Origin of the sequence: Actinomyces stomatis, assembly GCF_031292835.1 — a bacterium.
GTDB lineage: Bacteria > Actinomycetota > Actinomycetes > Actinomycetales > Actinomycetaceae > Actinomyces > Actinomyces stomatis.
In genome coordinates this window covers 57,672-114,090 of the sequence record NZ_JASPEP010000005.1, presented here as the reverse complement: position 1 = coordinate 114,090, position 56,419 = coordinate 57,672, and the positions used below count along the sequence as shown (strand labels likewise).

The 56,419-nt window shown below is 67.3% G+C and carries 53 protein-coding genes and 2 tRNA genes (2 of these 55 only partly in view); 22 read left to right on the top strand and 33 right to left on the bottom strand.

Features of this window, described 5'->3' with window-relative positions; all coding sequences use genetic code 11:
* From RIV12_RS05045 to RIV12_RS05035, 3 genes are all read right to left on the bottom strand, one after another.
* Positions 1–907, bottom strand: the 5' portion of a protein-coding gene (locus RIV12_RS05045) for an L-serine ammonia-lyase (protein WP_309322606.1). It extends 752 nt beyond the left edge of the window; the window shows 907 of its 1,659 coding nt (coding positions 1–907); it begins with the start codon at positions 905–907; the stop codon falls past the left edge of the window.
* Positions 908–959: 52 nt separating this feature from the next.
* Positions 960–2,963, bottom strand: coding sequence for an alpha-amylase family protein (locus RIV12_RS05040; protein WP_309322604.1), 2,004 nt, complete (start codon positions 2,961–2,963; stop codon positions 960–962).
* A gap of 392 nt (positions 2,964–3,355) precedes the next feature.
* On the bottom strand, positions 3,356–3,811 hold the full coding sequence (locus RIV12_RS05035) for a winged helix-turn-helix transcriptional regulator (RefSeq protein ID WP_309322602.1): 456 nt from the start codon (positions 3,809–3,811) through the stop codon (positions 3,356–3,358).
* A gap of 247 nt (positions 3,812–4,058) precedes the next feature.
* On the opposite strand from RIV12_RS05035, the gene RIV12_RS05030 reads away from it, so the two are divergent.
* On the top strand, positions 4,059–4,670 hold the full coding sequence (locus RIV12_RS05030) for an NAD(P)-dependent oxidoreductase (protein ID WP_309322600.1): 612 nt from the start codon (positions 4,059–4,061) through the stop codon (positions 4,668–4,670).
* Between the two features lie 65 nt (positions 4,671–4,735).
* Here the strand turns inward: RIV12_RS05030 and RIV12_RS05025 are convergent, their stop codons facing one another.
* Positions 4,736–5,335, bottom strand: a complete 600-nt coding sequence (locus RIV12_RS05025; RefSeq protein WP_309322599.1) for a DUF1269 domain-containing protein — start codon at positions 5,333–5,335, stop codon at positions 4,736–4,738.
* Between the two features lie 352 nt (positions 5,336–5,687).
* Entirely contained in the window at positions 5,688–7,031 is a 1,344-nt protein-coding gene (locus tag RIV12_RS05020) for a Fic family protein (protein ID WP_309322597.1), read from the bottom strand.
* 118 nt (positions 7,032–7,149) lie between these two features.
* On the opposite strand from RIV12_RS05020, the gene thiD reads away from it, so the two are divergent.
* The 4 genes from thiD to RIV12_RS05000 all read left to right on the top strand — a co-directional run bounded on the left by thiD (position 7,150) and on the right by RIV12_RS05000 (position 10,167).
* Positions 7,150–7,977, top strand: a complete 828-nt coding sequence (gene thiD, locus RIV12_RS05015; RefSeq protein WP_309322595.1) for a bifunctional hydroxymethylpyrimidine kinase/phosphomethylpyrimidine kinase — start codon at positions 7,150–7,152, stop codon at positions 7,975–7,977.
* Positions 7,978–8,117: 140 nt separating this feature from the next.
* Positions 8,118–8,468 carry a PadR family transcriptional regulator gene (locus tag RIV12_RS05010; protein ID WP_309322593.1) on the top strand — a complete coding sequence of 117 codons (351 nt, stop codon included), beginning with the start codon at positions 8,118–8,120 and terminating at the stop codon, positions 8,466–8,468.
* On the top strand, positions 8,465–9,379 hold the full coding sequence (locus RIV12_RS05005; RefSeq protein ID WP_309322591.1) for an ATP-binding cassette domain-containing protein: 915 nt from the start codon (positions 8,465–8,467) through the stop codon (positions 9,377–9,379). Before RIV12_RS05010 ends, RIV12_RS05005 begins: the two co-directional genes overlap by 4 nt.
* A complete protein-coding gene (locus RIV12_RS05000) occupies positions 9,376–10,167 on the top strand; it encodes an ABC transporter permease (protein ID WP_309322589.1) in 792 nt (263 codons plus the stop codon). Before RIV12_RS05005 ends, RIV12_RS05000 begins: the two co-directional genes overlap by 4 nt.
* On the opposite strand, the gene dnaB is transcribed toward RIV12_RS05000, so the two are convergent.
* Positions 10,158–11,582, bottom strand: a complete 1,425-nt coding sequence (dnaB, locus tag RIV12_RS04995; protein WP_075418087.1) for a replicative DNA helicase — start codon at positions 11,580–11,582, stop codon at positions 10,158–10,160. The two genes, RIV12_RS05000 and dnaB, sit on opposite strands and share 10 nt — an antisense overlap.
* Positions 11,583–12,393: 811 nt before the next feature.
* On the opposite strand from dnaB, the gene RIV12_RS04990 reads away from it, so the two are divergent.
* Positions 12,394–13,821, top strand: coding sequence for an MATE family efflux transporter (locus RIV12_RS04990; RefSeq protein WP_309322587.1), 1,428 nt, complete (start codon positions 12,394–12,396; stop codon positions 13,819–13,821).
* Positions 13,822–14,696: 875 nt separating this feature from the next.
* On the opposite strand, the gene rplI is transcribed toward RIV12_RS04990, so the two are convergent.
* The 5 genes from rplI to RIV12_RS04965 form a co-directional block, all read right to left on the bottom strand.
* Complete coding sequence (rplI, locus tag RIV12_RS04985) at positions 14,697–15,152, bottom strand: 50S ribosomal protein L9 (RefSeq protein WP_003783683.1); 456 nt, start codon at positions 15,150–15,152, stop codon at positions 14,697–14,699.
* A 15-nt stretch (positions 15,153–15,167) separates the two neighbouring features.
* A complete protein-coding gene (rpsR, locus tag RIV12_RS04980; protein WP_003783656.1) occupies positions 15,168–15,404 on the bottom strand; it encodes a 30S ribosomal protein S18 in 237 nt (78 codons plus the stop codon).
* Between the two features lie 88 nt (positions 15,405–15,492).
* On the bottom strand, positions 15,493–16,092 hold the full coding sequence (locus RIV12_RS04975) for a single-stranded DNA-binding protein (protein ID WP_003783693.1): 600 nt from the start codon (positions 16,090–16,092) through the stop codon (positions 15,493–15,495).
* Positions 16,093–16,119: 27 nt separating this feature from the next.
* Positions 16,120–16,407, bottom strand: coding sequence for a 30S ribosomal protein S6 (rpsF, locus tag RIV12_RS04970; RefSeq protein ID WP_003788455.1), 288 nt, complete (start codon positions 16,405–16,407; stop codon positions 16,120–16,122).
* A gap of 252 nt (positions 16,408–16,659) precedes the next feature.
* Positions 16,660–19,224, bottom strand: coding sequence for a transglycosylase domain-containing protein (locus RIV12_RS04965; protein WP_309322585.1), 2,565 nt, complete (start codon positions 19,222–19,224; stop codon positions 16,660–16,662).
* Between the two features lie 550 nt (positions 19,225–19,774).
* Here RIV12_RS04965 and RIV12_RS04960 point away from each other — a divergent pair.
* The gene (locus tag RIV12_RS04960; RefSeq protein WP_309322583.1) at positions 19,775–21,151 is read left to right on the top strand and encodes an anaerobic C4-dicarboxylate transporter; all 1,377 of its coding nucleotides are present in this window, start codon (positions 19,775–19,777) and stop codon (positions 21,149–21,151) included.
* Between the two features lie 138 nt (positions 21,152–21,289).
* Complete coding sequence (locus RIV12_RS04955; protein ID WP_309322581.1) at positions 21,290–24,706, top strand: PPi-type phosphoenolpyruvate carboxykinase family protein; 3,417 nt, start codon at positions 21,290–21,292, stop codon at positions 24,704–24,706.
* Positions 24,707–24,931: 225 nt separating this feature from the next.
* Here the strand turns inward: RIV12_RS04955 and RIV12_RS04950 are convergent, their stop codons facing one another.
* Together RIV12_RS04950 and RIV12_RS04945 are read right to left on the bottom strand one after the other, a co-directional pair.
* Complete coding sequence (locus tag RIV12_RS04950) at positions 24,932–25,090, bottom strand: hypothetical protein (protein ID WP_178388837.1); 159 nt, start codon at positions 25,088–25,090, stop codon at positions 24,932–24,934.
* Positions 25,090–25,863, bottom strand: a complete 774-nt coding sequence (locus tag RIV12_RS04945; protein ID WP_075417956.1) for a class E sortase — start codon at positions 25,861–25,863, stop codon at positions 25,090–25,092. The genes RIV12_RS04950 and RIV12_RS04945 overlap by 1 nt, the downstream gene beginning before the upstream one ends.
* A 195-nt stretch (positions 25,864–26,058) precedes the next feature.
* Here RIV12_RS04945 and RIV12_RS04940 point away from each other — a divergent pair, with 195 nt between their 5' ends.
* Positions 26,059–26,520, top strand: a complete 462-nt coding sequence (locus RIV12_RS04940; protein WP_081380065.1) for a cell division protein CrgA — start codon at positions 26,059–26,061, stop codon at positions 26,518–26,520.
* A 468-nt stretch (positions 26,521–26,988) separates the two neighbouring features.
* Here RIV12_RS04940 and RIV12_RS04935 read toward each other — a convergent pair whose 3' ends face one another.
* Both RIV12_RS04935 and RIV12_RS04930 read right to left on the bottom strand, forming a co-directional pair.
* On the bottom strand, positions 26,989–27,843 hold the full coding sequence (locus tag RIV12_RS04935; RefSeq protein WP_309322577.1) for a rhomboid family intramembrane serine protease: 855 nt from the start codon (positions 27,841–27,843) through the stop codon (positions 26,989–26,991).
* A 186-nt stretch (positions 27,844–28,029) separates the two neighbouring features.
* A complete protein-coding gene (locus tag RIV12_RS04930; RefSeq protein ID WP_075417974.1) occupies positions 28,030–28,551 on the bottom strand; it encodes a peptidylprolyl isomerase in 522 nt (173 codons plus the stop codon).
* A 176-nt stretch (positions 28,552–28,727) separates the two neighbouring features.
* Here RIV12_RS04930 and RIV12_RS04925 point away from each other — a divergent pair, with 176 nt between their 5' ends.
* Complete coding sequence (locus tag RIV12_RS04925) at positions 28,728–29,273, top strand: hypothetical protein (RefSeq protein ID WP_075417954.1); 546 nt, start codon at positions 28,728–28,730, stop codon at positions 29,271–29,273.
* 176 nt (positions 29,274–29,449) lie between these two features.
* Here RIV12_RS04925 and RIV12_RS04920 read toward each other — a convergent pair whose 3' ends face one another.
* Positions 29,450–30,211 carry a Rossmann-like domain-containing protein gene (locus RIV12_RS04920; RefSeq protein ID WP_309322575.1) on the bottom strand — a complete coding sequence of 254 codons (762 nt, stop codon included), beginning with the start codon at positions 30,209–30,211 and terminating at the stop codon, positions 29,450–29,452.
* Between the two features lie 550 nt (positions 30,212–30,761).
* On the opposite strand from RIV12_RS04920, the gene RIV12_RS04915 reads away from it, so the two are divergent.
* The 5 genes from RIV12_RS04915 (at position 30,762) to RIV12_RS04895 (ending at position 36,056) form a co-directional block, all read left to right on the top strand.
* Positions 30,762–33,398, top strand: coding sequence for a CshA/CshB family fibrillar adhesin-related protein (locus RIV12_RS04915; protein WP_309322573.1), 2,637 nt, complete (start codon positions 30,762–30,764; stop codon positions 33,396–33,398).
* A gap of 139 nt (positions 33,399–33,537) precedes the next feature.
* Positions 33,538–34,080 carry a helix-turn-helix domain-containing protein gene (locus RIV12_RS04910; protein ID WP_309322571.1) on the top strand — a complete coding sequence of 181 codons (543 nt, stop codon included), beginning with the start codon at positions 33,538–33,540 and terminating at the stop codon, positions 34,078–34,080.
* Between the two features lie 52 nt (positions 34,081–34,132).
* Entirely contained in the window at positions 34,133–34,354 is a 222-nt protein-coding gene (locus RIV12_RS04905; RefSeq protein WP_309322569.1) for a PLD nuclease N-terminal domain-containing protein, read from the top strand.
* Complete coding sequence (locus RIV12_RS04900) at positions 34,354–35,268, top strand: ABC transporter ATP-binding protein (RefSeq protein WP_309322567.1); 915 nt, start codon at positions 34,354–34,356, stop codon at positions 35,266–35,268. The genes RIV12_RS04905 and RIV12_RS04900 overlap by 1 nt, the downstream gene beginning before the upstream one ends.
* Positions 35,268–36,056: an ABC transporter gene (locus RIV12_RS04895; RefSeq protein WP_309322565.1), complete on the top strand. Its 789-nt coding sequence runs from the start codon at positions 35,268–35,270 to the stop codon at positions 36,054–36,056. The genes RIV12_RS04900 and RIV12_RS04895 overlap by 1 nt, the downstream gene beginning before the upstream one ends.
* An 87-nt stretch (positions 36,057–36,143) precedes the next feature.
* Here RIV12_RS04895 and RIV12_RS04890 read toward each other — a convergent pair whose 3' ends face one another.
* The 17 genes from RIV12_RS04890 to dnaA form a co-directional block, all read right to left on the bottom strand.
* Complete coding sequence (locus RIV12_RS04890) at positions 36,144–36,992, bottom strand: AraC family transcriptional regulator (RefSeq protein WP_309322563.1); 849 nt, start codon at positions 36,990–36,992, stop codon at positions 36,144–36,146.
* On the bottom strand, positions 36,989–37,438 hold the full coding sequence (locus tag RIV12_RS04885) for a GyrI-like domain-containing protein (RefSeq protein WP_309322561.1): 450 nt from the start codon (positions 37,436–37,438) through the stop codon (positions 36,989–36,991). The genes RIV12_RS04890 and RIV12_RS04885 overlap by 4 nt, the downstream gene beginning before the upstream one ends.
* A gap of 65 nt (positions 37,439–37,503) precedes the next feature.
* Entirely contained in the window at positions 37,504–38,475 is a 972-nt protein-coding gene (locus RIV12_RS04880; RefSeq protein WP_309322559.1) for a quinone oxidoreductase family protein, read from the bottom strand.
* 136 nt (positions 38,476–38,611) lie between these two features.
* The gene (locus RIV12_RS04875; RefSeq protein WP_309322557.1) at positions 38,612–39,112 is read right to left on the bottom strand and encodes a MarR family winged helix-turn-helix transcriptional regulator; all 501 of its coding nucleotides are present in this window, start codon (positions 39,110–39,112) and stop codon (positions 38,612–38,614) included.
* Between the two features lies 1 nt (position 39,113).
* Positions 39,114–39,317 (bottom strand): helix-turn-helix transcriptional regulator, encoded by a 204-nt coding sequence (locus RIV12_RS04870; protein ID WP_075417972.1) that lies wholly within the window; start codon positions 39,315–39,317, stop codon positions 39,114–39,116.
* Entirely contained in the window at positions 39,314–39,703 is a 390-nt protein-coding gene (locus RIV12_RS04865) for a hypothetical protein (RefSeq protein ID WP_309322555.1), read from the bottom strand. The genes RIV12_RS04870 and RIV12_RS04865 overlap by 4 nt, the downstream gene beginning before the upstream one ends.
* Positions 39,704–39,812: 109 nt before the next feature.
* Positions 39,813–40,331 (bottom strand): HXXEE domain-containing protein, encoded by a 519-nt coding sequence (locus RIV12_RS04860; protein WP_309322553.1) that lies wholly within the window; start codon positions 40,329–40,331, stop codon positions 39,813–39,815.
* A 96-nt stretch (positions 40,332–40,427) separates the two neighbouring features.
* Positions 40,428–40,503 (bottom strand) — tRNA-Ala (locus RIV12_RS04855).
* A 32-nt stretch (positions 40,504–40,535) separates the two neighbouring features.
* Positions 40,536–40,670 carry a DLW-39 family protein gene (locus RIV12_RS04850; RefSeq protein WP_009396342.1) on the bottom strand — a complete coding sequence of 45 codons (135 nt, stop codon included), beginning with the start codon at positions 40,668–40,670 and terminating at the stop codon, positions 40,536–40,538.
* Between the two features lie 30 nt (positions 40,671–40,700).
* Positions 40,701–40,774, bottom strand: a tRNA-Ile gene (locus RIV12_RS04845).
* 49 nt (positions 40,775–40,823) lie between these two features.
* A complete protein-coding gene (locus RIV12_RS04840; protein ID WP_075417942.1) occupies positions 40,824–41,321 on the bottom strand; it encodes a DUF3566 domain-containing protein in 498 nt (165 codons plus the stop codon).
* Positions 41,318–43,999, bottom strand: a complete 2,682-nt coding sequence (gene gyrA, locus RIV12_RS04835; protein ID WP_309322551.1) for a DNA gyrase subunit A — start codon at positions 43,997–43,999, stop codon at positions 41,318–41,320. Before gyrA ends, RIV12_RS04840 begins: the two co-directional genes overlap by 4 nt.
* A gap of 68 nt (positions 44,000–44,067) precedes the next feature.
* Complete coding sequence (gene gyrB, locus RIV12_RS04830; RefSeq protein WP_075417940.1) at positions 44,068–46,095, bottom strand: DNA topoisomerase (ATP-hydrolyzing) subunit B; 2,028 nt, start codon at positions 46,093–46,095, stop codon at positions 44,068–44,070.
* A 326-nt stretch (positions 46,096–46,421) separates the two neighbouring features.
* The gene (locus RIV12_RS04825) at positions 46,422–47,099 is read right to left on the bottom strand and encodes a DciA family protein (protein WP_309322549.1); all 678 of its coding nucleotides are present in this window, start codon (positions 47,097–47,099) and stop codon (positions 46,422–46,424) included.
* Positions 47,092–48,309, bottom strand: a complete 1,218-nt coding sequence (recF, locus tag RIV12_RS04820; protein ID WP_309322547.1) for a DNA replication/repair protein RecF — start codon at positions 48,307–48,309, stop codon at positions 47,092–47,094. The genes RIV12_RS04825 and recF overlap by 8 nt, the downstream gene beginning before the upstream one ends.
* 13 nt (positions 48,310–48,322) lie before the next feature.
* The gene (dnaN, locus tag RIV12_RS04815; RefSeq protein ID WP_309322545.1) at positions 48,323–49,453 is read right to left on the bottom strand and encodes a DNA polymerase III subunit beta; all 1,131 of its coding nucleotides are present in this window, start codon (positions 49,451–49,453) and stop codon (positions 48,323–48,325) included.
* 655 nt (positions 49,454–50,108) lie between these two features.
* Entirely contained in the window at positions 50,109–51,788 is a 1,680-nt protein-coding gene (gene dnaA, locus RIV12_RS04810; RefSeq protein ID WP_075417970.1) for a chromosomal replication initiator protein DnaA, read from the bottom strand.
* A gap of 596 nt (positions 51,789–52,384) precedes the next feature.
* Between dnaA and rpmH the strand changes: the two genes are divergently transcribed.
* The 7 genes from rpmH to RIV12_RS04775 form a co-directional block, all read left to right on the top strand.
* Complete coding sequence (rpmH, locus tag RIV12_RS04805; protein ID WP_003788507.1) at positions 52,385–52,522, top strand: 50S ribosomal protein L34; 138 nt, start codon at positions 52,385–52,387, stop codon at positions 52,520–52,522.
* 1 nt (position 52,523) lies between these two features.
* On the top strand, positions 52,524–52,892 hold the full coding sequence (gene rnpA / locus RIV12_RS04800; protein ID WP_075417937.1) for a ribonuclease P protein component: 369 nt from the start codon (positions 52,524–52,526) through the stop codon (positions 52,890–52,892).
* 22 nt (positions 52,893–52,914) lie between these two features.
* Positions 52,915–53,199: a membrane protein insertion efficiency factor YidD gene (yidD, locus tag RIV12_RS04795; RefSeq protein WP_075417936.1), complete on the top strand. Its 285-nt coding sequence runs from the start codon at positions 52,915–52,917 to the stop codon at positions 53,197–53,199.
* Positions 53,200–53,294: 95 nt separating this feature from the next.
* A complete protein-coding gene (gene yidC, locus RIV12_RS04790) occupies positions 53,295–54,488 on the top strand; it encodes a membrane protein insertase YidC (RefSeq protein WP_309322543.1) in 1,194 nt (397 codons plus the stop codon).
* Between the two features lie 52 nt (positions 54,489–54,540).
* Positions 54,541–55,167, top strand: coding sequence for a Jag family protein (locus RIV12_RS04785; protein ID WP_309322541.1), 627 nt, complete (start codon positions 54,541–54,543; stop codon positions 55,165–55,167).
* 2 nt (positions 55,168–55,169) lie between these two features.
* Positions 55,170–55,814, top strand: coding sequence for a 16S rRNA (guanine(527)-N(7))-methyltransferase RsmG (gene rsmG / locus RIV12_RS04780; RefSeq protein WP_309322539.1), 645 nt, complete (start codon positions 55,170–55,172; stop codon positions 55,812–55,814).
* 107 nt (positions 55,815–55,921) lie between these two features.
* Positions 55,922–56,419 carry the 5' portion of a ParA family protein gene (locus RIV12_RS04775; RefSeq protein ID WP_003788519.1) on the top strand. The gene runs 405 nt beyond the window's last position, so 498 of the gene's 903 nt are visible here — the first part of the coding sequence; it begins with the start codon at positions 55,922–55,924; its stop codon lies off the right edge, out of view.

Genomic DNA, 56,419 nt, shown 5'->3' with positions numbered 1-56,419 from the left:
GGTCCAGGTAGGCCATGACCTCCTCCCGGCTGCGGGCGGAGAGCTCGTTGGCCAGGACGACGTCGGACACGCTCAGGCCCTCGCGCTCGCAGATCGCCAGCATCGCGGCCGACGTGGTGAAGGGGAAGGGCGCGGGGGTGGCGTGGGCCTGAGTGGCGGAGGCGGTCGCCAGGGCCTGGATCGACGGCGCCCCGGGGGTGCCGACGTCCTCCATGACGAAGCCGCCGCCCACGGAGTAGTAGGTGCGGCGCAGGATCTCGGCGCCACTGGCGCAGTAGGCGGTCAGGGTCATGCCGTTGACGTGGTAGGGCAGGACCCGCCCGGGCAGGAAGTGGATGTCAGCACTCGGGCTGAAGGGGATGGGGCCGACGCCGGCGACCACCAGCTCGCCGGCCGCCTCGACCTCCTCCATGAGGGACTCGCACACGACGGCGGGGACGGTCTCGGGCTCATAGCCGGACAGGCCCATGACAGCGGCGCGGTCGGTGGCGTGCCCGCGACCTGTGGCACCGAGGGAGCCGTAGAGCTCAACAGTGACGCGAGTGGGCTGCGGCAGGCCGGCGCCGGGGACCGGTGAGGCGCACTCACCATCGGATGCCCCCGCACCGCCCGGGCGGACCGCCTCAGCCAGGGCCCGACTGAAGGCGCGGCCGGCCCGCATGGGGCCCACGGTGTGGGAGGAGGAGGGGCCGATGCCGATGCGCATGAGGTCGAAGACGCTCAGCGGGCGGGGCGCCTGCTCCACGTCGATCGCCCCGGCCAGGAGGGCGGCGGGCGTGGCCAAGTCCAGCGCCGTCGAAACGAGCGCGGTCTCCTGGGCGGCGGGTGCTTCGGTGACCGCCGTGGTCGCAGAACCGGCTGCAGAATCAGGGGCGGGTGTCGAGGCGGAGAGGCTGCGGCGGGTCACGTCCTTAATCATGCATGTCCGGCGCCCGGGACCCAACTCAGTGGCGGCCCCCTCAGTCCGTGGGGCGCACCAGCCACCAAGCGGCGTAGGGCGGTACGGGCACGCGCCCCTGCCCCGCACCGTCCAGTGACGTGGAGCCGAAGGGAACCGTGTCGGTCAGGACGTCGGTGGCCCCCATGACCCCGAGCCGGGCGAGCTGGTCGGCAGCCACCGATCGCCACTGCGGCGTCACGTTGTACACGCCCACGAAGCTGCCGCGCGGGTGGTCGCGGTAGGTCACCAGTACCCCGGGGTCGTCGACGTCCTGGACCTGGGTGCGCACGGCGGCGTCGAGCTGCGGCAGGCCCGCGCGCACCTGCGCCATGCGCGCCAGGTCGGTGAAGACTCGCCCCTCGACGGTGGAACGGTCATGCCGGTTGGCCATCCGGGCCTCGTCGAGGCGGGGGCGCCCGGCCCAGCGCGAGTCGGTCTCATGGCCGGGCTCGGTGTCCCAGTTGGGGTCGTTGGGCTGGGCGAGCTCGTCGCCGCTCCACAGGACGGGGATGCCGCCCCACCCGTAGAGGATGGCGTGGGCCATGCGCAGGGCGTGGATCCGCTCCTCGCGCCAGGTCCGCAGCGCCTCGACCTCGTGCTCGGGAGTCTCATCGGTGACGCCCTCCCAGGCCTCGGTGGCGGCCTCGATCCCAATGAGTGAGGCGGCCGTTCCGGAGATGCGCCGGTCCCCGGTGGCCGGGTTGTGCTGGAAGACGAGGCCCGCGGCGTCGGAGGTGGGGTACTCGCCGCTGTACCAGTCGGCCAGGAAGGACCGGTGGTCGTAGCCGCCGAGGCCCACAGCGGCCGCGTCGTCGTCGTCAATGGCCCAGCCGATGTCGTCGTGGCAGCGCAGGTAGGTGATCCAGGTGGCGGTGGAGGGCTCGACCGGCAGGTTCTGGAGGGCCTCGACGGCCAGCGTCGTGTCGCGCGCGGCGAGCATGGACCAGACCTGGACCATGAGGGAGTTGTGGTAGGCCAGGTCGGAGACCTTGCCGGTGTACTTGCCCTGTCCGAGGTACTGGAGGAGCTCGGTGGGAGCGACGATCGCCTCGGCCTTGAGGTCGACCGCGGGGCAGGCGATGCGGGTCAGGGCGCGCAGGACCTCGGTGATGGCGTGGACCTCGGGCTGGCCCTGGCAGTCGGTGCCCTTGCGCTTGATGGTGAAGGCGATGGCGTCCAGGCGCAGCACCTCGACGCCGCGGTTGGCCAGGTCCAGGACGATGCCGGCGAACTCGGCCATGACGCGGGGGTTGCGCCAGTTGAGGTCCCACTGGAAGGAGTTGAAGGTGGTCCACACCCAGCCGCCCACGCCGTCGTCCCAGGTGAAGTTGCCGGGGGCGAAGTCGGGGAAGACCTCCGGCAGGGTGCGCTCGTAGGCGTCGGGCTCGGTGCGGTCGGGGAAGATGAGGAAGTAGTCGCGGTAGTGCTGCTCACCGGCGCGCGCCCGTGCCGCCCACTCGTGCTCGACGGCCACGTGGTTGAGGACGAGGTCCACCACCAGGGAGATCCCCTCGGCGCGCAGCTCACCGGCCAGGTGCTCGAGGTCCTCCATGGTGCCCAGGTCCGGGCGCACGGTACGGTAGTCGGCCACCGCGTAGCCGCCGTCGGAGTCGCCGGGACGCGGGGTGAGCAGGGGCATGAGGTGGAGGTAGGTGACGCCCAGCTCGCGCAGGTAGTCGATGCGGTCCTCCACGCCGCGCAGGGTGCCGGCGAAGCGCTCGGTGTAGGCGGCGTAACCGACCCGACCGGGGTGCTGGGCCCAGGTGGGGTCGAGGGTGCGGGCCAGGTCCAGGCGGCGCAGCTCGTACTCGCGCTCCGCGTAGGCCCGGGCGGCCAGGGCCAGCAGGTTGAGGGCCTCCTCCTCGGCGGCGTCGCCGTAGAGGGTGGTGAGCCCGTCGAGGAGGTCGGGGTACCAGGCCTCCGCGCGCGTGAGGAAGATGTCCCGCTCAACGGCCTCAAGCGGGTCCAGGACGTGGAAGACGATGTCGTTGAGGGATGGCGGGAGGGACGTGGCGGCGCTCATAGATCTATGGTCCCCGATTCGGCGTCGGCGCGGTACTGATTTCCTCAACGTCCCGTCGGCCCGGGCGACCGTCGGCACGGCGGCGGCTCAGACGGTCACACGATCGGTCGCACAGTCGGTCGCCGACGGGCACCAACAGCCGCCAATAGGCGCCGCCCCACCTCCTGAACCCGCGGTCCCGGCCTCCTGACCCCGCGGACCCACCACCGATGGGGACATTGCACGCGGCCGGGGGCGTGTCGTTCTGGGCGGGGGCATTCGACGCCGTCGGGGACGGAATTCCTGTCCCCGTACGCGTGGTATGCCCCCGGCTGATCGGGAATGCACCCGGGCGCGCAGAATGTCCCCGGCCGCAGGCACGAATGCGCCCCCGCCCCGCGAGCGCCGGAGCATCAGGACCCGACGGCGTCGTAGGACTCGCGATGGGCCAGGATTTGAGCGGAGTGGGCGTGGATCCAGGTGCGCAGTGCGTCGATGGGCGCCTGGAGGCTGCGACCCAGGTCGGTCAGCTCGTAGTCGACCCGCGGCGGCACACCCGGCAGCTGGGTGCGCGTCACCAGGCCGTCGCGCTCCATGGATCGCAGCGTCTGGGTGAGGACCTTGGGCGTCACCCCGCCGACCCGCGAGCGCAGCTCACCGAAGCGACTCGGTCCCTCGGCCAGGACCATCACCACCAGCGGAGTCCAGCGGTCGACGACGTGACGCAGTACCGTGCGCGACGGGCAGGCGGGCGAGAGGACGTCGAAGTCGAAGACCGCCGTCCGGGATCCCTCCCCGGCCGGAGCCGCACAGCATGGGGCGCTCTCCTGAGGAATATCCTCTCCCGACTCGCCTGGGGAAAGCTCCATCGCACCCTCCACGCCCGCGGTGTCGGTGCCGCGAGCAGAGCCGGTACCGGCGCTCCTCGCACTGCTGGCGCCGCCTTGAGCCGCCTTCCGACGCTCAGCCATCAGCCCCTCAGTCCGTGACACAACACACTCCCTTAGTTACTTTGAGGTACTCAGTATCCAAATCATACCATCGAGTCATCGCGAGGTTGCCGGCACCCGGCACACTCACCTCGAAGCAGCATCGCACCCACTGGAAGGAAGACTCATGAAGATCACTGTCATTGGAGGAACCGGAATGGTCGGCTCGGCCACCGTCGCCGAGGCCGCCGGCCGCGGCCACGAGGTCGTCTCCGCCTCACGCTCGGGCCGTCACGCCGAGGGCGCTACGCAGGACGTCACCCTCACCCTGGCCGACACGCAGGCCGTGGTCGACCTCATCAACAGCTCCGACGCCACCGTCATCACGGTCTCCGCCGGCCGGGGGGAGTCCGCCCAGCCCGTCATCAACGCTCACCGGGCTCTCATCGCGGCCGCCCCTACCGGTCGGCTCATCGTCGTCGGCGGCGCCGGCTCCCTGCTCACGCCCGACGGCACCCGTCTGGTGGACACCCCCGGATTCCCCGAGGAGTACAAGACAGAGGCCCTGGCCTTCACCGAGGTCCTCGACCTCTACCGCGAGGCCGGCAGCTCTCTGAACTGGACCTTCCTCTCCCCCGCCCCGGAGTTCACCGACAAGCCGCGCACCGGCAGCTATGTCGAGGGCACCGACCAGCCCGCGGGCAGTGAGATCTCCGTGGACGACTTCGCCGTCGCCCTGGTGGATGAGGCCGAGAAGGACGCGCACCGCGGCCGCCGCTGGACCATCGCGAACGCCTGAGACCGCGGGGACGCGCCTCTCCACAGGAGCGCCGGCACGAGTTTGTGCCGGTGTCGCACCCATTCTCAGTGGCGGCTGAACTTCTCGCGCAGCGCCTCGATACGGCGCTCCCGGTTCTCCTTGCGCTCCTGACGCTTCTCCTCGCGCATCGCCCGACGTGCCGCCTCAGCGGCCTCCTCGGCGGCAGCGTTCTGCGCCTCGAGCTCAGCGAGGACCTCATCGAGGGGACGACGCACGATCGAGCCCCCGAGCTCGGCCACGGCCGCGTCCAGGGGAGCGGTGCTGCCGCCCTCATCGGTCTGGGCGATGAGGGCGTTGGATCCCGGCGTCATCAGGTTGGCGAAAGTGCTCACGGCGAGATCCCCGACCTCCGCCCGGGAGCCGTCAACCGCGGCGCCGGTGGCCGCACCGACTCCCAGCCCCAGCAGCATCCCGATCGGACCTCCCAGGGCCCCGACAAGAACACCGATGAGCGAGCCGGTCCCCAGTCCCAGACCGGCGTGACCGTCCTCCCCCTCGGGGATCGTCAGCCGACCATCGGCGTCGCACTCGACCAGGACGGCGCTGACGACTCCCAGACGCTCGGAACCGGCACTGATCTTGCTGAAGGCCTCGTAGGTCTTGGACCTCTCCGGATAGACGATGGCGGCGATGTACTCAGTCATGTGATGAGTCCCCTTTCATAGGTGATGCGATCTGTCGAACCCACATTCGGGCTGCGGAGCATGGTCGTGCTGTCTCCAACCTGCACGTGTGCAAGCTCGATGAAGTGATTGTAACCATAAGAGACTGGGTGTCAGATAGCAGGCACCTGTCAGGTTTCTGGCACGTTCACCGGCAGACATTGATGGTTGTTGCAGCACCCACATCAGCGCCCACGCCTGCACCCACGGCGCCGCGGAGCTACGGCGCCACAGCATCAGACGGGTACCGAAGGTGCCAGGAACCGCCGCACGCTCACCGCTGCTCAAACACGCGGTGCGCCCAGATGGCCACCGACCCCGATCAGGACGCAGGCTAGGCGCCGACCCGCTGAGCCAGGTCGCGAGCAGGAAACCACATGACCTTTCGCCCTTGCTTGGCACTGGTAAGCAGACCCCGATGCTCGAGGTCCTGCAGGTCCGTGCGAGCTGTCTGCGGGACGACACCATGGGTCGTTCGGTGCGCCTCCACGGTCACGCTGCCGGAGGGATCGCGAAGGAAGGTCTCGACAAGCGCGACCTGGCGGTGGTTGAGTCCGAGGTTACGCAGGAGCCGTGTGGCTTCGCGCAGCTGGCCGGTCTTGCGTGCCAGGTAGGCATCGAGCTCGTCGATCGCCTGTACCACGACCCGTGCCTGAGCCAGGAAGAAGTGCGTGAGGTCCCCTTCGTCCTGCTCGGTGAGCAGGAAGCCGCGCGCGTACCTGGCGGGGGCCTTGCGCAGCAGGCGCGAGATCGACAGGAATTCTGTGAGGAAGAAGCCCTGGCGGAGCATCGACCAGTAGAAGACGGCCCGCGATGTTCGCCCGTTGCCGTCTGCGAAGTAGTGGTCGTAGCCCATCATGAAGTGCAGCGTGAGCGCGCGCAGGAGCGGCGGCATGTAGGGGACTGTGCCGTCAGACCGGTCGACGTCGTTCGCAAAGCCGCAGAGAGTCTCAAGTCGTTCAGGCAGGGTCTCGGCCGGGGGTGGGACATGAAGGACCTGTTCCTCGGTCTGGGTGCCGTAGATGCGGACTCTCAACTCCCCCGGGCGCTGAAGTCGACCTGCGTCAGCGGGGTCGTCGAGCGTGCCGTCTGTGACGATCCGGTGGATCTCACATACAAGCTCTGGCGTCAGCCGCTCGTCCCTGAGCTCGATGACACGCTGCATCGCGCTGTAGTTGTTGAGGATCATTTGCTCGCTGCGGTCACGGGGGGCCCGGTCCTCCCTCAGCATCTGCTTGGCCCGTACCCGAGAGGTCGAGGCCCCCTCCAGTTGCGAGGACGTCATCGCCTCCTCGATGAGGGAGCGCACGAGGTAGCGATCTCGCGTCGCGGCGTTGGCGATGGGCTCGGGCAGCTCGACCTGCCCCCGCGCTCGCGCGGACACGTCATCGATGGCGCGCAGGAGCGGGTCTGGCAGGTTGTAAGTGAGCCGGGTCCCGTCCTTCATCGTGAATGGAGTGGGCCGGGCGGCCTGGGTTCGGCGCAGCCGCACGGCCACCCACCACTCCTCGCGTGTGAGGCCAGCTGGAGGATCGTGGCGAAGGAACCACTCCCAGGGGTCATAGTCGGTGTCCGCCGCTGTCGACGGCGACACGAGCACCTCAGCCAGGCGGCCGTCTTTAGCCAGTCTAGCCAGAAGCACCTCCAGGGCCGCTGGCGGTGGAACAGGACCCTTCATGACACAGATCCTCACTGCCGACCTGTCACTTATTGCTAATCTAGCCCAAATTAGCAGTTACTGACAGTTGTGGGCACCATGTTTGCGCTGGGCCCCACACATGGGCACGCTTCTTCCTATGACTATAGTCGACAAGCCCCAACCTCCGATCGCCCTGACCATCGCCGGCTCCGAGGCCTCGGGCGGCGCCGGCGCCCAGACCGACCTCAAGACCTTCCACACCCTCGGCGTCTTCGGCTGCACGGCCCTGACCTGCATCGTCTCCATGGACCCCAAGGACGGCTGGAACCACCGCTTCGTGCCGGTGGATCCCGGCGTCATCGCCGACCAGATCGAGACCTGCGCCGCCGTCCACTCGCGCGTCGACGCCGTCAAGATCGGCATGCTGGGCACCGCACCCACCATCGACGTCGTCGAGCAGGCCCTGGAGACCTACGACTTCCCCACCGTGGTGCTCGACCCGGTCCTCATCTGCAAGGGCCAGGAGTTCGGGGGCGCCCTCGAGGTGGACAACGCCCTGCGCACCAAGATCCTGCCGCGCGCCACGATGACCACCCCCAACCTCTTCGAGGCCGCCACGCTGGCGGGCATGGAGGAGATCACCACCGTCGAGCAGCTCAAGGACGCCGCCAAGCGCATCCACGACCAGGGCGTCCCCAATGTCCTGGCCAAGGCCGGCCCGTCGTTGGGCACCGGCACCGCCCTGGACGTCTTCTACGACGGCACCACCCTGGAGGTCCTCGAGGTTGAGGCCGTGGGCACCGAGCGCGTCCACGGCGCCGGCTGCACCCTGGCCGCCGCGGTGACCGCCGAGCTCGCCAAGGGCGCCGCCCCGCTTCAGGCCGCCGTCACCGCCAAGGAGGTCGTCTCCTCCTCCATCCGGCACGGGCTGCGCGGCAACATGCCCTTCCTCTACGTCTACCAGGGCGAGTACCGGCCGGCCTGAGGCCTCGCTACCGAGGCACCCCTCGGTTCCTTACCGATCCTCCCGCTTCACCATCCGCCGCCGACGGTCTCCAGCTCCGTCGGCGGCGGACTTTCACCATCGGTAGATAGATTATCTAGTAACTAGGTAGCCTATAAACCATGGACTCATCAGCAGCGCGCCTCCTGCGCGGATTCCTGGAACCCTGCCTGCTCTCACTGCTGGCCGAGCACGCCGACTACGGACTGTCCCTGGCGCAGCGGCTCGCCATCGCCGGACTGGATGAGGTGCCCGGCGGCACGCTCTACCCGGCTCTCATGCGCCTGGAGAAGCGCGGCTTCGTCGCGGTCTCCTGGCGCCCCTCCACCTCCGGGCCCGCCCGCAAGTACTACGAGCTGACCGACGCCGGACACACAGAGCTCGCCGCGCGACGGGCCGAGTGGCGAACCTTCTCCACGGCGGTCGGCGCTCTCATCGAGGGCCGGAAGGTACGCACGGAGGCCCCCTCATGAGCCGGCCCGAGGAAGCCAGAGATCCGGTGTCGGACGCGAAGGCCGACTGGTACCGACGCTTCAAGGCGGAGCTCGCCTCCCACGGCCTGCCGACCTCCGAGGTCGAGCGCACGGCCGCCTCAACCCGGGCCGAGGCAGAGGCGGCCGGAGAGACACCCGGCGACCTGTACGGTCCGGCGGTCCTCTACGCCCGCGAGGTCGCCTCTGCACTGCGGGATTACCAGGCTGACGTACCCGCTCCCACCTCGGCCGCTCCCGTCGTCCTGCGCCTGACGGACGTCTCCGTCCGCCGCGGAAGACGCACAGTGCTGTCCGGCATCAACCTCACCCTCCACCGCGGCGAGGTCGTCGCCGTCGTCGGAGCCAACGGCGCCGGCAAGTCGACCCTGCTTCAGCTCTGCGCAGGCCTGCTGCGCACAAGCGGTGGGAGCATCGAGAGGACGCCGAGCTTCGGCTACGCGCCCCAGCTCGACTCTTTGGCACCACTGCTGACGGTGGACGAGCACCTCCGGCTCTTCGGGGCGGCACGCGGGATCCGGCAAGGCCGCTCCGTCTCGACCGGCCACCGCCTCCTCACCCGCCTGGGCTGGACCGCTCGCGGAGACCAGACCGCCGGGACGCTCTCGGGCGGGACCCAGCAGAAGCTCAACGTCGCTCTCGCCCAGCTCGACGCACCCGATCTGCTCCTGCTGGATGAGCCCTACCAGGGCCTGGACGCCCTGGCCTACGAGGACCTGTGGGCCCTCATCTCAGCCTGGCGCGCCTCGGGCGCAGGCGTCCTGCTGGTCACCCACCTGCTGCGGGACGTCGACCTGGTCGACCGCGTCGTCGAGCTGCCGACCCCGCAGGAGAACGCAGGCCGGACAATCCGCCGAATGCCCCGACGGGCACAGCGAAAGGAGTCCGCATGAGCACATCGCCCGACCACTCCACGCCGCAGACCGAGTGGGACCGCGCCGAGGGCGCCCGGTTCCGGTCGACGGCCGCGACCACGGGCCTGGTCGCGCTCATCACCCTGCGTGAGCTCGCCCGACGGCGCGGCGCCCTCGCGCTGGCGACCCTGCTGCCGCTGACCTTCTACCTGGTGCGCCTGGAGACGCACTGGACCGCCATCCGGCTCCTGTCGATCGGCCTGGGCTGGGCGACGGCAACGCTTGCGCTGTTCACGCAGGTCTCGTCCCGTTCAGTGGACCGCCGCCTCGCTGTGAGCGGGGCTCGGCCCGCAAGCCTGCTGCTGGGCCGCTACCTCGCGGTGCTCGGGCTCGGGTGGACCATTGGCCTGCTCTACACCGGGCTCGTGCTGGCCACGATCGGCGACGAGCTCACCCACCCGAGTGCGGTGCCGGTCATGCTGCTGCTGACCGCCACCGTCGCCACTCCCCTGGGCTCCCTGGCCGCCGCCCTGGTTCCACGGGACCTGGAGGGGGCTCTTCTGCTGCTGTCGGTCATGGCGGTGCAGGTGCTGGTGGATCCTTCCGAGGGCTGGACCCGCGTCCTACCGCTGTGGTCGACCCGAGAGCTGGCGAGCGTCGTCGTGGAGAATCTGGGGCCGGATACCAGCGCCTACCTGCACCGCGGGCTGGCGCATGGCGCAGCCATGGCCGTCCTGCTGACGGCGGCGAGCTGGGCCGTGGGCGTCCTGCGCCTGCGCACGGTCCGTCTCCCGGCACCGACTCCTGCTGAGCCGGTCTACTCGTAGGCGGGCTCGGGGGTGACGTCGCGCGCCATGTTGGCGAAGCGCGACACGTGCCCCTGGAAGGCGACGGGGATGGTGCGGGTCTGCCCGTTGCGGTGCTTGGCCACGATGATGTCGGCCTCGCCGGGGCGCTCCTCGTTGTTGTAGTACTCCGGGCGGTGCAGCAGGATGATGATGTCCGCGTCCTGCTCCAGCGATCCGGACTCGCGCAGGTCGCTCATCTGGGGCTTATTGCCGGTGCGCTGCTCGGGACCGCGGTTGAGCTGGGCGACGGCGATCACCGGAATCTCCAGCTCCTTGGCCAGCAGCTTGAGGGATCGGGAGAACTCGGAGACCTCCTGCTGACGCGACTCGACGCGTTTACCCGAGCTCATGAGCTGGAGGTAGTCGATGACCATGAGCCCCAGGTTGTGCTGCTGCTTCATGCGCAGCGCCTTAGAGCGGATCTCCGGCATGGTGAGGTTGGGCGAGTCGTCGATGAACAGCGGCGCGTTGGAGACGGGGTTGTAGGCCACGGCGACGTCGGTCCAGTCGCGGTCCTCCATCTGGCGCGAGCCGCGCAGCTTGTTCATATCCACGCTGGACTCGGCGGCCAGGATGCGCATCATGAGCTCCATGCGCCCCATCTCCAGGGAGAAGTAGCAGCTGGTGATGCCGTGGTGGATCGACGCCGAGCGGCAGAAGTCGACGGCGAGCGTGGACTTCCCCATGGCGGGGCGCGCGGCCACGATGATCATCTGGCCGGGGTGGAGCCCGCCGGTGAGCTCATCGAGCTCGATGAAGTCGGTGGGCACCCCGGTCAGGGCCCCGTTATCGCGGTTCTGGGCGGCCTCGATCTCCAGGTTGGCCTCCCCCAGGAGCTCGGAGACGGCGACGTAGTCCTCCTTCTCCCCCTCGTGGTGGGCCACCGAGTAGACCTCGGCCTCGGCCAGGGTGACGAGCTCGGCGATGTCGCCGGCGTCGGTGGAGTACCCCAGCTGGGTGATGCGGGTGCCGGCCTGGACCAGGCCGCGCATGAGCGCCTTGTCCTTGACGATGCGGGCGTAGTAGCCGGCGTTGGCTGCGGTGGGGACGGTGGCCATGAGAGTGGCCAGGTAGGGGGCGCCACCGATGCGTTCGAGCTCGCCGCGCTTGGAGAGCTCGTCGGCGACGATGAGCGGGTCGGCGGGCTCGGAGCGGTTGTAGACCTCGACGATCGCGTCGAAGATCGACTCGTGGGCCGAGCGGTAGAACTCCGGGCCGCGCAGGACGTCGATGACGTCGGTGATGGCCTCCTTGCTCAGGAGCATGCCGCCGAGCGTGGCCATCTCGGCCTCGAGGTCCTGGGGCGGGAGGCGGTCGAAGGCGGAGCTGTCGGCGCGGACGCTTCCGCCGTCGGCGCTGCCCGAGCCGGCCTGAGCGCCCATGCCGTTATCCATCCGGCCACCTTCCGCACTGTCACGCCGGTTGCTACCGGCTCGTCCTGCTGCTCCCGACGACGGCCCGCCGCGTCAGGAAGACGCTCGCCCGCGTGGAGCGCGCGCGTGACGATAACGCCATCGGGCAGGCCCTGCAAACTCTCAAGTTCACCCGCCTTGGGGATATCCGCACCACCGCTGTGGGAAGACCCCCAGAGCCTGGGGACAGAGGTGGGCACGCTGTGGATACAGATGTGTGCACCTGTTGCCGGTGCGCCAACACTAGGCGACTTTTCAGTGAGATAGCAGCGATCTGCTGGTTCAGGTTTTCTATAGGCTCTTCCCACGACATCACAATGTGATCTGTGGACAAGTGGGTAAACCTGTGGACAAACGTCACGTTCGACTTGAGGTCCACGTCGTTTGTGGCTCCCCTACAGGGTGGTCCGCGCCAGTTATCCCCAGACCCCGTCATCACAGTCGAACAACGGCTTCATCAGGCATATCTTCAGCAAATATTCAGCCTTCCAGTACTTTCCATGGGGATGAATAGTTGTGCGATCCCCCAGAACAATTCGGGCGATCAGTAGCCTCAGTCACGTCCACGTCTCACCCCCGCGACCTCATCCTCAACCTCATCCTCAACCTGGTCGTGAGGACGTCCTCGGCGCTGCCTCCCTGCGAGCTCGTTGCCGGCACTCAAGTCCGTTCCTCCAGCATCCCGCCCCGCAGTCGCGGCCTGGCACCGCCAGGGATCCGCCGCACGCCTTCGCTCCGCCACGCTCGTACCACCTAGAGGCTGCCGATGCTCTGACGGGGCCCGTGGTCCACAATGGGGGCCGTGCCCGACACCAGCAGCCCCGCCTCCAGCGGCCTCAACCGCCAGGTCCTGTCCCTGGCCGTGCCCGCACTGGGTGCCCTCATTGCCGAGCCGCTCTTCGTCCTGGCCGACTCGGCGATGGTCGGCCACCTCGGCGCGGTGAGCCTGGCCGGCCTGTCGCTGGCCTCAACGATCCTGACGACGACGGTGGGCCTGTTCGTCTTCCTGGCCTACGCCACCACGGCGACGACGGCGCGTCTGTTCGGGGCCGGCCGGCGCACCGAGGGCCTGCGGGCCGGCGTCGACGGAATGTGGCTGGCGCTCCTGCTGGGGCTGGGGGCGGGGGCTCTCCTGGGACTGGCCGCACCCTGGCTGACCGTGGCGATGGGTGCCGATGGTGCGGTGGCTCAGGCGGCCGTGGCCTACTTACGCGCCTCCTGCCCAGGACTGCCCGGCATGTTCGTCGTCCTGGCGGCCACCGGCGTCCTGCGCGGCCTGCTGGATACGCGAACGCCCTTCGTCGTGGCCACGGGAGGGGCGGTCTTCAACATCGTCGTCAACGCGGTCCTGCTCTACGGCGTCGGGATGGGGATCGCGGGCTCGGGCGCCGGCACCGCGATCGCGCAGACGGCCATGGCGCTGGCACTGGCCGGTCCGATCGCCCGGGCGGCCCGGGCCGCCGGCGTGGGCCTGCTCCCCCACCGCCAGGGCCTGCGGGCCTCTCTGGGCAGTGGGACACCCCTGCTCATCCGCTCACTGAGCCTCCGGGTGGCGATCCTGGCGACCGTGTGGGCGGCGACGGCGCTCGGGGAGGTGTCCCTGGCCGCCCACCAGGTGGTCAACGCCCTGTGGACCTTCGCGGCCTTCGCCCTGGACGCACTGGCCGTGGCGGCGCAGGCCCTCATCGGCACCGCCCTGGGACAGGCGCAGAGGGAGGACACGGACTCGGCCGTACCGGACACTGAAACCCTCACCGAGGAGGAGGCCGGGGCTGCCGCTGCGACCGCCGGCTGGTCCATTGACGAGCTCCTGAAGCGGATGCTGGCCTGGGGCGCCGGGACGGGTGTACTCATCGGGTTGCTCATGGCGGTGGGCGCCGCCTGGTTGCCCCGCGCCTTCACCTCCGACGCGGGCGTCATCGCGGCCGCGACTCCGACACTCCTGGTCGCGGCGAGCGCGCAGCCCCTCGCCGGGGTCGTCTTCCTGCTCGACGGTGTGCTCATGGGCGCCGGTGACGGACGCTACCTGGCCCGGGCGGGCCTGGTGACGCTGTTGCCCTACGTCCCGCTCGCACTGCTCATCGGGGGCGGCGTGCTGCCGGGGGCTGACGGGGCGACGTCGGGCCTGGTACTGCTGTGGCTCGCCTTCGCCTGGGTCTTCATGGCCGCCCGCGGCGCCACCACCTACCTGCGGGCCCGCGGCACCGCCTGGCGCCACTGATCGGCCTCTCGCCGCGTCCACCGCACCGCCTGTCCCCCGCCTGTCCCCCGCGCGTTCTTACCTTATGTCGTGTGTGCTGTCTCCTCACTTCTGAGACATGTGAGTGTCATGACTTCTGAGGCACTCGCTCGGACGGGAACCCGGGGCAGGCTGGTGGTCCTGGAGGCGAGGGTGAGGTCGAAGGGAAGAGGTCCGGCAGGCCGCTGGTGTCCACAGCGCTGACATCAACCCCGCACCGGCGCTGCGCACCGAAGAAGAACCGCAGGATTCCAACGATCCCCGCTGGGAACATTGACGCCGGGCCCGTTGATGTCAGCACTGTGGACACCGAGCTGTGTGCCTGATCGACTCTGCGGGGTCATGGTGGCCGAGCCCAGCACCCTCACCCCGGGGCCGGCCGTGCTTCTGCCTGCCTGGTCCTCGCCGGCTCCCGCGCAGGAGCCCGGTGGTCATGGTTCGACTCCGGCCCCGCCCTCGAGTCGGCTCGAGCCGGCCTGCTCCACGAGGGTCGGGATCCACTGGCCAAGGGTTGTGCGTACTGCACGAAGGCCCCACCTGCCCCCAGTACCCCCAACCCTCGTCCAGTAGCACCCCACCCTCGTGCAGTGCATCCAGACGACGACGGCAGCCACCAGAGTGACCGGGTCAGTCTGCTCCTACAGGCCGAAGCAGCAGCCCTCCCATCCGGCAGACGCGCCCAACCGGTGTCGTGAGATGTCACGACATCCGAAACTCTCAAAAGTCATGAGACAACACAGAGGGGTGAAGGGTACGAACGGGCGACCTGCCCTACGAACCGGACAGCCAGCACGACGCCGTCGGGCCGGAATCCCCGCATGGAGGACCCGGCCCGACGGCGGAAGGATGCCCGGCGCTCAGCGCGCGGGAACGACGTTGACCTCGAGGGGGGCCACGACGTCGGCGTGCAGGCGCACGGAGGCGCTGTGACGGCCGGTCGACTTGATCGGCGGCACGACCTGAATCTTGCGGCGGTCGACGGCGGGGCCGCCGGCGGCCTTGACGGCGTCGGCCAGGGTCGCGGTGGTCACGGCACCGAAGAGGCGGCCGTTGTCACCGGCGGTGGCGGAGACGGTCACAACGTTCTCCTGCAGCCAGGCGCGAGCGGTCTGGGCGTGCTCGAGGGACTCGATGGAGCGCTTGCGGCGCGCCTCGGCCATCTGGTCGATCTGGCGCTGGGCGCCCTTGGTCCACGGGGTGGCGAGCTTGCGGGGCAGGAGGTAGTTACGGGCGTAGCCGTCCTTGACCTCCACGACCTCGCCGGCGGAGCCGAGGTGGGAGACGTCGTGCGTGAGGATGAGCTTGGTGGTCATTGCGCGTGCCTCCGATCAGCGAGCCGAGCTCGAGTAGGGCAGCAGAGCCATCTCGCGGGCGTTCTTCACGGCCTTGGCGATCTTGCGCTGCTCCTGGACGGAGACGCCGGTGACGCGACGGGCGCGGATCTTGCCGCGGTCGGAGATGAACTTCCGTAGCGTAGCGGTGTCCTTGTAGTCGATGGTGCCGACCTTGATGGCCTTGACGGGGCTGACCTTCTTCTTCGGCTTGCGAAGTTGGGGCTTCGCCATGGTGGTACTCCTTGGTCTGAGCGCCTGGGCGCTCTACGAGATGAAAAGTTGTGATGTGTGAGGGAACGGATCGACGGCGTCGCGACCTTTAGAACGGGGGCTCGTCACCGAAGGAGGTGGAGCCGCCCGTAGCCCACGGGTCGTCCGCGGCGCCGCCGGCGGGGGCGTTGTACCCGGACTGGCCCTGGCCGCCGAAGCCGCCACCGCCGTTGTAACCGCCCTGCTGGGGGCCACCCTGGTTGTATCCGCCCTGGTTCTGGTTGCCGAAGCCGCCGCCCTGGGGGCCGCCCTGACCTCCGCCGAAGCCACCCTGGCCGCCCCCGCGCGGCTGGCGGGTGACCTGAGCCTTGGCGTAGCGCAGTGAGGGACCGATCTCATCGACCTGCATCTCCACCACCGTGCGGTTCTCGCCCTCACGGGTGGTGAAGGAGCGCTGGACCAGCCGGCCCTGGACGATGACGCGCGTGCCCTTGGTCAGCGACTCGGCCACGTTCTCCGCGGCGTCGCGCCAGATCGAGCAGCGCATGAACAGGGTCTCCCCGTCCTTCCACTCGCCGGCCTGGCGGTCGAAGGTGCGCGGCGTGGAGGCGACGGTGAAGGAGGCCACCGCTGCCCCGGAGGGCGTGAAGCGCATCTCGGGGTCCGCGGTGAGGTTCCCGACGATGGTGATGATGGTGTCTCCGGCCATGGCGTTGTCTCCGTTCCCGGTAGAGGCTCAGGCCTCGGGACGCAGCAGCTTGGTGCGCAGAACGGTCTCGTTGAGGCCGAGCTGGCGGTCGAGCTCCTGGGCGATCTCGGGCGTGGTGGTCATGTCCACGACGGCGTAGAAGCCCTCGGACTTCTTCTTGATGTCGTAGGCCAGCCGGCGCTTGCCCCAGATGTCGACCTTGTCCACGGTGCCCCCGTTGCTGGGAACGACCTGCAGCAGCTTCTCGAGCGTCGCGTTGGCGGTGCGCTCGTCCGTCTCGGGGTCGAGGATGATCATGATCTCGTAGTGACGCATGCTTGGTACCCACCTCCTCTGGTCTGTGGCGGTCACGGTCCTTCCGTGACAGGAGGGTGATGCGTGCGGCGCACCATCCGGTGGAATGAGGTCCATCCGCCCGACGGCGCAGCCAGTTCGCCACATTACCGGACAACCGGGTGGCCCTGAAAGCCGAGACGGTGGGCCGACGACGTGCCATGCAACACGTCGTCGGCCCACCGTCAAGCACCTATCAGCAAGCGGGTGCTCATCCGCCGCGGACTAGTGGCGCTAGCCGACGCCGCCCTGGCCCCCGCCGTTGTTGCCGCCGTTTCCGCCGCCGCCATTGTTGCCGCCACCCTGGCCGCCGCCGTTACCGCCGCCGCCATTGTTGCCGCCACCCTGGCCGCCGCCGTTACCGCCGCCGCCATTGTTGCCGCCACCCTGGCCGCCGCCGCCGTTACCGCCGCCGCCATTGTTGCCGCCACCCTGGCCGCCGCCATTACCGTTCTGGTCGTCGTCACCGCTGTCGTCCTGGCCTCCTCCAGGCTTCTTCTCGGAGTCCGGTGGCTCGGTCTTCTGCCCGCCCTCAGGCTGCGGGGTGGTCTGCGGCGTCGGCTCGGCGGTCGGCTGCGGCGTGGGGGTCGCAGTCGCCTCGGGCGGAGCAGTAGGAGTCGCAGTCGCCTCCTCCTCCGGCTCACCGGTGGGCTTGGCGGTCTGAGGAACCGTTCCGCCACGGGTGGCCAGCAGCTCGGCCGGCTGGGGGAACTCCTCGACCTCAAGCCCCTCGTGGGCGACCGTCATGTAGTTGATGAAGATGTCCGCCGGATAGGTGGAGCCGGTGATCTCCTCATAGTCGCCCCAGGGCTCAATCGACTCCTCCGAGCCGTCCGCTCCGGTCTGGTAGAGGGTGACGGCGGTCACCACCTGCGGAGTGAAGCCCACGAACTGGGCGGACTTGTTGTCCGACGACGATCCGGTCTTCGCGGCGACCGGGCGATCCATCTGGGCGGCCACCTTGTCCGCACTACCGTTCGGACCGGAGACGACCTGCTGGAGGGCGTAGGTCGTGTCCGCCATGACGTCCTCATCGAACTCTCGATGACCCTTGGTGTCCGCCGCGTAGCGGTCCGTACCATCGGGGTTCTTGAGGGAGGCCACGATGTGGGTGTCGCGCCTGATGCCCTGCGCGGCGAAGGTGGAGTAGGCCGTAGCGATGTCGATCGTGTGCGGGGAGGCCGACCCGAGGACGTTCTGGACGAGAGTCCGCTGCTCCGGGGTCTTCAACCCCTCGGTCGACTCCGGGTAGCCGGCACGGTTCGCCACCTTGGCCGTGATCCCCTCCTCGAGGTCCTCAGCATTCATGAGCTCCTGATTGAGCTGGAGGTAGGGGGTGTTGAGCGACTGCTCCGTGGCCTGGGTGAGGCTGGCCCACTTCAGGGAGACGTTCTTGAAGTTCTGGAACTCATGACCCTCAATGGTCATCGGCGAGGTGGCCGGATAACCGCTGTTCAAGGACCACCCGTTCTCCAGGGCGGCCACCAGCGCAAAGGGCTTGAAGGTGGAGCCGGCCTGAGCGATGGCATCGGTTGAGGTGTTGACCTGGCTGGTCAGGTAGTCGTCACCCCCGTAGAGCGCCAGCAGGCCACCCGTCTTGGGATCGATGGACACCAGCGCCTTGCGCAGGTTCGGAGAGGCGCCGGGCGGCAGGGACTTGACCGCGTTGACCGCGGCCTCCTGGTCCTTCTTGTTGATCGTGGTGACGATCTTGAAGCCACCGGTGTCGATCTGCTCCGGCGAGATCTTCGCCTTGTTCTCGAGCTCGGAGCGCACCATCTGGAGCAGGTAGCCGTTGGTGCCGGCGTAGACCTGCTTGGTCTGGGACTCCTCGGTCTTCGGCATTCCCGTCTGCTTGGCCTCGCTGTACTGAGCCTGGGTGATGTAGCCGTCGTCGAGCATGAACTGCAGGACTCGTCCCCACCGCTCCTGGGCCTTGTCCGGGTTCTCGGCCGGATCCCAGGCGCTGGGGGAGGGCAGGATCCCCGCCAGGAGCGCGGCCTGCGAGGGGGTCATGTCCTTGGCGGGCTTGCCGAAGAACGCCTGCGAGGCCGCCTCGATGCCATAGGCGCCGCGGCCGTAGTAGACCGTGTTGAGGTAGTCGCCCAGGATCTCCTTCTTGGGCTTCTCCCGGTCGATCTTGATGGCCATGATGGCCTGCTTGAACTTGCCGGTGTAGGAGCTGGTGGTGTCGACGTAGTAGTTCTTCACGTACTGCTGCGTCAGGGTCGAGGCGCCCTGGGTGTCGCCTCCGCGCAGGTTGTTGACCAGGGCGCGCGCGATGCCCTTGGGGTCGACGCCCTTGTTGGAGTAGAAGGTGCGGTCCTCAGAGGCCACCACCGCGTTGCCCACGTAGTCCGGCAGGGTGGAGGCATCCACGGACTGCCGGTTGATCTCGGCGAACTTCCCCATCTCCGAGGTTCCGTCGGCGTAGTAGACCGTGCTGCTCTGAGCCAGCGCGAACTCGCTGGGCTTGGGCACCTTGATGGTGTTGTAGGCCCACATGAAGGCGCCGATGGTGCTGAGCACTCCCAGCAGGAAGACGCCCAGAACGAATCGCCAGCTGGGGATCCAGCGGTGAATCCGCCCCTTGCCGGCGCGGGGGTAGTTGAAGAAACGGCGCTTGCGCCCCGAGGCGGCGTCCTTGGAGCGCTCGACCTTTGACCGCTTGCGCTCCTTTCCGGGCTTCTTACCAGCCCCCGAGACCCTGCCCAGGGTCTGCCGACCGGCGCCGGTCACTCGGGTCGGCTTGTTGCCGACGGGGCGGCTGGGTCCGCTCCCATTCGTGCCTTCTGCCACGCGCTCCTCGTTTCGGTTGACTGTCACCAAGGTGACTGGGTGCCGCAACGGCGCGGGGGATAACGCTCCGGTTGCGACGTGAGGTCCTAATCATGACCGATGTTGGCTGCTGGCGCCGACTCGGACGCCGGTCACCATCCTGCGGGACCGCCGACGGCGATCGGGAGTGATCGCTGCGGACAAGCCACATCGGGCACCGACATACGTCCAGTATGGGGGAACAGAGGGCAGTGATGGTAGCGATGCGGACCTGGGAACCAGCCATGACGCCGCCGACTCACGTTATCTGGATGTCACCTAAATCGCTCCGAACAGTGCACTCATGCGCTTTGGTGGCCGGTGATAGCGCAGCGGGAACCAGAATGTGAGTTCGCGCCCAGACGGCAACGAAGCACTCCGAAAACAGCCGATATCCACCAGGACAATGGTCCCCGACTGCTGGTGAGACACTGAGCCGAACCCTGACAGGTGGTCAGTTTCACGCATCGGCTCCTCGCCTGCTCGAGAAGCACCGACCCTCACCCGTCCGGCTCAACCGGGGAGATCCACCATGGACGCCAGCTCAACCCTTCAGACCCTCAGCATCATCCTTCAAGTCGTCATCATCCTCACCTGCCTCATCATTGGGGCGAAGAAGGGCGGGATCGCCCTCGGTCTCATCGCCGGGATCGGGCTGCTGGTTCTGGTCTTCGGCTTCCGCCTGGAGCCGGGCGAGGCCCCTGTCGACGTCATCCTCACCATCCTGGCCGTCATCGGATGCGCCGCCACCCTCCAGCAGTCCGGCGGCCTGGACGTCATGATGCAGGTGGCCGAACGGGTCCTGCGCCGACATCCCGAGCAGATCACCATCCTGGGGCCGTGCGTCACCTGGTTCCTCACCGTCCTGTGCGGGACCGGGCACGTCGTCTACACGATGCTCCCGATCATCGCGGACATCGCCATCAAGAAGGACATCCGACCCGAACGTCCCATGGCCGCCTCCTCGGTCGCCGCCCAGATGGGCATCACGGCCTCACCGGTCTCGGTCGCCACGGTCTCGATCGTCTCCATCATCGCCAAGAACACCGACCGGCACTGGTCGGTCCTCCAGATCCTGGCGATCTCCATCCCAGCGTCGTTGTGCGGGGTGCTCCTGGCCTCCCTGTGGTCAATGCGCCGGGGCAAGGACCTGGACAAGGACGAGGAGTACCAGAAGCGCCTGGAGAACCCGGAGTTCCGCGCCGCCGTCCAATCCAGCTCCGAGACCCTCATCGGCAAGGCGTTCCCACCCGAGGCCTACCGCGCCACCTGGATCTTCCTGGGCGCCATCGCCGCTGTCGTCATCCTGGGCGCCTTCGAGGTGCTGCGCCCCCAGTTCCCCACGGGCGACGACGGCGCGCTGGAGCGCCTGAGCATGAACCTGGTCATCCAGATGGTCATGCTCGCCGCCGGAGCACTCATCCTGCTGACCTGCAAGGTGCAAGCCGGCAAGATCGCCTCCACCGCCGTGTTCAAGGCCGGGGCCACCGCCATGTTCTCCATCTTCGGGGTCGCCTGGATGACCGAGACGGTCGTCCACGCCCACCTGGAGAGCCTGGAGCACAGCCTCGCGGGCGTCCTGTCCCAACACGTGTGGATGTACGCCATCGTCCTGTTCATCATCGGCAAGCTGGTGAACTCCCAGGCGGCCGGCCTGCTCATCGTCGCCCCCATGGCCCTGTCGCTCGGGGTGAGTCCGGTCGTCGTCGTCGGGTTCATCGGCGCCTCCTACGGGTACTTCATCCTGCCCACGTACCCCTCGGACCTGGCGGCGATCGGCTTCGACCCCACCGGCACCACACGCATCGGCAAGTACGTCATCAACCACTCCTTCCTGGTGCCCGGGCTCATTGGAGTACTCACCTCCTGCATCGTGGGCACCGCACTGTCCCAGATGCTCCTGTCCTGAGCGTTCGACGTCGTACCTGCCAGTCGACGCGGACAGCAAACGCAGGCCGGCAGGTGCGACGTCGAACACACCACTGAAGCCGTCCTTCTGGGTAGAACGTAACAGGGTCGTGTCGTCGTGTCTGTCTAGGCTCGTGCCATGACAACAACAGACGCGGCCACCACTTCCGCCATCGCCCTGCGTTTGGAGCTGCTGGGGCTCTCCGCCCCGGCACGGGTCAAGCAGAGTGAGGCGGACCGTCTCATGTCCCCGATCCTGGCTCGCCAGCGCGAGCTCTCCCGCCGCCTGGCCCACCGCCCCTGTGCCGCGGACCAGCGCATTCAGACCTTCCTCGACTCCTACCTGGAGGGAGCGGCCGCCACCCCGAGGCTGCCCCGCTCAACCTTCGTCCTGGACCAGCCGGGTCTGGCGCGGGCACTGTCCCTGCCGGCGGACTCCACCAGCTTCACCTCCGACTACGTCGAGAGCTACCGGGTGCTCGGCGGCGTCCTGCACAATCCCCGCAACGACCGCCGCACCACCGCCGGCGTCTTCCACGTCGCCGAGGGCGGCCTGCCGATCCCCGACGACAAGATCGCCGTCCCGCGCGACGTCTTCGCCCGCCTGCTGGCCCACGCCGTGGAGGCCCCCGAGGACCTGCTGACCCTGCCCTGGGCCTCCCGGCAGGAGGATCCGGCGCGCTGCTTCGTGTCCCTGCTGCTGCGCCCCGTCGTCGTGCCCGAGGTCGCCGGCTTCTCCGCCGAGCGCTCCATGGAGATCCGTTTCATCGCCCCCGGCGGCCTGGTCTCCAACCTGGACTTCGTCGAGGGCATCTTCGGCAACGGCGGCGACCCCTACCTGCCGGAGAACGACTCCTCCCTGGCCCCGGAGTCCTGGACCGGTCACACCGGCTGCGTCATCCTCGCCCCGCACCTGACCACCCTGACCAAGAAGGAGCTGGGCCTGCCCTCCTGGGAGGAGGCCACCGAGCGCCAGCGCCGCGACGGCCAGTGCTGGAAGGACGAGGCCGAGCTCTACAACGGCGGCAAGGCCTTCAAGTGCGTGGCCCGCGACGAGCGCGGCGTCATCGTCACCGTCATCGCGGACAACTACTTCGGCTACTGCAAGAAGGAGGTCAAGACCCAGATCGGGTACTCGGCCAACCTCTTCGGCTGCGTGGAGGAGGAGCACGCCGGCGGCGCCGTCGCCTACCCGCGCTACAACCTGAGCCAGGAGTACACCGACACCCACACGCCCGAGGGCCTGACCCTCGAGCACGTCGTCGAGCGCAATCCCGGCCGTTTCGAGGTGCGCGAGGACGGCTCCGCCGTCGTGGTCGACGACCCGACCATCGTGCTGGTCCCCGCCGGCGCCCACTTCTCCATGCGCAACCAGACGATCACCTGGACCGGCCCCGACGGCCAGGAGGCCTCGATCCCGCTGCTGGTGAGCAACACCTATGTGGCCCCCAACGGCTACCGGGTCCACGCCAAGCACCGCGAGGGCGACGCCACCCAGTGGCACCTGGTGGGCACCGCCCCCTGGTCCACGCAGGCCCACAAGCCGGCCACCGTCTCCGGCGGCGGCAAGTCGGAGATCTCCAAGTCCCTCCTGGACGCCTTCGTCTTCGGTGAGGCCTACGTCGGCGACGTCGACGAGGACTTCGACGCCGTCCAGACGATCCTCGACGGCAACTACGCCGACCGCTTCGTCGACCCGGCCAACAAGAGCGACAACCACCGCTCGATCCTCTCCGAGCGCCGCTCGCTGGGAAGCGTCATCAAGCTGCTGACACCGTCGTCGATGTACACCGAGGAGTACAACGCCTTCCTGGAGTCGATCCCGGCCCACATCAAGGAGCTCATCTTCACCGTCAAGCGCTTCTACCAGCCCAGCTGGGGCGAGGACTGGCGCAGCCACTTCTCCGTGGGCATCATCAACGGCCGCAAGGGCAACTCCCTGCGCCTGGACGGTGAGGTCATCAAGGTCAACATGCTGCGCGTGGGCTTCGAGGACGACGGCGCCTGGCGTCTGCTGTCCCTGCGCCCGGACTTCTCGCCGGCGGCCAAGGTCCAGACCGAGGACGACATCACCGCCTCCATCGTGGCCCCCGGCGGACTGGTCTCCACCCCGGACTCGGAGCTGTCGCGCAAGTTCGTCACCAACTGCGAGTCCCTGCTCTTCCAGCGGCCCGACGACGCGATCGTGCGCGGTTACGACAAGCAGACCGAGTCGGACATGTCGGATGCGCAGGCGGACCTGTTCATCTCCAACTTCCAGCCGCTCACGCCCGCCGACGCGCGGGCGATGGCGGCCGACGCCCCCGGCCTGTCCCGCTTCACCCAGCCCATGCAGGACCTGGTGGCCCGCGCCGCGGCCCTGCCCGAGGCCGAGGACCCCGCCGAGCAGACCTACTGGGTCTCCACGGCCGACCCGCGCCTGGTCAACGGCGCCCCCACCAAGAACCCCCGTTACCTCCAAGTGCGTCCCGACATCGCCAACCCGAAGGATGTGGCGCTGGCGGACCTGACCAACCACCTCTTCCGGGACGTGCCCCTGGACGCACCGCTGCGCCACAGCGTCGACGTCGTCGCCGCCGGGCGCCGCAACAACCCGCCCGAGGACGGGGTTCCGCCGCTGTGCGCCTACAACCCGCTGCACTACATGGAGCTGCCCGAGCTGTTCATGGAGTTCATCTCGTCCATGACCGGCAAGTCCCCCTCGACGACGGGCGCCGGTAGTGAGGGGGCGCTGACCAAGTCCCCGTTCAACGCGCTGCCGGCCATCTACGACCTCAACGCGGCCCTGCTGTCCTACGCCCTCAGCGGCTACGACGGCTGGCTGTCCTCGGCCGGCTACATCGGCCCGAAGGTCCAGGTGGCCCACGACATCTCGCTGCTCATCCCAGAGATCTTCTCCCGCATGAGCGTTGAGGAGCGAGACGCCCACCACCTCGTCGAGGGCGGCTACCTCGAGCGCATCGAGGACTTCGAGTACGAGGGCCGCACCGTCCAGGCCTCGCGCCTGGGCTACCGCATGAACCAGGCCTTCGCCTCGACCTTCTTCGGCCGGATCTTCCTGCACCCCGACGTCGTCTTCACCGAGGAGATGCTGCGTCCCGAGCTGCAGGACGAAGCGGTCTTCGCCGACTCGGTGGACATCATCGTCACCACCCACAAGGTGGTGGCCGAGCACTACCGGGCCGACGGCTCCATCGAGTGGGCCGTGCCGCCACTGCGGGCCCTGCTGGAGATCATGATCGACGGCACCTCCCGCGAGGGCTGGGACCTGACGAGCCCGGAGTTCCGCGCCCTGTTCGAGCGCGAGAACATCCTGAGCTCGTCGTGGTACGCGGAGCGCCTGGACGCCAAGGTCGCCCGCGACACCCGCCAGGCCCACCAGGCCATCGAGGACCTCACCCGCTTCTACACCGCGGAGAACAATGAGGAAGTCGTCGAGCGCCTGAACATCGAGGGCCGCCTGGCCGAGGCCCGCGCCTGGCTGGACAAGGTCAGCTCTCCGGCCTACCGCGAGCACCTCGTGGGCACGCTCGGCCTCCAGCCATCGCTGGCCTGAGCGCCGTCGCGCCGGGCCCGCACCGACCTCCCGCGGGCCCGGCCGCACGCCACCTCGCTGACGACGACGGAGCGCGTGTGGGGAACAGGATTCCTGTTCCCCACACGCGCTCCGTCTCGATGAGAGCAGTACGAGCCTTTGTCACGGATCTGGACGCCCCGGCCTCCTACCCGCCGGCTCCCATTCCGGTGCCTGCGGGGGCTTCCGTGAGGTCTGAGGCGGGCGTCAGCCGACGTCGGCGTTGCCGGACAGGTGCCAGGTGGCGTTGGCCCAGGGGAAGACGTACTGCATGAGCACGTAGACGATCCCGGCGATGAGGATGAGCGACTCGATGGCCTTGAGCCACGCAGGCCCCGGCAGGTGCCGCCAGATGAAGCCGTACATCAGTTGACCCCCGGATCGTTGAGCACGGAGTCCGGACGGCCCTCGGAGCGGTCCATCCAGTACGCGAACTTCGCGTGGACGATCCAGCGCTGGTCATTGCCGAACTCACCGGCGGTCGACCCGTGGCAGGTGGTCAGCGTGATGTATCGGTCGGTGGGCTGGGCGTCCGGCTGGTTGGGCACCGGGGCGATGACCTCGACCTGCTCGGGCTGGACGAGCTCGTGACCGGTCACCTTGAACACGTACCAGGTCTTGGCGGTGGAGACGATGATCTCGTCACCCTCCTGGAGCAGGTCGATGCGGCGGAAGGAGTTGCCATAGGTGCGGCGGTGCCCGGCGATCGCGAAGTTGCCGAGCTCTCCGAGCTGCTGGGTGTTGGTGTAGTGGCCCGCCGCGGCCTGGTCCAGGACGTCGGATCCGGTGCCCTCCATGATGGGCATGTTGTTGTTGGTGACGCCGTACCACTTGGGGACGACGAGCATCCCGATGGTCTCGCCGTAGCCGACCTGCTCCATGACGGGCGGGGCGTCGGTGTGCTTCTCGCCCGCCTTCTGAGGTGACTCGACCTGCTTCTCATGGAACTGGGTGGCCACCGCCTGCGCACTCGCGTTGGCGTCAATGCCGGTCCACCACAGCTGCCAGCACAGAAAAAGGGCGACGACGAGGCCAGCGGTGATGAGCAGCTCGCCGATTCCGGTCAAGGCGCCGTTGAAGATTCGGACAGCACGACTCTGGCCGGGCGCTCGGTGTCGCACAAGACCTCCTCCAGTCATCGCCCCTCCTCAGAACTAGGGCATCATCAGGCTAGCGGCCAGTCTAAGGGGGCACACCCCCCACATGACCAGCCAGGAGTGGTGGACTCATCACAGGGTGCACCGTGAGGAAGCTTCACAGCATGTCCTAGGCTAGGGCCGGATGTATTGCGGTGGTCTCATGCCACCATCCCCCAACCAGTGAGGAGACCCAGGGTGGCCTCGGAGAAGAAGTCCACAACGGACGACGCCGACAAGAGCTCGGAGAAGGTCTCGAAGAAGAGCTCCGGCAAGAACAGCGTGAAGGGCACTGAGAAGGACAAGGGCTCGAAGAAGAGCTCGTCGTCGAAATCGAAGAAGAAGCACCCTGAGCGCTCCGGCAACCCGGCCAAGGCGGCCAAGGCTCTCGAGGAGGAGTCGCGCGCTGCGGCGAACCGGGTATCGCGCACACCCAAGAAGATCAAGGACACCGCCTCGCCGCGCTGGTACGCCCCCACCATGGTGTCGCTCCTGGTCATCGGCCTGCTGTGGGTTGTCACCACCTACCTCTTCGACGGCAAGTACCCGCTGCCCTACTTCACCGAGCATCACATGTATGACTGGTTGTACAACGGCAACCTCTACATCGGCTTCCTCATCATGATGTCTGGCTTCCTCGGTCTGTTGCGCTGGAAGTGACAGTTCAGATACTCATGTGAACAGACATCCGCGAAGGCCCCCGAGCACCGGCTCGGGGGCCTTGTCGTTGTCGTGTCTCCTCACTTCTGAGACGCTCGCTCGGGCAGGAGCCCAGGGCGGGCTGGTTGTCCTGGAGTCGACGGCGGGCCCCTGGCGGCGAAGCCGAGCGCCCTCACTCCGGGCCGGCCCCACCTTCCCCTGCCTGGCCACTTCCAGCTCCCGCCCAGGGGCCAGGAGGTCATGGTTCAACGCCGGCTCCGGCCCACTCCTCCCCCGTCTTCCACAGATCTCCTGTGGATCCGTGGACAACCAACTCCCCACAACCCACGTCGACTTTCCCCATGTGTGGACACACCTGTGGATAACTACATGCTTGTGTTTCCACACCTGTGTCCACAGATGTGGATGAACCACAGCGGTGTTCTTCCACCTGTGTCATTCACGACCGTGCGGACCGCGGACGGCGTCTCAGGCGAGGAAGGCCCGAAGAATGTTGAGCGCCACAAGAGCCACCACGACCGCGCTGGTTCCGGCAATCCCCACGGCCTTTCGCCTCCCCCGAGGAGCCCAGGCGTAGATCGCCGAGACGATCCCTCCGACGAGGAGTCCGCCGAGGTGCCCCTGCCAGGAGATGTTGGCGCCCAGGAAGGAGACGACGGCATTGATCGCCACCAGCGCCACGATCCCCGAGGTGTCTCGTCCAAAGCGCCGCTGCACGATGAACATGGCGGAGAACAGGCCGAAGACCGCTCCCGAGGCCCCCACCGTCAGCGTGATCCAGGACTCGGTGCCCGGCCAGGAGAGCCAGTAGATCGCCGTCGAGCCGCCCAGGGCACTGAGCAGGTAGACGCTGGCGAAGCGCCACCGCCCGAGCACCGGCTCAAGGGTGCCGCCCAGCACCCACAGAGCCCACATGTTGAAGCCGAGGTGCATGTAGTTCGCGTGGAGGAAGGCGGTGGTCAGGAACCGCCAGGGCTCGTGGGCTGCCAGTACCGGCAGGAAGCCCAGCCGGAAATCCAGCGACTGCGTCGCCAGGCCGGGGGCGAGGACCTGAAGCGCGTAGACGACGACGCACAGACCGAGGAGGATCTTGGTGACGAGGGCGCCGGAGACCATGTTCCCACCCAGCAGCGTGCGCGCCTGGCGTCGACCGGCCTGAGACCGACGAGCGCAGTCCACGCAGTGCACCCCCACGGAGCTGGGCACCTGGCAGGTGGGACAGGTGGGTCGGTCGCAGCGCTGGCAGCGCACGTAGGCCACCGTGTCCGGGTGCCGCGGGCACACCGGCGGTGCCTGCTGTGCGAACGAGTTCGTCGAGGTCATCGGATACTCCTGTGCGGATGATCGGGGCTGAGTGTGTTGTGACAGGTGGACCGGGTACGACGACGCCGCCGGGACGCGGGTCCCGGCGGCGTCACAGGGGCGAATCACACCCGATTCCGGTGGTTCGGTAGCGGCGCGGTGGCAGGTCGGCCGAGGCTGAGCGGCCGTCCATCCCCTCCTGGGGGACTACTCGGTGATGTCCACCGAGGTGATGATGACCTCCTGCACCGGGCGGTCACGTGGGTCGGTCTCCACGCCGGAGATCGCGTCGACGACGGCACGGGAGGCCTCGTCGGTGACGGCGCCGAAGATCGTGTGCTTGCCCTGGAGCCACTCGGTGGGGGCAGTGGTGATGAAGAACTGCGAGCCGTTGGTGCCCTTACCCAGGCGGCGGCCGGCGTTGGCCATGGCCAGGACGTAGGGGGCGGCGAAGGTCAGGGAGGCGTCGATCTCGTCGTCGAAGACGTAGCCGGGGCCCCCGGTGCCGTCACCCAGCGGGTCACCGCCCTGGATCATGAAGCCGGGGATGACACGGTGGAAGATGACGTTGTCGTACAGCGGGGCGTGAGACTCCTCGCCGGTGCGAGGATCCGTCCAAGCCTTCTGGCCAGTGGCCAGCCCCACGAAGTTGGAGACGGTCTCGGGAGCCTGTTCGGGGTAGAGCTCCAGGCGGATATCACCGAGGTTGGTGTGAAGAGTCGCTTCCATGGGTGCCATGGTGACACGGTCCTGAGCACATCGGTATGAACCCTGGGCGGCGTGCGGCGCTGTTCACCCCAGGCAAAACGTCTGGACATCGTGTGGGCCAGGCCGCTCGAGGGTGCGACCATTGGTGCACGTTGCACAACAACCGCCTGTATCCGTTTCCAACCTGGGAGGCAACCATGTCCTGCCTGACGAAGACATGCTGCGACAAGAAACTCGACACCACTCATCTGCGCAAGGAGGCAGCATCCTTCGCCGGGTCCGTCGCCGGCCAGGCTGAGAAGGCAGCCCAGTGGGCGGCTCCCCACGTCAGCAAGGCCGCCGGGAGTGTGGCCCGCGCCGCCAAGGACGCACAGGAGCGTCTGGAGCCGGTGGTCCACGATGCCCGCCACCGGGTTGTCGAGGACTACATCCCGCGTGCGCAGCGCGCCGCCGTGGCTGCCCAGGCTGCCGCAGGTACGGACGGTACCCTGACAGAGCGCGCCCAGCGCGTGGCTGTTGCCGCAAAGTCCGCCGCATTGGAGGTTCCCGTGAAGAAGCAGAAGAAGCACCGCGTGCTCAAGACCCTGGGTTGGCTCGCCGTCGCCGGCGCGGCCGCTGCCGGCGCCTACGTCGTGTGGCGTCGTAGCCAGCCGGTTGAGGACCCGTGGGCCGAGGAGTACTGGGCCGACTCCACCGAGGATGAGGCCGGCTACGGCATCAGCCCCGAGGACGCTCAGGCCTGACGGCCCCAGTTCCGTCGACGACGGCGCCGCGCGGGTTTCCACCCGCGCGGCGCCGTCGTCGTTTCTGTGATGGGACTTGGAGTGCGGTCGATGTCCTGCCGGCAGGCCCCGGTGTCAGCGGCGGACGGGGATCACCAGCCCCGTCGCGCCGGTGGCCGGAGCCGGCAGGGGCCGACTCAGACCCGATGACGGTGAACCCGGAAGCCGGGACCGATGTCGCCGGCCGGAACCATCTCAGCCAGGGAGGCGGGGTCGCCGAGGGACCTCGCCGCGACGAAACCGGTGATGGTGTCCACGCCGTAGTCGAGGAGAACCGGGTTGAGCGGCGTCGACGGACCGACCAGGACGGTGTGCGCGTCACGGGAGAGCTCAATGAGGCGCGGCGCGGTCTTGTTGACGAAGCTCGATGACGAGATGAAGACGAGGTCGCACTCGGGCAGGACGTACTCGCAGGCGCTGTCCGGCCAGTCGCCGGGCTGAAGGTTGCGCTCAAGACAGATGTACTCACCGGCACCGGCCAGGGCGGCCTCGGCGAAGGGGAAGTGCCCGATGACCGCCACCCTCTTGCCGACGATCATCTCCTGGTAGGGGTCGAAGACCTGGCGCCAGGTCAGTCCCTCCCCGGTTGGCTCGAAACCGTTGGCTGCGGCCGTCTCCTCCCGCGAGTACCAGGAGTTGATGGCGGCCTGGCCGATACTGGCCTCAGCCAGGTTCCAGGACTTCACCAGGGCGCCGACGTCGCGCAGCGGCCGCCCGTCGAGCGGTCCGTCGTCGCTGAGGGCCGGGCGGCTGCGCACGTCCATGGTCCAGGCCGTGCCGACACCGCCGGCGGAGTTGAGGACGCGGCTCCAGCGGGGCCCCTGGCCCGACGTCCGCACGACGACGTCCTCAGGCAGTCCGTCAAGAAGCGCGTCGTAGATCTCCCATGGCTGTGACATGACCTCATCCTTCTGCAACCGGGTGGTAACTGAGCCTGGCCTATCCTAAGCAGTCCCGTCCGACGGCGCAGCCCTTCGCCCCAGCGCCTCAACGGTTCTTCACGGCATCGCCTCAGTGGAGACAGATCTGAGCGGAAGTCTTCACACCACGGCCGTGCGCGCATTGCTGATGCGAAAGAACACCGATGCATTACTTTCCGACCGACGACGTAATTCATTGTCGACACTCGACCGTAATATTGATTGCTGTTGAGTTGCAGGGATCTTGGGTGGGCTCTCCATAGAATTTCTTGATGCTACCGTGTCAAGGCCCATACCCCTGAGACTGAGGTAGCGCTTCATGCTTCGCCGATTTTTCGTCCGCTCACACCGGCGGGAACTGACGTCGTCGCGTCAGTCATCACGCCAGTCTCGTCAGAGACTGAAGAGTGGTGCCGCCGTATCGGCAGTGGCTCTGATCGCTGCCGCACTCGGCACGGCAACACTTCCGGCACCTCCGGCCGAAGCCATTCACGGCAATCCTGCCGGGGGGTCAGGAAAATTCAGTCAGGTGATCGACTGGATCGACTGGACCGAGATGACCAACACCGTGGCGGGCAGAGGCGCGGCGATTCTCCCTGACGGAAGCACCGGCGTGGTCTGGTCGACTCCGACACAGATCTCCGGCAATATGTGGCGCTCCAGCCGTTGCACCGTATCCAATGTGCGAACCACTGCCGTAGGGAGAAAAGAGTCGGGTCTACCCACGGACCGGGGTCTGAGTATCGGATACAAACCGGGTAGCTGGAGAGGAGATGGCCTGTCTCATCTTTATAACGACGGTACGAACTACACGGCCGGGGCTGTCAAAAAGCCCTACGTGACCTCATCCAACCTGCCCCTGGGTATTGCCAATCTGCAGGACTCCTCAACCCACCAGTTCCAGGTCGAATGCAGTTCCTACCTCGTCACCTCCACCTCCCGACCCGCGAAGAGCCAGCTGGAACGTCTCCCCGATAAGGTGGAGATTCCCATGGAGGGCATGGTTTTCGCCGATGCGGAGTCCTCGAGCTGGCACAACCCGCACGGCCAGAAGGAATACATCTCCGTTTCCCCGATTCCCTACAGCCGCGCCCAAGACGTCTCCTACCGCCTGCTGGAGACCACCCGGACAGAAGGGTGCACGACGAGTTCCTGGGCGGGCAAGGTCTCTGTCTCCACGCCTGTTGGCAACAGACCCGGCGTCAAGCTCCGCCCGGACAACGCCGAGTGCAGCTCGTTCTTCAACGCGGGTTATGGCCCCTCCTCGGTCATGCTTCTGAGCAACACCCGCAGTGGCTATGTTGAGATCCATGGAGGCGGTAAGGGCGCCGTCGCCCTCGGCATCGTCTCCTACATGGACTACGGCGACGCACCTGAGAGCTATGGCATCGCCGGCAGCGTGTTCCAGCCCGCATGGAACGGCGGGGAGCTGTCTGACAGCGGACAGCTCAACATCGCCCGCGGCACGACACCGTACGAGGGCGACCCCGGCGATTGGTACAACCTGAGTCAGGCCGCGGATCAAGAGCACGTGGCCACCACCAATTCCGCCGTCGTGCGCCTGGGGGCCCTGACGGACCACAACAGCAGCATCCTCCACACCGCTGACGCCTCAGGCGACGACAGTGATGACATTGATGACGAGGACGCCCTCCCTGCTGATTGGGACCGCGTCATCTGGACCGACATCGGCAAAAAGTGGAGCCAGGAGATCACCTGCTCGGGCAACCAGACCAAGGTTGCCGGCTGGGTGGACTGGAACCGGGACGGCACCTTCTCCGCCGGCGAGCGCTCCGAGGTGACCTCCTGCTCCAGCACCGGCACGGCCACCCTGACCTGGACCGTCCCCCAGGACGCCAAGCGGAGCACCATCAACGGGAACGGCGCCGCCACCTTCATGCGTCTGCGCATCACCGGCAACCTGGCCAACGGTCAGGCAGCTGAGGACCCTCAGCCCACCGGTATCGCACTCAACGGCGAAGTCGAGGACCACCAGGTGCAGGTCCAGCTGCCCAGCCTGAGCATGGTCAAGCAGGTGGATAACACCGCGGCCGGGCCCCTGGGCCTGTCCGCCAACGACTGGACGCTCACCGCCTCTCCCAAGAGTGGTAAAACGGCCTCCGGAGCCGGCGGCTTCGACGCCGCTTACCTGCCCCAGGGCAAGACGGTTCTCTCCGAGTCCTCGTCGTCGCCCAAGGCCGCCGGGTACAAGGCCACCGTCACCTGCGTACCGCACCCGAAATCGGATATCAGGATTCCGACGTCGACCGTCGACGCCGCCTCGAAGACCCTGGACCTGGCCACCGGCGAGTGGATGCAGTGCACGATGGTCAACACGGCGCTGCCCGGACAGGTCATCTGGAGCAAGGTCGACGAGGCCGGTAAGCCTCTGGCAGGGACCGTGTTCACACTGGCCTCGACATCACTGAACGGCGGCCAGAAGGAGGTGGCCGACTGCGTCGTCACCGGCGGCCAGGCCACCTGCCCCAACGGCTCGGCGGACCAAGACCCTCGTGCCGGGTTCTTCAGGGTCTCCGGGCTGACCTGGGGCGAGTACTCCCTCACCGAGACCCAGGCGCCGACCGGCTATCACCTCTCTGAGACCACCCTGACCAAGACCCTGGACGGATCAGCGCCCGCTGCCGGTAAGGACGACAACACCCCCACCCTCGACCTGGGGCAGGTCGTCAACACCCGGATCAAGGGGTCGGCCACCTGGACCAAGACCGATGAGCGCGGCAACGCCATCAAGGGCGCCCAGTGGTCGCTGATTCCCCTTGACTCCGACGGAAGGCCCCAGCCGGACCGGGCCCGCACTATCACCGACTGCGTGGGCACCTGCGCCCAGGGCGGCCTGGACACCGATGCGAACCCCGGGGTCTTCAAACTGGTGGACCTGGAATACGGCTCCTACCAGCTCATTGAGACCAAGGCGCCGACCGGCTACGTCCTGGACGCCACCCCCCGCACCATCACCATCTCCACTCAGGGCCAGGTCGCAGCGCTGGGCAATATTTCCAACCGCAAGTCGGCGGTTCCCGCCATCCCCTTCACCGGAGGAAGCGCAGCTGACACCTTCCTCATCGGTGGAGGGGCGGTGCTGGGGATCACCGCACTGGTCGTGACGATCCAGGCATACCGACGCCGTCGAGGCGGTATGGACTGACAAGGGGCCCACGAGGGAGTGATCCTCCCAGCGGATGAGCGCGGCTGACGGGCTGCTGGTGCTTCGGCATCGGCAGCCCGTCAGTCGTTCCCGCACCCGCCAACTTTGTTTTCAATATCGATACTGATACTGTTCGGGCATGGCCTCCTCCGCACTGCTGCACCCGGTTCGTCTGCGCATCGTCCAGACACTGCTCGCCGACGGCGACCTCACACCTCATCAGCTTCATGCACGTCTTGCCGACGTCCCCATCGCGACGCTCTATCGGCACATCAACCACCTCGCCTCGCACGGACTCATCGAGGTGGCCCAGGAGCGTCAGATCCGGGGGACCAGTGAGAAGACCTATCGAGTCGCCCCTGGAATGGCCAACCCGACCCCACAGGACCTCGACTCCTTGAGTCGCGAGGAGCTCATGACGGTGTTCACCGTCTTCACCACCGGACTCATCGGCGACTTCGCCGCATACATCCGCGATGGCGATCACCCTGATCTCGCCGAGGACCGGGTGAACTTCACCCAGGCGAGCTTCTGGGCGACTCAGGCGGAGGTCGATGCGTTTCTCAACACCGTCTCCCGAGCTCTGCGAGACCTGATGGGGAATCAGCCCGGAGACGACCGGCGGCGTCGAACGCTGACCACGGTCCTGATCCCACGGCCTGACGGCGAGCAGAGCGACTGACCACCACCAGGACCCTCCCCACTCACCCCTCATCGAGAAAGCGAGCTTCACCGTGAACGCTCCTGGCCATCCGTCCATCTGGATCCCCGTCATCGTCCTGATCACCATCGTGATCGTGGCATGCCTGATCGATATCGCCAGACGCTCCCACGTCAAGCACCTGCCCAAGGCGGCCTGGGCTCTCATCGTGGTGCTCGTCGTCCCCCTCGGAGCGGTCGCCTACCTGACCTTGGGACGGGGCACGGGAACAACGCTGAGCGACGGAGACCTGTGATGCCTCGCGGCACCGCTCTTCATGTCAGCCACCTGAGCAGGGTCTTCGCCAATGGAGCCGGCATCCATGACATCTGTCTGGAGGCCCAGGACCAGTCGGTCACGGCGGTCATCGGACCCAACGGGGCCGGCAAGACGGTCCTGTTCAGCGTGATCGCCGGCCTGTGCCCTGCCGATGAGGGCGACATCGAGGTCGCCCCTGGCCGGACGGTGGCTTACTGCCCGGATGTTCCTCAGTTCGAGTCATGGTTGACGGCAACCGAGATCGTGGAGACCTCGTTGGCACTATCAGGCACCTCCGGCGACATCGGTGTCCTCGAGGCGCTGGATCAGTGCGGGCTGGCCCGTGTGGCCAAGCGGCGGGTCGCCGACTTCTCGAGAGGGATGCTGCAGCGCCTGGGGGTCGCGGCGGCACTCGTTCTGGACCCGGGTCTGCTGATCCTGGACGAACCCAACAGCGCCCTGGATCCCGTCGGCCGCGCCGACGTGCGCAGCCTCATCCAGGAGCAGAAGCAGCATCGGTGCATTCTCCTGTCCAGCCATCTGCTCAGTGAGGTCGAGCAGCTGGCCGACCATGTCATCGTCATCAGTGAGGGGCGCGTCATCTCCCGGGGCACGACGGCGGATCTCCTCACCTCGGGTCGCGATCCCTCCTGGACCCTCAGGTTCCTTCACCCCTGCGAGCCCGGCGAGCAGGAACGTCTGACCACGAGGCTGAGTCAGGCGTTCCCCAGTGGCTCCTTCACCACACCGACCACAACCACCTGCACAGTCCGCTTCCCGAGCCTCGACATGGGGACGGCCCTGCTTCCCCGGGTCATGGAGCAGGTGGACGTCCCCACGCTCGAGGTGACGCTGACGGGCCGTGACCTCGACGCATCCTTCGCCAACCTTGTCACCAGACAGGAGTTCTGATGCCCACTCCGCCTCGGTTGGCCTCGGCCCACCCCACCAGAGCCTCCATCACAAGTTCTCTCGTCGTCGAGCTGCGCCGGCTCGCGCGCTCCGGCCTCGGTCTCGGGGTACTCGTGGCCTTCGCCTTCTTCGGCCTGTCCAGTCCGGCACTCGCGATCTACATGCCTGAGATTCTCGGCGCCGCAGCGAGCAGCGACCAGCTCACGATCTCGGCCTCGCAGGCCACACCGGCCGATGCCGTCTCCCTGTTCAACCAGTCCGCCATGCAGCTGGGTCTCATTGTGACGGTCGCGGTGGCGATCACCTCAGTCGGTTGGGACACGCGCCCGGGCTCCTCGATCTTCTACCGGACCCGGGTGCGCCGGTTGAGCGCCGTGCTGCTTCCGCGTCTGGCCGTCGACTGGCTCATCGCATGGGCAACGTACTCGTGCGGCCTGCTCCTCACCGTCGTCGTGACTGCCGGTGCGATCGGACGTCCCCCCTTTGCCATGGTGGTCAGGACGTGGGCGGCCTGTGGACTCTACATCGTCATGGCGATGAGTATCGGCCACCTGCTTGCGGCAGGTCTGCGTCGAACGACGACGGCCATTGCCCTGACCACCCTCCTGGTCCTCGTCCTACCGGTGATGAACCAGGTACCGGGAATATCCCGTCGGCTTCCCACCGCGCTGCTCCTGCCGACGGGGCCGCATGCGATGCCTGTGATCGCGGCCCTGGTCGTCATCGCACTGTGCTGCGCCGGAAGCGTCCTCATCGCCGGACGACAGACGCTCAGGCGCGATGCCTGACGGGACTCGTGGGTCAGGACGATCTTGATGGGCGGCAGACACCTCGGTGTCTGCCGCCCATCTGCGTGAACCATCAGTTCGGATACCTCACAGGAGCGGCAGGAGGATTTCGGTGACAGCGTCGACAGGTGGAGTGGTCGCCGGGTCAGTGAGGTACTCCTCGATGATCGGATGGTCTCGCGGTTCCTCGCCCGAGCTCAGCAGCCACTGACCGTAGAGCCACCGGTAGGCGGCATGCATCGACGAGTACGGGCCGATGTAACGCATAATCGCGTGCCGGCCGGCCGGCACCATCCTCTCAGCAAGGTCGTGGGGAATCTCCGTACCGGGGTCAACGACGGTTCCAGCCGCCGAGCGCAGATCCGCCGGGGGAACGGCGCCGGGATCGTCCTCATAGATGGCAACCATCAGACTCCCAGAGCCCACACGGTCTCTGACTCGGCTGAACGCCCGGCCGATATCCATATAGGAACCACGGTGCTCGGATACGGCAAGTCGATAGCCGCAGCGAGTCTCCACGCGCACCGCCCACCCCGGGTCCTCTCTCACCGACGACGTCGATCCCGAACCACAACTCGTCACTGGCGAGTCGATCGATGCCGGGCGTCCACCGATGCGGAATCGGCTGGGAGTCGTCCTATAAGCGCGGAGAAAGGCTCGGCTGAACACTTCGGTGCCGGTGAACCCGGCTTTCCAGGCGATCCGTTCCACCGGCCATGAGGTCTCTGTGAGCATGGCGGCAGCCCGCTCCAGACGGAGACGGCGTACGGTCTGAGCGGCCGTCTCCCCACGCACCGCCCGGTATATGCGGTGCCAGTGATAGCGGGAGAACCCGGAGACGTGAGCGAGAGTCTCCAGACTGAGGTCCTCGTCAAGATGCGCATAGATGTAGTCGGTGACAACGTCGAGCTGGCGTTGGTACTGCTCAGCCCTCATGTGTCCGAAAGGACCCCGATGGACAGGTGAATCGAGCCATCCGGAGCGTAGTACTCGTAGTCGGCACGATAGTCACGGGTCAGGTCCTTGCGGGCCCAGACATCCACCCACGCTTCATAGACACTCTCCGGCCGAGCATCAGCCAGCGTGACGATGTCGTAAGTGGAGTTCGGGATCGTGACAGTCACCTGGCCAGGGGGAACCGGACCTCCGGCCTCGATGCGTCTGCCGATGACGAGGGTGTAGACGCCGTCGACATCGTCGCCGGGAGTCTCGTAGTCGGTATAGACCGCATAGATGCCGGGGCCGACGCCGGGCTTCTCGGGTGCGAGGAGCCCGGCGTCGGCAGCGGCCCGCCAGTGAGGAGGAATGGTGCGGGCCGCCTCTCGGTTCGATGTCCGAAGAGGCAGGCCAACGACGTCGAAGGAGCCAATCGTTTCTCTCATGCGCACCATGATGCTCATATGGCGCCCGGAGCTCACCGACGATTCTTGCGGACCTAAACAGGTCGTCAGTCCTGCGAGTGGGCCAGAACGATCTTGCCGGTGGTGGTTCCCGCGCGCACCGCGGCGACGGCCTGCGCGGCCTCCTGGATCGGGAGCCGGTCGGTGACGTGGACACGGAGCTCTCCGGAGGCCACGAGCTCCACCGCACGCCTCAGGTGGCGTCCGACGAGCACCGGGTTCACCCGGCTGAAGGCCCCGAGGTTGAAGCCGATGACGCCGATGCCCCGCAGCCACAGCGACGTGGTACTCACCTGCTGGTCCTGAGCCTGGGAGGCGTCCCCCAGCGCGAGGAGGCGTCCTCCCGTGCGCAGCAGGTCGAGGCTGCGCAGTCTGGCCGGGCCCGCCACCGGGTCGGCGACGACGTCGAACTGGGCGGGTTCGGCGTCATCGAGCTCCTCGGTCAGCCAGGCCTCGTCATAGCCCAGGTCCAGGATCTCCTGGCGCTTGGCCTCGCTGCGGGTGACGCCGACGACGCGGCCCGCACCGAGCAGCCGGGCCACCTGGCCCATCTGTGAGCCGAGGCCACCGGCGGCGGCATGGACCAGCACGCTCTCACCGCGGCGCAGGTGGGCGATCTCCTCCAGGGCGACGAGCGCCGTCGTCGAGTTGGCCGGAACTGCCGCGGCCAGCACCGGGTCCAGACCCGCGGGCAGAGACGTCACGAGCTCGGCGGGCGCCACGGCGACCTGCCCGTAACCGCCACCTCCGGTGATGGTCAGGGCGACGACGGCATCCCCGACCCGGTAGCCATCCACCCCGTCGCCGAGAGCGCGGACGCGGCCGCTCACCTCCAGCCCGGGGGTCCAAGGCAGGTCGATGGGCACAAGACCCTCGGTGAAGAGCGCCTCGACGTAACCGACGCCGGCATGGTCCACATCCACCGCGATCTGGCCCGGCCCGGGCTCGGGAGTGGGGGCCTCCTGGTAGCGCAGCCCGGACGCAGGGCCGTCGAAGCTGACGATCTGCATGGCCTTCATGTGCAACACCTTTCTGTATCAGTCATCAACACCGTATCAGATACCTGATACTGGACAAGGGAGGGTCCCTTGGTGATCCGTGGAGACGGTGCTGGCCTTGCGCCCGCGAAAGCAGTGATCAGCGGCGGCTCGGCCGCTACTCGGCGCTGAGGTCGTCCCGCAGGAGGGCGGTGACCCGTCCGAGCATCTCGGTGAGCTGCTCTCGCTCCCTGGAGGTGAAGGCCTCAGCCATGCGTTGCTCGATGCCTCGCGCGGCCTCGTCGGCGCGCAGTACCAGAGCCTCACCCTCGGGCGTGAGTGAGGTGATGAGGACCTTGGCGTGGTCGGAGGAGGGGTGCCGAGTGACGAGTCGCTTCTGCTCCAACTTGGCGATGACGGTGGCCATCGTCTGCGGGGTGACCGCAGCGGCCCTGGCCAGCTGGGCCGAGGACTGTTCGGGCACGTAGTACAGGGAGAGCATGGCGGCGTACTGGGCCACTGTGAGGCCGAAGCTCCTCAAGGCCTCGGTCTTAGCGGCCATCATGGCCTGCTCTGCCGACTTGATGTGCAGACCCAGTCGCACCCCGGTGTCCTCGACGAGCTCGCGACGTCCTCGCCTCGGGGGCGGAATGTCAACGGTGCGGCTCACGGTGCTCATCCTAGGAGGCACCGTCATCGGGGAAGAAGATCTCCTCGATGGTCAGTCCGAAGACGCGTGCAATGGTGAAGGCCAGGGGCAGGGAGGGGTCGTAGCGACCGGCCTCCAGGGCGTTGACCGTCTGGCGGGAGACACCCAGCTCCTCGGCGAGTCGGGCCTGAGTCCAGCTGCGCTGGGCGCGCAGCACCTTGAGATCGTTCCTCACCGGTACCGCCAGGTGGACCACAGCATCCCGATACCGAAGAAGAAGGCCCATACAGCACTGACCCATATGAGACTGACTCGAGGAGCCCCCACCTCCTCCAAGAGGCTGTAGGCGATCGAAGTGATCACCGTTCCTGCTGCAGAGACCACGAGCGCTTCCATCACCTTCCGCGCCTGCATCTCATCCGCCTCCCAGGCTAATCGCACCATTGCCCACGCACAGACGAAAACACCAACCATGGGAAGCAGTGCCAGGGCGAATCGCAGTGGGTCGTCCTCCATGGATCGGGCCCATCGCAGGCCGACCAGAACTCCAACGGAGTAAAGAATGGCGCCGACACTGAATCGGATGGAGTAGGCGATACCCGCCTTACGCTCAATGGTCATGGCTGCCTTCCGTCGGTGGAGACAATGAAGCGGATCGGTTGCCGGTGATCATCCGGATCAACCCTGACCACGACAAGAATTATAAAGCAACCTTGTCATTGAGTCAAGGTCACTTTCCTTCTCGACGGTGTCCTCCTGGCCGTCGTGTCGTCACCAGGTACGCGCTGCCCAGCGCCGCGCCGGCGATAACCGGGAAGGCGGGGATCACCCATCGATGGGGGCGCACCTCGACCCCGTGAGCTCGCAGCGCCCGCTTCGCCAGGACCCAGAAGGGCAGGACGACCGGCAGCGCCGTCGCCACCCCCGGGGTGTAGCGGCGGGCAAGGGCCGCTGTGGCCAGGTGGCTGAAGGTGTGCATGCCGTAGCCGTAGAGCGCGGCCTGGTAGAAGGGCGAGCGTCCACGGGTGCGGTAGCCGTCCATGGAAGCGGCAGCCATGAGGACGCCCATGAGACCGATCCCCAGGTAGACGTGCTCACGCGAGCAGCCGTGACGTCGGATGTCCTCGGGCAGGAAGGGAATCGCGTCGAAGACCGGGTGCGTCCAGCCGGGCATCGTGGCCAGTTCCTCGAGGTCATGAGCCAGCCACGAGAAGAACAGGCCCCCGGTCGCCAGTGAAACAGAATCCATCTCAGTCACCTCCGATACCGACAGTACCTGAGAAATAATCCCCGAGGCGGACCACCATCATGGCCCATCTCGGGGAGCAGAGAGTATAGAAATCAGTGGTGGAGCCAACGGGACTCGAACCCGTAACCCCCTGCTTGCAAAGCAGGTGCGCTACCAATTGCGCCATGGCCCCTCAGGGAGCGTCATCACCAGTTCCGTCAGCTGCTAGTCGACGGGGTCGGTGACCTCGGCCCACGCGGCCCGCTCCATGCGGGCCGCCTCGAACCTGAGCCACGCGGCATAACCCGCGGCGGCCAGGAACGAAAAGACCGCGGCTGATACGACTGCACGGTTCCTCATGAAACCTCCTCATCGTCTCACCGCGGACGGTGGGCCTAGCTGGACTCGAACCAGCGACCTCATCCTTATCAGGGATGCGCTCTAACCAACTGAGCTATAGGCCCTTGCGACCGGAGAAGATTAACCTGCCCGGCCATGACAGACCAAATCCGATCACTCGTCCGCAAGCGTGAGATGGATCCCACCAACGAGGGTGGCGGTGATGTTGTAGAGAAAGGCGCCCAATGTGGTCAGAGCAGTCATCAGCACGATATCCACCACGGCGATAATTGTGGAGACGGCGAGGGCTCGCGGCAGCTCGAGGTAGGCCACGATCGCGGAGAAGGTGTTGGAGCGTTCACCGGCGACCGTCTTGACGAGCTCCTCGATGGTGGAGAAGACGTGCATGGCGTCGAGCATGAACCACACGACCGCCGTAGCGACGATGAGCATGATGCCCGCGGCGAAGCTGAGCAGGAAGCTCGCCTTCATCACCGACCAGGGATCGACCCGAGTCAGGGCCAGGCGCACACGGCGAGGCCCGGCAATGGTCTTCTTGCTCTTCTTGCTCTTGCCGCCCGACGCACTGCCGGAGGCATCCGCGCCACCCACAATGGATGCGGCACCTGCGGACTGCCCACCGTCAGGGGACATGGAAACCGGCTGGCTCATGCTTCGACCTCACTCTCGTTGTCTTCCAACGCTACCGTGTCCTCCGCTGAGTCCGCAGGAGAGTCACCAGTGTCACCTTCTTGGGTCGCATCGGCCCGGGCCTGACCGGTGGAGTCCGCAGACTCGGCGCTCGGGGCGCTATCGGCGGCATCGACCGCCTCCTCCATGTCCCGTTCAGTGTTGCGTGCCACCGCGATGATGCGGTCTCCGGCGTCGGGCTTGGCGAAAGTCACGCCCTGTGTGGTTCGCCCAGTACGCGAGACCTCGACGACGGCGGAGCGGACCACCTTGCCCGAGGCCATGATGCACAGCACCTCATCACCGGAGTCGGTCACCAGGGCGCCCACGAGGTTGCCTCGTGCCTCAACGAGGTTGGCGACCTTGACACCCAGGCCGCCGCGGCCCTTGACGGGGTAGTCGACGACGTTGGTGCGCTTGGCGTAGCCGCCCTCGGTGACGACGAAAAGGTCGGCATCCTGCCACGAGGGGTCGACGACATCCATGGCCAGCAGGTAGTCGTCCTCGCGGAACCGCATGCCGGTGACTCCACTGGTGGCCCGGCCCGTGGGGCGCAGGGTGTCGTCGTCGGCGTGGAATCGCAGGGACTGGCCGGCGTGGGAGACCAGCAGAAGGTCCTGTCCGGTGCTCAGGAGCCGGGCGGAGACGAGCTCGTCGTAGTTGCCGTCCTCGTCCTGGCGCAGGTTGATGGCGATGACGCCGCCGGAGCGGTTGGAGTTGTACTCGCTCAGGCGGGTCTTCTTGACCAGGCCGCGGCGGGTGGCCAGGACCAGGTAGTCGGCCTGGTCGTAGTCCTGGAGCTCCATGACCTGGGCGATCTCCTCGCCGGGCTGGAAGGCCAGGAGGTTGGCCACGTGCTGGCCCTTGGAGTCGCGCCCGCCCTCCGGCAGCTCGTAGCCCTTGGCGCGGTAGACGCGGCCGTAGTTGGTGAAGAACAGCAGCCAGCGGTGCGTCGTGGTGACGAAGAAGTGGTCGACGACGTCGTCCTCGCGCAAGGTGGCCCCGCGGATGCCCTTGCCGCCGCGGTGCTGGGAGCGGTAGGAGTCGGTGCGGGTGCGCTTGGCGTAGCCGGATCGGGTGATGGTGACGACCACGTCCTCCTCGGGGATGAGGTCCTCCATGCTCATCTCGCCGTCGAAGGGCACGATCCGGGTGCGGCGCTCGTCGCCGTACTTCTCAACGATCTCGGCGAGCTCGTCGGAGACGATGCCCCGCTGACGCTCCGGGGAGGCGATGATCTCGCGCAGGTCCTTGACACGGGCGCGCAGCTCGTCGGACTCCTCCTGGATCTTGAGGCGCTCCAGGGCGGCCAGACGACGCAGCTGGAGGGAGAGGATGGCCTCGGCCTGGGCCTCGTCGACGTCCAGCAGGCCCATGAGGCCGGTGCGGGCCTCCTCAGTGGTGGGTGAGCGCCGGATGAGGGCGATGACGGCGTCGAGGGCGTCGATCGCCTTGAGCAGGCCCTCAAGGATGTGGAGGCGCTCCTCGGCCTTGCGCAGGCGGAAGCGGGAGCGGCGCACGATGACGTCGATCTGGTGGCTCACCCAGTGACGCACGAACCCGTCCAGGCTCAGGGTGCGCGGCACCCCGTCGACCAGGGCGAGCATGTTGGCCGGGAAGTTGTCCTGGAGCTGGGTGCGCTTGTAGAGGTTGTTGAGGACCACCTTGGCGACGGCGTCGCGCTTGAGGACGATGACGAGTCGCTGACCGGTGCGCCCGGAGGTCTCATCACGGATGTCTGCGATGCCGGTGACCTGGCCGTCGCGCACGAGCTGGGCGATCTTGTCGGCCAGGTTGTCGGGGTTGACCTGGTAGGGCAGTTCGGTGACCACGAGGCACTGGCGCCCCTGGATCTCCTCGACGTTGACCACGGCCCGCTGGGTGATGGATCCACGGCCGGTGCGGTAGGCGTCCTCGATGCCTCGCCGGCCCAGGATGGTCGCGCCGGTGGGGAAGTCGGGTCCGGGGATCCGCTCGATGAGGGCGTCGAGCAGCTCCTCGCGCGAGGCGTCGGGGTGCTCGAGGTACCACTGGGCTCCGCGGGCGACCTCGCGCAGGTTGTGCGGCGGGATGCGGGTGGCCATGCCCACGGCGATGCCCTCGGAGCCGTTGACCAGGAGGTTGGGGAACCGGGCCGGCAGGATGACCGGCTCCTGGTTTCGTCCGTCGTAGTTGTCCTGGAAGTCGACGCTGTCCTCGTCGATGTCCCGGAGCATCTCCATGGCCAGGGGCGCCATCTTGCACTCGGTGTACCGGGGGGCGGCGGGCCCCAGGTTGCCGGGTGTGCCGAAGTTCCCCTGGCCGGCCACCAGCGGGTAGCGCAGCGACCACCACTGGACCAGACGGGCCAGGGCGTCGTAGATGGCGCTGTCGCCGTGGGGGTGGTAGGTCCCCATGACGTCGCCGACGACGCGGGAGGACTTGGAGAAGGAGGCGGTGGGGCGGTAGCCGCCGTCGTACATGGCGTACAGGACGCGGCGGTGGACCGGTTTGAGCCCGTCGCGCACGTCGGGCAGGGCCCGGCCCACGATGACGCTCATCGCGTAGTCGAGGTAGGAGCGCTGCATCTCCATCTGGAGGTCGACCGGCTGGATGCGCTCGGGGGCGACTACGTTCGTCGCTCCCTCGTCGCCGATGATCTCTTCAACTTCGTCGCTCACAGGATTCCTTCGTGTTCAGAGGATGTCGCCGGCAACGGGCCGGCGGTTCACGTGTCGCTCGGTGCCGCTCAGATGTCCAGGAAGCGGACGTCGGAGGCGTTGCGCTGGATGAAGGAGCGCCGCTGCTCGACGTCGTCGCCCATGAGGATCGCGAAGGTCTCGTCGGCGTCGGCCGCCTCATCGAGCGTGACCTGCTTGAGGATCCGGGTCGTGGGGTCCATGGTCGTCTCCCACAGCTCGTGGTCGTTCATCTCGCCCAGACCCTTGTAGCGCTGGATCCCGCCGTCCTTGGGCAGGCGGCGGCCCTTCTCCTGTCCGGCGGCCAGGAGCTTGTCGCGCTCGGCGTCGGAGTAGGCGAACTCGTGCTCGGCGTTGGACCACTTGAGCCGGTAGAGCGGCGGCATGGCGATGTAGGTGTGGCCGTGCTCGATGAGGGGCCGCATGTAGCGGAACAGGAGGGTCAGCAGGAGGGTGGCGATGTGCTGGCCGTCGACGTCGGCGTCGGCCATGATGACGATCTTGCCGTAGCGCAGCTTGGTGATGTCGAAGTCCTCACCGATACCGGTACCGAAGGCCGTGATGAGGCTGCGGATCGTGTCGGAGGACAGGGCCCGGTCCAGGCGAGCCTTCTCCACGTTGAGGATCTTGCCGCGGATCGGCATGATCGCCTGGTGCTCGGGGTCGCGGCCGCCGACGGCGGAGCCGCCGGCCGAGTCGCCCTCGACGATGAAGATCTCGGAGTCCGCGGCGTTCTTCGAGGAGCAGTCGCGCAGCTTGCCCGGCATGGAGGCGGACTCCAGGACGCCCTTGCGGCGGGTGGCCTCGCGGGCCTTGCGGGCGGCCAGGCGCGCGGCGGCGGCCTGGGAGGCCTTGGTGATGATGGCACGGGCGTCGCTCGGGTGGGAGTCCAGCCAGTCGCCGAGCTGGCCGTAGACCGTCTGCTGGACGAAGGTGCGCGCCTCGGTGTTGCCGAGCTTGGTCTTGGTCTGCCCCTCGAACTGCGGCTCGGAGAGCTTGACGGAGATGACGGCCGTCAGCCCCTCACGGATGTCGTCACCGGTGAGGTTGTCGTCGCGCTCCTTGAGCAGGCCCTTGTCCCGGGCGTACTTGTTGACCAGGGTGGTCAGCGCCGTACGGAAGCCCTCCTCGTGGGTACCGCCCTCGGTGGTGTTGATCGTGTTGGCGTAGGTGTGGACCGACTCGGAGTAGGCGCTGGTCCACTGCATGGCGATCTCCAGGCTGATGGAGTGGTTCTCGCCCAGGGACTGCTCGGCCTCGAAATCGATGATCTCGGGGTGGATGAGCTCGGCCTTCTTGGACTTGTTGAGGAAGGCGACGTAGTCGCGCAGGCCGTGCTCGTAGCAGTAGGAGTCGGTGCGGAAGCCGACCTCGGGGGCGTCGGGGGCGGAGTCGTCCCCGGCGATCTCGTCGCCGGCGTCCTGGACGCCGATGCGCTCGTCGGTCAGGGTGATGCGCAGGCCCTTGTTGAGGAAGGCCATCTGCTGGAACCGACGACGCAGCGTCTCGTAGTCGAAGTCGACCGTCTCGAAGATGCTCGGGTCCGGGTAGAAGGTCTGGGTGGTTCCGGTGGACTCGGTGGTCTCGCCCTTGACGAGCTCGGTGATGGGGCGGCCGCCGTCGGCGAAGGACATGCGCCACACGAATCCCTGCCGGTGGACCTCGGTGTCCACCCGGGTGGACAGGGCGTTGACCACGGAGATGCCCACGCCGTGCAGACCGCCGGAGACCGCGTAGCCGCCGCCTCCGAACTTGCCTCCGGCGTGCAGGATCGTCATGACGACCTCGACGGTGGGCTTGTGCTCGGTGGGGTGCTCGTCGACCGGGATGCCGCGGCCGTTGTCGCTGACGCGCACGCCGCCATCGGCCAGGATGGTGACCTCGATGTGGTCGCAGTAACCGGCCAGGGCCTCGTCGACGGAGTTGTCGACGACCTCGTAGACGAGGTGGTGCAGGCCCCGCTCACCGGTGGAACCGATGTACATGCCGGGGCGCTTCCGGACCGCTTCGAGCCCTTCGAGGACGGTGATGTCCGAGGCTCCGTAATCGTGATTCACAGTGGCGTCCTGGTCAGACACGTGTCAGTTGCTCCTCAATCTGTGCGCATCGGGACCTCAGTGGTCCGATGTCTCCGTCCGGCCCCTTCACACGACGATCCTGAGGAGGATCGTGCGCACACGTAGGTGGGTACATCAGGACGGTCCTGGGCGCACCTTGGGCGGTTTCACCGCATTCTAGCGTAGACGGGCCCGTGAACCGCTGCACCGTGAGCAGCTGGGAGCGTGCCCGTGGTCACCTCTGTCTCACGCGGATCACCGCATCGCCCGGTGCCCGGCATCCGCCCCGTGATTTTCCGACGACGACGGCCCCGACCGGCGCGTTGACGATGATACCCGCAGTCCCACTACCCGTAGGTATCGCGCGGACCACGGGTGCCGCGCAGGCCGACGCCCCGACGCTTCCAGGAGGGACCGGCCGGCCCCAGGATCCGCAGCTCCACCCCGTCGCCGGTGCTGATTCCTCCGGCCTGGCGACCGCCGGGCCCTGAGTGCAGGGCCTCAACGATTCGGGCCTCGATGGTGGGCTGGAGGAGTCGAAGCTGCTGGGCCCAGCTCGACGACGAGGCGCGCAGAGTGATGCATCCGGCGTCGAAGGACTCGATGGTGCAGTGCTCGGCGACCTGATCGCCCACGATGGTCCGCCACCGGACGACGACGCCGGCCACCGCGAGCTTTCCGGCCCAGCCGTTGTCGGCCACCATGCGGCGCAGCTCGCGTTGCCCGGTGCGGGGATCGAAGGGGGTGGGGCCGGGCCGGTCGCGTCCCCGTGCCAGTCCCGGGCCCCGGTCGGCCGGGTCGTCCGGGTTCTGGCCCAATGCCCGGGCCAGCTCGCGGCGCTGGTCCCAGGGCGCCGCCTGCTGCGCGTCGTTGCTCCCGGAACCACCCGCCGGTTCGCGCAGCCTGCGGGCCGGGACGCGACTGGCTCCCTTCTCCCAGGCCTGGGCGCGCTGACGGGTCAGGGCGCGCTGGGCCAGGACATCGGGAAGCGGGCCGTCGCCGGTGGGCGGGGAGGGCTCAGCCATGGGTGACCTCACCGTCGGCCACGCGGTACCGGGCACCGGCGAGCTCGGCGGGGACGTCGTCGTCGACGGCGGCGGTCAGCAGGACCTGCTGGGCTCCGGCGACCATCTGGGCCAGAGCGCGGCGGCGCTGCTCGTCGAGGGAGGCGAAGACATCGTCGAGAATGAGTACCGGCTCGCCGTCGCCCCCGTAGGCGTCGACGTCGGTGCGCAGCATGTCGTAGGAGGCCAGACGCAGCGCCAGGGCCAGGGACCACTGCTCGCCGTGGGAGGCGAATCCGCGGGCGGGCAGGCCGGTGAGGAACAGGGAGAGATCGTCACGGTGCGCCCCGACGAGGTTCGCGCCGCGGTCGATCTCGCGGGCGTGGAGCTCGCCCATGGCGCTCTCCAGGCGCGTGGCGAGGGCGGTCTCATCGAGAAGCGTCTCCTCTCCGGCGAGCCAGGCCGACTCGTCGTGAGGGTCGGGCTCCGGGGATCCCTCGTGGGTCAGCAGGCTCGCGCGGTAGGCGATCTGAGCACGGGAACGCTGCCCGCAGGCCCCGGAGACGGTCTCGTAGGCGGAGGCGACCCAGGGGCGCAGGCGCCGAACGACGTCGACACGGGCGGCGATGAGCCGAGCGGCTGCCGCGGCGAGCTGGGCGTCCCAGATCTCCAGGGTGGAGAGCATGGAGGCAGTTGATGAGCGGGCCGCGCGCGCGGACTTCAGGAGGCTGGCGCGCTGGGCGAGGATCTTGTCGTGCTCGGCGCGCACCCCGGCCAGGCCCGGGCGCAGCGCGACCACCAGGTCGTCGAGGAACCCCCGGCGGACCCCGGGCTCGGCGCGCACCAGGGAGAGGTCCTCGGGGGCGAAGACGACCGCGCGCAGCACCCCGAGCAGGTCGCGGGGCCGACAGCTGCCCCGGTTGAGACGGGCCCGGTTCGCCTTGCCGGCGATGATCTCGATCTCCAGGACACTGGGTCTTTCTCCATGGACGGCCCGGGCGCGCACGACGGCGCCGGCCGGCTGGGCCTGACCCGGTGCCGCCCGTCGGACGAGGGCGGTGTCCGCACCGATCCGGTGGGAGGAGAGCGTCGCCAGGTAGACGATGGCCTCGACCAGGTTGGTCTTGCCCTGCCCGTTGGGGCCGACGAAGGCACTGGGGCCGGGCTCCAGGGACAGCACCAGGCTGCGGTAGGAGCGGAAGTCGTCCAGGGAGAGGTCAGAGACGTACATGCACCGTCGGGTCTCAGGCTCCGAAGCGGATCGGCATGAGCAGGTAGCGGAAGGAGGAGTCCTCGGTGCCCCCGATGGAGTCCATGCCCGTGAGCACCGCGGGCTTCGAGGCATGGGTGAAGTCGAGGCGGACGTAGGGCTGGTTGAGGGCACCCAGGCCGTCGAGGAGGTAACCGGGGTTGAAGGCGGTGGAGATGTCATCGCCCTCGAGGTGGGCGACGAGCTGCTCGGTGGCCTGGGCATCGTCGCCCTGTCCGGCGTCGAGCTCCAGATTGCCCTGGGTGAAGGACATGTGGATGGGGGTGGAGCGGTCGGCGACGAGGCTGACGCGGCGCACGGCCGCCATGAGCTCGTCGGTGCCCACGGTGGCGTGGATCGAGGTGGACTCCGGGAAGAGCCGGCGCACCGGCGGGTAGTCGCCGTCGGTGAGTAGAGAGGTGGTGCGCCTGCCCCCGGCCTCGAAACCGATGAGGCTGGAGGCCGCCGACTCGCTGCTGAGGGCCACGGTCACGTCACCGGAAGAGGTCAGGGACTTGGCGACGTCGGAGAGGGTGCGGGCCTTGAGCAGGGCAGTGGTGGACAGCTCGGTGTTGGCCGGCGACCAGGTCAGCTCCCGCATGGCCAAGCGATAGCGGTCGGTGGCCATGAGCACCAGCGAGCTGCCCTCGACCTCGATCTGGACACTGGTGAGCAGGGGCAGGGTGTCGTCACGGGAGGCGGCGATGGAGACCTGGCCGACGGCGCGAGCCAGGTCGTGGGCGTCGATCGTTCCGGCGACGGCGGGCATGACCGGCAGCGCCGGATAGTCGTCAGCGGCCATGGCCGCCAGGGAGAAGCGGGCCGATCCGCAGGAGACGGCCACCTTGTTGCCGTCCACCTCCAGGTCGACGGGCTTGTTCGGCAGCGCCTTGGCGATATCGGCCAGGAGTCGTCCGGAGACGAGGACGACGCCGTCCTCCTCGACGTCGGCGGCCACCTCGCAGTGGGCCGAGACCTCGTAGTCGAAGGAGGCCAGGACCAGGCTGGAGCCCTTGGCCTCCAGCCGTACCCCGGCCAGCACGGGCACCGGCGGGCGGGCGGGCACGGAACGTGCAGTCCAGGTGACGGCTTCGGCGAGGATGTCTCGGTCAACCCTGAGCTTCACGGTAGGTGCCTCCGTCAATCGTGGTCAGTCGGTCGGTAGGCGTCGTGGCACTACTGAGCCGAAGAGGAAACGTGGGTGCCGGCAGGTCGCCGACGGATCGTCGTCATCGGAGCCGCGTCGCTGGGAACGCAGTCCTGGGTCGAGAGTGTAGACGGTAGTCCGTGGGAGTCACCCTGTCACCAGCGATCACTCATGCTCATCCCATGAGCCTCCCTGAATGACAAGCGCCCGGGGTCCGGTCGGGCCTCGTTGGCCGATCATGCTTCGCGATTCATGTCATTTGGGTTTGTAGGTGTAGTAGCACGTGTGGATGCTGGGGATAACAGGATCTTTCGCCGTTATGACGCCAATGGTGTTGGGGAACGACACGTGGGTGGTTCTGGTGAGCGGACAGGGGTATCGGTGGAGAGGCTGAATGACATGCATGTCATTCCACAGTGGTACTGCCGTACCTCCACAGCGACACGCTCGCTCCTCCACGTGCCGTCCTCAGCATCGTCCACAGCAGTGGTTGACGTGGTCCGGTGAAGGCACTCTTGGCAACCATCCGCGCCGCTCGTTCCTCGCGGCGCTCCCGCCAGTCCCGTCCACGCCTTCGAGCACCTTCACCGGACCACATCTGTCAGTCGCGTGAATGATGTGTTCCGTCGTCGGATCAGGCGGGTGACTGGGCGGCCTGCTTGATGCGACTGGTCAGCTCGGTGACCTGGTTGAAGGTGGAGCGCCGTTCGGCCATGAGGGTGCGGATCTTCTTGTCCGCGCTCATGACGGTGGTGTGGTCGCGCCCGCCGAACTCCCGCCCGATCTTGGGCAGGGAGAGGTCGGTGAGCTCGCGGCACAGGTACATGGCGATGTGGCGGGCCGAGACCATGGTGCGTGAGCGGTTGGCCGAGCACAGGTCGTCGATGGTGATGCCGAAGTAGTCGGCGGTCTGCGCCATGATGAGGGAGGTCGTGATCTCCTGGCCCTCGGGGTCGGAGATGATGTCCTTGAGGACCATCTCGGCCAGGGTCTGGTCGACGGGCTGCTTGTTGAGGGAGGCGAAGGCCGTCACCCGGATGAGTGCGCCCTCGAGCTCGCGGATGTTGGTGGTGATGCGCGAGGCGATGTACTCCAGGACGTCGAAGGGCAGGTCGAGGCCCTCGGCGGTGCCCTTGCGGGAGAGGATCGCGATGCGGGTCTCCAGGTCAGGGGGCTGGACGTCGGCCAGCAGGCCCCACTCGAAGCGGGAGCGCAGTCGCTCGTCGAGCCCACCGAGGGCCTTGGGGGGCTGGTCGGAGGTGAGGACGACCTGCTTGCCCGAGGAGTGCAGGGAGTTGAAGGTGTGGAAGAACTCCTCGAGGGTCGACTCCTTGCCCTGGAGGAACTGGATGTCGTCGACCAGGAGGATGTCAACCTCGCGGTAGCGGCGCTTGAACCCCTCCATGCGGCCGTCGTCCTGGTTGCCGTCACGCACGCAGGCGATGAAGTCTGAGACGAAGACCTCGGAGTTGACGTACTTGACGCGGATTCCCGGGTTGAGGGTCTGGGCGTAGTGGCCGATGGCGTGCAGGAGGTGCGTCTTGCCCAGGCCGGAGCCGCCGTAGATGAACAGGGGGTTGTAGGCGCGGGCCGGAGCCTCGGCCACGGCCAGTGCCGTGGCGTGAGCGAAACGGTTGGAGGACCCGGTGACGTAGGTGTCGAAGGTGTATCTCGGATTGAGCTGGGAGACGTCATGGGCTGCGGTGGGCGTCAGCAGTCCGGTGGGGTTCTGGGCACCGGTGGTCCCGGGGCTGTAGGTGCCGGGAAGTCCCGACCTGGCGGGAAGGGAACCCGACATCGTCGACGGGGCCGAGGGGGCGGAGGCCTGGGAATGAGACATCGGTGAGGGGGTGGTCGCCGAGTACGGCGAGGGCTCTGCCAGCTGTTCGGCGTAAGCGGGCACCGTTGGTGCGGCCGGCGCAGCGGATATGGCCGACGCAGTGGAGGGACCCGACATCTGCGGTGAGACCGAGGGGGATGGAGAGGATGTCGGCGCGGGGGCGACAGTCGCCAGGTTGACGGGTTCGGGAGCCACAGGGGGCATGGGTGCGCGCGACACCTCTGAGGAGGTGTCGACCGTGACCTCCATGGGCATGGGGCGTCCCCAGACCTGACTGATGGCGGCGCTGATGGGAGCGCGCGCCTGCTCGACGATGTCCTTGGCGAAGGCCGATCCGACGACGAGGACGAGTGTGCCGTCGACATCGATGAGATGGGTCATGCGAATCATGGACATCTTGCCCTGACCCAGCTCTCCGGAGCTGGAGAGCACCTCAAGGGCTGAGAGCCATTTGGTGTTGGCGGCGTCGGGCACGACGGACTCCTGATCGGCATGGTGGGTGAACCCGGTGACTGCAGCCCGACCGACGCCGGCCAGGGCCCTGCGTCGATGATGACAGGGTTGTGTGGAACTGGCGAACCGGAAGGTCTTGACCGGGCGTCCCATCATGCTGGTTCTCCACAGCCTTGTCCACACCTGGGGACACAGAGAGCGATGGCTCACAGGCAGCGTTCAGAATAAACTCTGAAAACAGTATGTGTGAGTAGCTCCGATCAAGCGGTGCGAGCCCGGGGAATGACAGATGTGTAGCCGTTGACAGGGCTTCTGAGAAGATACACACAGATCAGTGAGTTATCCACATATCCGCAAGGTTGTGGACGGACTGCTTCCCACAGCCGTGGACACGGACCGGCTCGGTTGTGGATGACGTGTGAAGAGAATGTGGATGACGTCATCGGTCACAGTGGTCACAGTCGGCCACATTCGTTTGACCGGCAAGAGGGCCAAACGTAGGCTGTTGCAGACGTTCGCGCGGAGTCAGGTCCCGAACCATGGGGCAGCCGCACGAGCGACAGTGCCGTGAACCTCGCGATGCACTGTTCCGATCACCTCAAGCAGGAGTTAAGCCCGTGAGCAAGCGGACCTACCAGCCGAACAACCGTCGTCGTGCCAAGGTGCACGGCTTCCGCAAGCGCATGTCCACCCGCGCAGGCCGCGCCGTCCTCGCTTCGCGGCGCCGCAAGGGCCGCGTTCGCCTCGCCGCCTGAGGTGCTCGGCGCGGCGCACCGATTAGCGCGGGGTGAGGACTTCACTACCGCGATTCGTCGGGGTACGCGTTGCGGGAACCGCAGGCTGGTCGTGCACTACCACGCCGGCGGGAGAGGGGATGACTCCCCGGCTCTCGTCGGCGTCGTCGTGCCCAAGAAGCAGGTCCCGCTGGCGACCCGCCGCAACCGCGTCAAGCGCCGGGTGAGAGCCCTCATGGCACAACGGGTCGGGTCCCTCGAACCAGGAGCCCGCGTCGTCGTGCGCGGACTGGCAGGTGCCGACGGCGCCGACAGCAGCACCTTGGGACGGGACCTGGATCGGCTTCTGAGCCGGTGCCGGGAGCATCAGACCGAAGGGCGCCGGCGGTGAGCCGGCCGGGCGAGGGTGAGCGATGAACGGATGGTTGGCGCGAGTCCTCTTGGCTCCAGTGCGTTTCTACCAGCGCTTCATCTCTCCGGCTCTGCCGGCCTCCTGCCGTTACTACCCCACGTGCTCGGCCTACGCCGTCACGGCGCTGGAGGTGCACGGTCCGATCAAGGGCACGCTGCTGGCCCTCTGGCGTCTGCTGCGATGCAACCCGTTGACCCCCGGTGGAGTCGATCATGTCCCGGACAAGGGGCAGTGGCGATATCACCACCCCCGTGACGTTCCGAGGTTCACGGTCGAGGATCCCTGATCGATCCCGTTGAACCGATGGTTACGACGTCGGCTCAGTCCTTGAGCTCACACTGATACCGCTCTCGCACGAGAACCCTCATACAAGGAGTACGGATGGACACGTTGCTATGGCCCCTCAAGGTGGCGGTGGCCTGGGTCATGGTCACGATCCACAAGGCCCTGGTCCTTGTCGGGTTCCCCGACGGACCGGGTGTCGCCTGGGTGCTGTCCATCATCGGTCTGACGATCGTGGTGCGGCTGCTCATCATGCCGCTGTTCGTTAAGCAGATCCGCGCCTCGCGCGGAATGCAGCTCCTCCAGCCGGAGCTGCAGGAGCTGCAGGCCAAGTACAAGGGCAAGAAGGATCCCGAGTCGCGCCAGCGCATGAACGAAGAGATGATGGCGCTCTATCGCAAGCACGGGACCAACCCCATGGCCTCCTGCCTGCCGATCCTGGTGCAGATGCCCATCTTCTTCGCCCTCTTCCGCGTGCTGGCCTCACTGGGCGCTGTCGCCAGCGGCAAGTACGGCCGCCCCTCGATCGGCCCGCTCACGCAGCAGCTGGCCGAGCAGGTCCAGAACTCCAGCGTCTTCGGCGCCAGCCTGTCCTCCTCCTTCCTGAGCAGCTCCGACACGCAGGTCAAGGTCGTCACGGTCGCCATGATCATCATCATGTCGGTGACGCAGTGGTACACCATGGCGCAGCTGTCGATGAAGAACATGTCGACGGAGTCCCTCAACTCCGACAACCCCATGATCCGTTCCCAGCGGATGATGCTGTACGTGATGCCGGTGATCTTCGCCGTCTCCGGCGTCAACTTCCAGATCGGTGTGCTCGTTTACTGGGTCATCTCCAACCTGTGGACCATGGGGCAGCAGTACTTCACCATCCGCAACATGCCCGCCCCCGGCAGCGAGGCTGAGAAGAAGTACCGCGCCCGCATCAATGCCAAGCGGGCGCGCAAGGGCCTGCCCTCCCTGGAGGAGGAGGAACGGGCCGAGGCGGTCGCCAAGGCCGAGGCCGAGGGCCGTACCGGAGGCCAGCGGGTGCAGCCGGTGCGCAAGAACCGGCAGAAGAAGTCCGGCGGTCACGGCGAGTCTCGCAGTGAGACCTTTGCCGACGGCGCCGATGACTCCGATGTCGAGCAGCTCGAGGACGGATACGAGGAGAAGGACTCGACGTCGTCCAAGAGTGGTGGCCTCAGCGATGAGGAGATCGCTCGACGTCGTTATGAGCGCCGAGCTCGCCAGCGGCGCGAGGCGGCGGCCCGACGCAAGGCCCAGGCCAAGAAGAAGCACAACCGCTGACGCGTGCTCAGCGGCGAGAAACCCGGTTCCCATCACAGATACGGATGACATTATGAGTGAGCAGCACAGTAACGACTCCTCCCAGCAGTCAGCGGAGGAGACCGTGAGCAGCCCCGTAAGCAACACCGTCTCGCGCCTCGAGGAGGAGGGCGAGATCGGTGCCGACTACCTGGAGGAGCTCCTTGACATCGCCGACCTGGGCGGTGACATCGATATCGACATCGATCACGGGCGAGCCTCCATTGCCGTGGTCGCCTCCGAGGAGGGTGATGAGCGCGAGCTCGCCGACCTCGTTGGACGCGACGGAGAGGTGCTGGAATCCGTTCAGGAGCTGACCCGCCTCGCGGTTCAGGCACGCACCGGCAACCGTTCCCGTCTCATGCTCGACATCAACGGCTACCGCGCTGATCGTCGTATCGAGCTCACCAAGGTCGCCCAGGAGGCGGTCACCAAGGTACTCACCTCGGGAGAGGCCGTCAGCCTGGAGCCGATGAACCCCTTCGAGCGCAAGGTGTGCCACGATGTCGTTGCCTCCGCCGGGCTGGTCTCCGAGTCCGAGGGAGCTGAGCCTCACCGATACGTGGTGGTCCTGCCCGCCGATGAGACGGACGAGGAGGGCGTCGACGAGGCCGACGTCACCGAGGATGCGGCTGACGACTCCGCTTCGGAGCAGTCCTGAGCATGAGTGAGGAGCAGCGGGCCCAGGTGGAGGAGCCGACGGCGGAGATGCGGGAGATCTTCGGGGTCTCCTTCTCCGCGGCGGAGCACTTCGCGCAGATGCTCGCTGAGGAGGGTGAGCTGCGCGGTCTTGTCGGGCCGCGTGAGCTTCCCCGCCTGTGGAGCCGGCACATCGTCAACTCGGCAGCCGTCGTCCCCTTCCTGCCGGCCCGGGGAAGCGTGGTCGATGTGGGTTCCGGCGCCGGCTTTCCCGGCATCGTCGTCGCGCTGCTGCGACCCGACCTCGATGTGACGCTCATTGAGACGATGGAGCGACGCACTCAGTGGCTCTCCGACGTCGTCGAGGAGCTGGACCTGGACAATGTGACCATTCGGCGGGCCCGGGCCGAGGAGGTCAAGGACCGCTATGACGTGGTGACGGCTCGCGCGGTGGCGAACCTGTCCAAGCTGGTGCGGCTGACGGCGCCGTTGCTCCGCCCGGGGGGTGCCCTGTTGGCCCTCAAGGGCATGAGGGCACAGGACGAGGTCGACGACGCCAAGTATGTCATTAAAAAGGCAAAGTTATCAGTGGCTGTCGTTCATGAGGTTGTCACCGCCGGTGACGAAAAGACAGTTGTCGTTGAGATCCGCCGCCCGAAGAACCGTTGAGATACGGCGCGCGTTCGGTGTAACGCGTAAGGATCGACCTGCTCGCGTAGACTCGTAACTGCCCGACTGGCTCGGGCTGTTGGGTCACCGTCCGAGGAGAAGCAGGTTTGTCCGGATCGTCTATCTTCGATCAGCTCCAGGCCGAGCACCTCGCGTTAGACGAGGTAGCGGGTGGAGAGTTCCCACATCCCGAGCGGACTCGTGTCATCGCAGTCGCCAACCAGAAAGGTGGCGTCGGAAAGACATCGACCGCAGTGAATCTTGCAGCTGCTTTAGCTGAAGGCGGGTTGCACGTCCTGCTTATCGACGCGGACTCACAAGGAAATGCCTCAACAGCACTGGGGGTGGAGCACGACGAGGACAGTGCCTCCATTTACGACGTCCTTGTCGATGCGATGCCCATCAAGGACGTTGTCGCTAAGACGCGATTCTGCGAGTCCCTGTGGTGCGTACCCGCGACTATTGACGTGGCCGCTGTTGAGATAGAGCTCATCTCCACCGCTGAGCGGGAGTCGCGTCTTCGGCGTGCGCTTGTGGACTACCTGGTTTCACGTGAAACCGACGGTCTGGAACCCCTCGATTACGTCATCATCGATTGTCCACCG

What these genes read in the sequence shown, in the direction of transcription:
- RIV12_RS05040 (WP_309322604.1), bottom strand. Translation starts at nt 2,963, where the DNA reads ATGAGCGCCGCCACGTCCCTCCCGCCATCCCTCAACGACATCGTCTTC.
- RIV12_RS05035 (WP_309322602.1), bottom strand. Translation starts at nt 3,811, where the DNA reads ATGGAGCTTTCCCCAGGCGAGTCGGGAGAGGATATTCCTCAGGAGAGC.
- RIV12_RS05030 (WP_309322600.1), top strand. Translation starts at nt 4,059, where the DNA reads ATGAAGATCACTGTCATTGGAGGAACCGGAATGGTCGGCTCGGCCACC.
- RIV12_RS05025 (WP_309322599.1), bottom strand. Translation starts at nt 5,335, where the DNA reads ATGACTGAGTACATCGCCGCCATCGTCTATCCGGAGAGGTCCAAGACC.
- RIV12_RS05020 (WP_309322597.1), bottom strand. Translation starts at nt 7,031, where the DNA reads ATGAAGGGTCCTGTTCCACCGCCAGCGGCCCTGGAGGTGCTTCTGGCT.
- thiD (WP_309322595.1), top strand. Translation starts at nt 7,150, where the DNA reads ATGACTATAGTCGACAAGCCCCAACCTCCGATCGCCCTGACCATCGCC.
- RIV12_RS05010 (WP_309322593.1), top strand. Translation starts at nt 8,118, where the DNA reads ATGGACTCATCAGCAGCGCGCCTCCTGCGCGGATTCCTGGAACCCTGC.
- RIV12_RS05005 (WP_309322591.1), top strand. Translation starts at nt 8,465, where the DNA reads ATGAGCCGGCCCGAGGAAGCCAGAGATCCGGTGTCGGACGCGAAGGCC.
- RIV12_RS05000 (WP_309322589.1), top strand. Translation starts at nt 9,376, where the DNA reads ATGAGCACATCGCCCGACCACTCCACGCCGCAGACCGAGTGGGACCGC.
- dnaB (WP_075418087.1), bottom strand. Translation starts at nt 11,582, where the DNA reads ATGGATAACGGCATGGGCGCTCAGGCCGGCTCGGGCAGCGCCGACGGC.
- RIV12_RS04990 (WP_309322587.1), top strand. Translation starts at nt 12,394, where the DNA reads ATGGGGGCCGTGCCCGACACCAGCAGCCCCGCCTCCAGCGGCCTCAAC.
- rplI (WP_003783683.1), bottom strand. Translation starts at nt 15,152, where the DNA reads ATGACCACCAAGCTCATCCTCACGCACGACGTCTCCCACCTCGGCTCC.
- rpsR (WP_003783656.1), bottom strand. Translation starts at nt 15,404, where the DNA reads ATGGCGAAGCCCCAACTTCGCAAGCCGAAGAAGAAGGTCAGCCCCGTC.
- RIV12_RS04975 (WP_003783693.1), bottom strand. Translation starts at nt 16,092, where the DNA reads ATGGCCGGAGACACCATCATCACCATCGTCGGGAACCTCACCGCGGAC.
- rpsF (WP_003788455.1), bottom strand. Translation starts at nt 16,407, where the DNA reads ATGCGTCACTACGAGATCATGATCATCCTCGACCCCGAGACGGACGAG.
- RIV12_RS04960 (WP_309322583.1), top strand. Translation starts at nt 19,775, where the DNA reads ATGGACGCCAGCTCAACCCTTCAGACCCTCAGCATCATCCTTCAAGTC.
- RIV12_RS04955 (WP_309322581.1), top strand. Translation starts at nt 21,290, where the DNA reads ATGACAACAACAGACGCGGCCACCACTTCCGCCATCGCCCTGCGTTTG.
- RIV12_RS04950 (WP_178388837.1), bottom strand. Translation starts at nt 25,090, where the DNA reads ATGTACGGCTTCATCTGGCGGCACCTGCCGGGGCCTGCGTGGCTCAAG.
- RIV12_RS04945 (WP_075417956.1), bottom strand. Translation starts at nt 25,863, where the DNA reads ATGACTGGAGGAGGTCTTGTGCGACACCGAGCGCCCGGCCAGAGTCGT.
- RIV12_RS04935 (WP_309322577.1), bottom strand. Translation starts at nt 27,843, where the DNA reads ATGACCTCGACGAACTCGTTCGCACAGCAGGCACCGCCGGTGTGCCCG.
- RIV12_RS04930 (WP_075417974.1), bottom strand. Translation starts at nt 28,551, where the DNA reads ATGGAAGCGACTCTTCACACCAACCTCGGTGATATCCGCCTGGAGCTC.
- RIV12_RS04925 (WP_075417954.1), top strand. Translation starts at nt 28,728, where the DNA reads ATGTCCTGCCTGACGAAGACATGCTGCGACAAGAAACTCGACACCACT.
- RIV12_RS04920 (WP_309322575.1), bottom strand. Translation starts at nt 30,211, where the DNA reads ATGTCACAGCCATGGGAGATCTACGACGCGCTTCTTGACGGACTGCCT.
- RIV12_RS04910 (WP_309322571.1), top strand. Translation starts at nt 33,538, where the DNA reads ATGGCCTCCTCCGCACTGCTGCACCCGGTTCGTCTGCGCATCGTCCAG.
- RIV12_RS04900 (WP_309322567.1), top strand. Translation starts at nt 34,354, where the DNA reads ATGCCTCGCGGCACCGCTCTTCATGTCAGCCACCTGAGCAGGGTCTTC.
- RIV12_RS04895 (WP_309322565.1), top strand. Translation starts at nt 35,268, where the DNA reads ATGCCCACTCCGCCTCGGTTGGCCTCGGCCCACCCCACCAGAGCCTCC.
- RIV12_RS04890 (WP_309322563.1), bottom strand. Translation starts at nt 36,992, where the DNA reads ATGAGGGCTGAGCAGTACCAACGCCAGCTCGACGTTGTCACCGACTAC.
- RIV12_RS04885 (WP_309322561.1), bottom strand. Translation starts at nt 37,438, where the DNA reads ATGAGAGAAACGATTGGCTCCTTCGACGTCGTTGGCCTGCCTCTTCGG.
- RIV12_RS04880 (WP_309322559.1), bottom strand. Translation starts at nt 38,475, where the DNA reads ATGAAGGCCATGCAGATCGTCAGCTTCGACGGCCCTGCGTCCGGGCTG.
- RIV12_RS04875 (WP_309322557.1), bottom strand. Translation starts at nt 39,112, where the DNA reads ATGAGCACCGTGAGCCGCACCGTTGACATTCCGCCCCCGAGGCGAGGA.
- RIV12_RS04865 (WP_309322555.1), bottom strand. Translation starts at nt 39,703, where the DNA reads ATGACCATTGAGCGTAAGGCGGGTATCGCCTACTCCATCCGATTCAGT.
- RIV12_RS04860 (WP_309322553.1), bottom strand. Translation starts at nt 40,331, where the DNA reads ATGGATTCTGTTTCACTGGCGACCGGGGGCCTGTTCTTCTCGTGGCTG.
- RIV12_RS04850 (WP_009396342.1), bottom strand. Translation starts at nt 40,670, where the DNA reads ATGAGGAACCGTGCAGTCGTATCAGCCGCGGTCTTTTCGTTCCTGGCC.
- RIV12_RS04840 (WP_075417942.1), bottom strand. Translation starts at nt 41,321, where the DNA reads ATGAGCCAGCCGGTTTCCATGTCCCCTGACGGTGGGCAGTCCGCAGGT.
- RIV12_RS04825 (WP_309322549.1), bottom strand. Translation starts at nt 47,099, where the DNA reads ATGGCTGAGCCCTCCCCGCCCACCGGCGACGGCCCGCTTCCCGATGTC.
- recF (WP_309322547.1), bottom strand. Translation starts at nt 48,309, where the DNA reads ATGTACGTCTCTGACCTCTCCCTGGACGACTTCCGCTCCTACCGCAGC.
- yidD (WP_075417936.1), top strand. Translation starts at nt 52,915, where the DNA reads ATGAACGGATGGTTGGCGCGAGTCCTCTTGGCTCCAGTGCGTTTCTAC.
- yidC (WP_309322543.1), top strand. Translation starts at nt 53,295, where the DNA reads ATGGACACGTTGCTATGGCCCCTCAAGGTGGCGGTGGCCTGGGTCATG.
- RIV12_RS04785 (WP_309322541.1), top strand. Translation starts at nt 54,541, where the DNA reads ATGAGTGAGCAGCACAGTAACGACTCCTCCCAGCAGTCAGCGGAGGAG.
- rsmG (WP_309322539.1), top strand. Translation starts at nt 55,170, where the DNA reads ATGAGTGAGGAGCAGCGGGCCCAGGTGGAGGAGCCGACGGCGGAGATG.